The following is a 53968-nucleotide window of genomic DNA, read 5'->3' on the forward strand; positions in this document are numbered from 1 at the left end:
CCGACCCTCTACCTATCTCGGGGAACGGCGCCCGGCGGTCTTCGGCAGACAACAGAGCCGGTGCCGGGCGGGCGCGCGGCCACTTCGGGGGCGGCCCGCGCTGTTCGGCCGCGCGCCCCTCTCCATCGTTCGTTCGCGTCAGGCGCCCGGGGTGAGGCCGGTGCCCATGCCCTTCATGAGCGAGGCGAAGTCGGTGACCTCGCTCGCCGGCGGCGCGGTGACCTGCACCGGCTTGCCGAAGTCGCGGTAGCTGGTGGTGATCGTCATGACGCCGGCGGCCGTCTGGCCGGTCTTCATCGTCATCTTGCGGGGCAGCTGCTGCCCGTCCACCCAGAGGTCGAAGTGCATGTCGCCGTTCATGCCGGACTTCGCCAGGTTCTTCTCGTACGCCTGGCGCTGGTCGGCGGGGAGCTTGGCGACCGCGTCCGCCATCCGGTAGGTGCCGGTGAAGTGCGTGGTCTGGACGCCGTTCACCGTCTCCTTGCCGACCTCGCGCGCGTCCTTGGACGCCGTGAGCATCTTGGTGTTCTGCACCGGGTCCATCTGCTGCGACTGCTGGAGCAGCTGGTCCATGTTCAGCCCGGACTTCGCGCCGACCTCGTCCAGCGACATCTTCACCCAGGTCTTCGCGGACGCGCCGCCGCCGAGCTGCGCCAGCTGCGGGATCTTCATGTAGATCGTGCGGTCGACCAGGACCTCCTTGATGCCGGCCATCGACTTGCCGCCGACCGACATGCTGTCGAAGTTCATGCTGAAGGCCAGGTCGGGCTTCGTCCGGTACTGCATCGTGCCGGACATGTTGATGTCGCCGGTGGCCGAGCCGGTCGACGTCATCGACATGTCGGCCTGGAAGGAGTCGATCTGGCCGGTCTTCTGCGCCGTCTTGCCGAGCACCTGCGCGGCGGTCAGCTTGATGTTCTTGCCGGCCTCGTCCACCTTGTTGCCGGCGTCGCCGAGACAGCCGGTCAGCGCGAGGGCGAGGCCGGCGGCGGCCGCCGTGCCCGCGGCGAAACGTCGGATCATGGGGGAATCTCCTCGGTCTGCGTCGTGATGCCCGGACGCTCGGACCGGACCCTGAATGAGACGCAGGGGAGACTAGCGGGGTTCAGTCTGTCCTGTGATGTCCGTGTGTGAGCTGTGCGTCAGTTTCCGCCCAGCAGGGACCCGAGCGACATGGTGCCGACCTGGTCGGACGGCGGCGGGTTCACCCCGAACGACTTGCCGTAGTCGCTGTAGAGCACCGTCACCGAGCCGTTGTCGCCCTGCTTGTCGGACGCCTTGGACACGAGCTTGCGCGGCAGGTTGTTCCCGTCCGTCCACAGGTCGAAGTTGATCTTGCCGTTGGCGTGGTCCTTCGGCAGCCAGCCGTCGACCTTGTCGCGGGTCTGGGCGTCGAGCCGGTTCAGCGCGTCCTGGACGGTGACCGTGCCGGCGTAGTGCACGGTCTTGACGCCGTCGACCGTCTCGGTGCCGACCCGGTGGGCGTCCTTGGAGCCGGTGAACATCTTGGTCTGCTCGGCCGGGTTGACCTTCTCGACCTGGTTCACGAGACTCTGCACGTCGAAGCCGGTGCGCTGGGACACCTGGTTCACGTCGATCTTCACCCACGGCTTGCCGCCGGTGACGAACTGCGCGAGCTGCGGCACCTTGGCGTACAGCGTGTTGTCGGTGAAGATCGCCTGGCCCTTGGCGCCCGGGACGGTCTGCCCGTTGTGGGTGACGTCGTCCAGCTGCGCGCTGAACTTCAGCGTCGGCTTGAGCCGGAACTGGCCCGTCGCGTGGATCTTCCCGGAGTCCGAGCCGGAGCCGGTGACGGTCAGGTCGGCCTTGAAGGTGTCCGACTGCGCCGTCTTCTGCGAGGACTTCAGCAGCGCCTCGTTGGCGCTCAGCTTCATGTTCGCGTTCGAGCCCGACCCGTCCCCGTTGCACCCGGACAGGAGGAGCGCGGCGCCCACGGCGGTGCCTCCGGCGGCCACTACCAGTCGTCGGTTCATGAGGATTCGGCCTCCCTTGTCGCCCTGCTGGTGTTCCCCAGTCTGTCGGGGCGCTAACGGCGCTACATCCCCCGGTGGTACGAACGGGTCCCACTGCGGTACGACCATCGGCGTACCCCGTCCATGGCCGAACGGACGTGTCCCAGAGCGCGCGCGGCGGGCGTTCCGGGAGGGTGTCAGCGGTAGGAGCCGAAGGTCATCGTGCCGTTGAACGTGCCGCCGGGCGCGTTCGCCGCCAGCCCGATCGTCGCCGGCCGGTCCTGCTTCTCCGAGGACAGTTCGAGCGAGACGCCGGCGTCGTCCGGGATCACCTTGCGGGCCTCGTCCGCGGCCTCCTTAGGCAGCAGGCCGTACACGCTGCCCATCAGCGCCTTCGCGAGGTAGTAGGTGCGGCCGTTCGCGTCCGGGCCGGTCACGACGTTGCCGGGCACGCTGCGAATGAGGTACGTGAACTGCCGCGGGTCCGACCCGGCCCGCAGCTTCTCCAACTGCGCGGCGCTCAGCTTGGACTTCGTCCACTTCTCGCCGTCGAACCCGGACAGCGTGGCGCCGCTGATGATCACCTTCTGGGTGATCTTGCTGAGCGTGCCGTCCTTCATCGTCTGCGTGACGCCGACCGCGTTCATCGAGAACGACGGCCACAGGCCGATCGTCGCCGTCTCGGTCGCCTGCTTGTAGTCGCCGCTCTTCCCGTACGACACCATCACGCTGGTCTTGCGGACGAACGACTTCAGCTCGGGGCCGGGCTTCGGCGACGGGTTCGCGGCGGTGCCGCCGGTCCCGGTCGTCCGCCCGCCCGGCGTGCCGGCGCCCGCACCGCCGGTCCCGGTGCCCGAGCCCGGCGCGCCGGACGCGGACGGCGTCACCGCGCCGGACGTCGCGCTGTTCGGGTTCGCCGGGTCCGCCTGCGCCATCTGCGCGCTCGGCGGCAGGTCGCCCGAGTCCTTCGACGCGATGACGCCCGTCTTCACCGCCATCAGGATCGCGGTGGGCACCACGGCCACGGCCGTGACGGCGGAGACGGCGATGATCCGGTCGGTTCGGCGCTTCACAGGGACGATTCAACACCAAGCACACCAACCGCAACAAAACAATCAGTCCAATAGAAATGTCCTGATGCGGTCGCGGGTTGCGGTATCCCGCAGGTCAGCGGCATTTCGTGACGCGGCGACGCGGCGCGGGGCCCTGCGCGCGACCGCGCCTCAGGCCCCGGCCAGGCGGTCGCGGAGCACCGCCTTGCGGATCTTGCCGGTGCCGGTGCGCGGCAGCGCGTCGACGTACTCGATGCGGCGCGGCGTCTTGAACCCGGCGAGCCTCGCCCGGCACGCGCCGATCAGCACCTCGTCCGCCGGCCGCGCGCCGTCCGCCACGATCACCGCGCACACCGACTGGCCCCAGCGCGGGTCCGGCAGCCCCACGACGGCGACCTCCCCGACGCCCGGGACCGTCCGCAGCACGTCCTCCACCTCCCGGGACGAGACGTTCTCGCCCCCGGTGACGATCACGTCCTTGAGGCGGTCGACCAGGTAGAGGTAGCCGTCCTCGTCGACGCGGCCGACGTCGCCGGTGCGGAACCAGTCCCCCGCGAACGCCTCGGCGGTGGCGTCCGGGTCGTCCCAGTAGCCGGGCGTCACCTGCGCGCCCCGCACGACGACCTCGCCGAGCGCCCCCGGCGGCACCGGCGCCCCGTCCTCGCCGATCACCCCGATTTCGACGCCCTCCGCGGGACGTCCCGCCGACGCCGCGAGCTCGGGCCTCGACGCGATGGCGGCCCGGTGGTCGTCCGGGGACAGGAACGTCGCGTTGCCGGACAGCTCCGTCATGCCGAAGCCCTGGTTGAGGTCGCAGCCGAGGATGTCGTGGACGCGGCGCAGCAGCGGAACCGGCATCGGCGCCGAACCGTACGAGACCACCCGCAGCGCGCCGCGCAGCACCGCCAGCGCGGCCGGGTCGTCCGCGAGGTGGGCGAGCAGGTCCTCCAGCATGGTCGGTGCCAGCGACACGTTCTTGACGCCGTGCCGCCGCGCCGCCTCCACCAGGTCCGCCGGACGGAACCGGCGCATCACCACAGCATGCCGCCCGAACAGGTGATGCAGCATCACCTGGTAACCCGCCACATGGCACAGCGGGAACGGCGTGCAGAACACGTCCCCCGGACGGACCGGACGCCCCGACGCCGACACACGCAGGCCCGCGAGCAGGCTCCCGTGCGTCAGCCGCACCCCCTTGGGACGGCCCGTCGTCCCGCTGGTGAACATCAGCCACGCGACCTCTTCCGCGCTTCCCCCTGCCCGGGCGGGCCGTGCCGGCGCGTCCCACGGCAGCTCGGTGATGGGGACGAGTGGTGGGTGCCCGGCGCCCAGCTCTCCCTCGCCGGCCAGCCGGTCGAGCAGGTCCGGCTCACCGAGGACGAGCGCCGCGCCGCTCCGCACGATCTGGTCGGCCCACTCCCGCGGATGCAGCCGCTGGTTGAGCGGCACAAGGACCCGGCCGTCCAGCGGGACCCCGTAATAGGCGGCCACGTACTCCAGCCGGTTGTGCGCAAGCAGCGCCACGCGCGCCCCCGGCGGGCACCGCTCGCTCAGGTAGGCGCTCAGCGCGTCCGTGTGCGCGCGCAGCTCCCGGAACGACCACGTCGTCCCGTCCACCGACAGCGCCGGAGCGTCGGGGGCGTCCTCCGCCGCCGCGTCGAGCACGTCGTAGAGCCGGTGGAGGTCCCCGCGCGGCGATCCGCCCATCACGCCCCTCTCCTCAAGATCCGGCGACGCAATCTACCGGCCGGGCCCGCCCGTCCGGCCCGCCGATGCCGCTCAGCGGAACGGCCCCGGAAAACGCGGCAGGGCGCCTCCAGAAGGAGACGCCCTGCCGTTTCGCCCGTTCAGCCGCGGGCCGGGAAGCCCGTGATCAGGCCTCGTCGAGCTCCGCGGTGAGGTTGCGGACCGCGTTCGGGTCGACGGGGATGCTCGGCCCCATCGACGTCGTCAGCGCGGCCTTCTTCACGTACCGGCCCTTCGCCGCGGACGGCTTGAGCCGCTGGATCTCCTCGACCGCCGCCGCGTAGTTCTCCACCAGCTGGCGCTCGTTGAACGACGCCTTGCCGATGATGAAGTGCAGGTTCGCGTGCCGGTCCACCCGGAACTCGATCTTGCCGCCCTTGATGTCGGTGACGGCCTTCGCCACGTCCATCGTCACCGTGCCGGTCTTCGGGTTCGGCATCAGGCCGCGCGGGCCGAGCACCCGGCCGAGGCGGCCGACCTTGCCCATCTGGTCCGGCGTCGCCACGACCGCGTCGAACTCCAGGAACCCGCCCTGGATCCGCTCGATCATGTCGTCCGACCCGACGAGGTCGGCGCCGGCCTCGCGGGCCTCCTCCGCCTTCGCACCGCCCGCGAACACCAGCACGCGGGCCGTCTTGCCGGTGCCGTGCGGCAGGTTGACGGTGCCGCGCACCATCTGGTCCGCCTTGCGCGGGTCGACGCCGAGCCGCAGCGCGACCTCGACGGTCGCGTCGAACTTGGTGACGGTGGTCTCCTTGGCCAGCTTGACGGCCTCGGCCGGGCTGTACAGCCGCTCCCGGTCGATCTTCTCGGCCGCCGCGCGGTAGCCCTTGCTGCGCTTCATGCTCGTTCCTCCAAGGAACTCGTGGTACGGGCCGCGCCCGGCCCTGCCACTGGGTGGTGAACTACTTGACCTCGATGCCCATCGACCGCGCGGTGCCCGCGACGATCTTCTCCGCGGCCGCCAGGTCCTTGGCGTTGAGGTCGGGCATCTTGGTCGTGGCGATCTCGCGGATCTGGTCCGCGGTGACCGAGCCGACCTTGGTCTTGTGCGGCTCGCCGCTGCCCTTCTCGACACCGGCGGCCTTCAGGATGAGCTGCGCGGCCGGCGGGGTCTTGGTGACGAACGTGAACGACCGGTCCTCGTAGATGGTGATCTCTACGGGGATGACGTTGCCGCGCTGGGACTCCGTGGCAGCGTTGTACTGCTTGCAGAAGTCCATGATGTTGACGCCGTGCGGGCCGAGCGCGGTACCCACCGGCGGCGCCGGGGTGGCCTGGCCGGCCTGCAGCTGCACCTTGACGAGTGCGGCGATCTTCTTCTTCGGAGGCATGTGAACCCCTATGTCCCGTTGATCGGTGGTTCCGACTCCCGGTCGCCCGGGCAACACGGCGGCGGGACGCGTCCGCCGTGTAGGAACCGCTTGGAAACTCGTGCCCCGCTCGCGCGGGGATGCGTCAGATCTTGGAGACCTGGTTGAAGCTGAGCTCCACCGGGGTCTCGCGGCCGAAGATCGAGACCAGCACCTTGAGCTTCTGCTGCTCGGCGTTGATCTCGTTGACGGTCGCGGGGAGGGTGGCGAACGGGCCGTCCATGACGGTGACCGACTCGCCGACCTCGAAGTCGACGGTGGCGGCGACCTTGGCCTGCTCCTTGGCCTTGGCGACGCCCTCCTCCGGCTCCGGCGCCAGCAGGTTGGCGACCTCGTCCAGGCTCAGCGGGGACGGCTTGTTCAGCAGGCCGACGAACCCGGTCACGCCCGGCGTGTTGCGGACCGCGGCCCACGACTCGTCGGTCAGCTCCATCCGGACGAGGATGTAGCCCGGCAGGACCTTCTCGTTGACCTTCTGCCGCTTGCCGCCCTTGATCTCGGTCACCTCGTGCTGGGGGACCTCGATCTGGAAGATGTAGTCCTCCATGTTGAGGGTCTGGGTGCGGGTCTCGATGTTGGTCTTGACCCGGTTCTCGTACCCCGCGTAGGAGTGCACGACGTACCAGTCGCCCGGCTGGAGGCGCAGCTGCATCTTGAAGTCGGCGTACGGGTCGGCGGGCGGCTCGGCCTCGGCCTCCTCGTCCGCCTCCTCCTCGCCGGCCTCCTCGTCCGCGCCCTCCTCGGCGGCGGGCACGTCCGCGGCCTCGGCGCCCTCGACGGCCTCGGCGAGGTCGGCGGCGTCCGCGGCGGCGTCGGGGGCGACGCCCTCGCCCTCGAGCTTCTCGTCCGCGGGCTCGGCCTCGCCGGCGGCGACGGCGGCCTCGGCCGCGTCCTCGGCGGGCTCGGCCGCCTGGCCGGCCGCAGCAGCCGCGGCGGACTGGGCCTCGTCAACGGCCTCGTCGTAGGGCGGCTGTGAGGGCTCGGACACGGTGACTCTCTCTCCGGACGGTCTGCGGTGATGGATTTACGGTGCTGGCTTGCGGGTGGTGCGGCCGGGCCGGGCGGCGGTGGCCGCGCGGCGGGTCGGGCTCAGCCGAAGATCTCGTAGATCCCCTTCTGCAGGCCGTAGTCGAACCCGGACACGATCGCGACCATGATCAGCACGAACACCAGCGACACGGTGGTGTAGGTGACGAGTTCGCGGCGGGTCGGCCAGATGACCTTGCGCAGCTCGGCGATGACCTGGCGCACGAACAGCGCCGGGGTGGTCCGCCTGGGGGCGGGCTTCCCCTTGCCTTCGTCCTTGGCCGCGGCCTCGCCGCGCGTCTCAGTCGCCATTGCCGCCGTTCACCTCATAGGTCGTGTTCCAACCACCCAGTGGTTGTCGCGCGGACCCGCGCCGCGGGACGCCACGGCGGGCGCCGTGGCGCGGCCGGCACCGGTGCGCGCACCGCACCTCGCAGGGCAGGAGGGACTCGAACCCCCAACCGCCGGTTTTGGAGACCGGAGCTCTACCAATTGAGCCACTGCCCTTCATTCTCCGGTTAAGGAGAACACCCGGCCGCGGGACCGGGTCGGTGCCGTGCCCCAGCTTACGACCTCTTGGGGATGCCCGTGTGCGGACAGGGTCGTATACCGGTGACGCGTCACTAGGGAGGTGAGTCTACGTCGCCGAGCGCCCCGCGTCGAACCGGACGGCGCGCGGTCCCCCGCGCCCGCGGCGAACCCCGTGCCACCGGCCCGGATATATCGCTCGGGTCACGGCCTCGCTTCTGTAACGATAGGGATATGAGCATCGACCGTCCTCGCATCTCCAAGCGCATCGCCGCGATATCCGAGTCCGCAACGCTGGCCGTGGACGCCAAGGCCAAGGCCCTGAAGGCGGCGGGCCGCCCGGTCATCGGCTTCGGCGCGGGCGAGCCCGACTTCCCGACGCCGGACTACATCGTCGAGGCGGCGGTGACCGCCTGCCGGGTGCCGCGCTTCCACAAGTACACGCCGGCGGGCGGACTGCCGGAGCTGCGCGCCGCCATCGCCGAGAAGACCGAGCGGGACTCCGGCTACAAGGTCGAGGCGTCGCAGGTCCTGGTGACCAACGGCGGCAAGCAGGCGGTGTACGAGGCGTTCGCGGCGCTGCTGGACCCGGGCGACGAGGTGCTCGTCCCGACCCCGTACTGGACGACCTACCCCGAGTCGATCAAGCTGGCGGGCGGCGTGCCGGTGGACGTGGTCGCCGACGAGACCACCGGCTACAAGGTGAGCGTCGAGCAGCTGGAGGCGGCCCGCACCGACCGGACGAAGGTGCTGCTGTTCGTCTCCCCGTCCAACCCGACGGGCGCGGTCTACTCGCGCGACGAGATCGAGGCGATCGGCCGCTGGGCGGACGAGCACGGCCTCTGGGTCATCACCGACGAGATCTACGAGCACCTCGTGTACGGGGACGCCGAGTTCCACTCGATGCCCGTCGTGGTGCCGGAGCTGGCCGACCGCACCCTGGTGCTGAACGGCGTGGCGAAGACGTACGCGATGACGGGCTGGCGGGTGGGCTGGCTGATCGGCCCCGCGGACGTGGTGAAGGCCGCCGCGAACATGCAGTCGCACGCGACGTCGAACGTGGCGAACGTCTCCCAGGCCGCGGCGCTCGCCGCGGTGACCGGCGACCTGTCGGCGGTCGCGGAGATGCGCAAGGCGTTCGACCGGCGCCGCCAGACGATCGTGAAGATGCTGAACGAGATCCCCGGCATCGTGTGCCCGGAGCCGGAGGGCGCGTTCTACGCCTACCCGTCGGTGAAGGCGCTGCTCGGCAAGGAGATCCGCGGCAAGCGCCCGGAGACGTCGGTGGAGCTGGCGTCGCTGATCCTGGAGGAGGCCGAGGTCGCGCTGGTGCCCGGCGAGGCGTTCGGCACCCCCGGCTACTTCCGCCTCTCCTACGCCCTGGGCGACGACGACCTCGTCGAAGGCGTCTCCCGCGTGGCCAAGCTCCTCAACGAGGCAAGCTGAGGCTCGAATGAGAAGGGCCCCGAGGCGAATGCCTCGGGGCCCTTCTCATTCAGGACGCTCCGGCGGGGAGTGTCCTGGCGGCCCCTCTCCGCCATTCGAGGACGTCCCCGCCGGAGCGTGGTCTAGGGGCGCACGCCTTCGGCGATGCGCATGAGCTGGCCCTTCGCGGTGCCGGCGGCGGTGACGGTGACGCCGGTGCCGGGCTTGGCGATCCAGGAGACCTGGCGGCCGGAGCCGGGGCGGTCGCCGGTGAGCGCGGGCATGCCGCGGACGGTGGTGCGGGTCGGGACGCCGCCGACGGGGGCGAGGTCGGTGAGGCCGACGCCGCTGCCCTTGACGAGGGCGATCTGCACCCAGCCGTCCGTCCCGCCCCATTTGCAGGTGGTGGTGCGGCGCTTGGCGTCGCCGGTGACCGTGCAGGGGCCGGCGGAGGTGAGGCCGCCCGGCAGGTACGTGACCCACGCCGGGAGCTTCACGGTGGCGCCGGGGCCGCCGGGCCGCCCGCCTCCCCCGCCGGCGTCGCCGCCGGACCGCGGGTGCGCGGACGGCTTCGGCGTGGATCCCGCCTCGGGCCTCCCCTCTGGCGACGGGGACGCGGGGAGGCCCGAGGCGGGCCGCCGTTCCGGCTGCTCGAGGATCGCCGGTCCGCCCGAGGGGCGGGAGGTGGCGGAGTCTCCGGCAGGTGTGGCCCGGAACGACTGGTAGGTGGGCACCAGTGCGAGCGCGGCGACGGACGCGGCGGCGACGCCGACGGTGGCGCGGATCCGGTTCGCGCGGCGCCGGTGGCGGCGCCGCACGTCGGCCACGAGCGAGGGCGGCGCGGCCGTCCCGGCCACCTGCTCGGCCATGGCCGCGCGGAGTTCGCTCTCCAGGTCCATCGTTCAGCTCCCCATTGGCGCCAGGTTCGCGCCGAGTCGCTCCCGGAGTCTGGCGAGCCCCCGGGAGGCCTGGCTCTTGACGGTGCCGACGGAGCAGCCGAGCACCTGTGCGGTCTCCGCCTCCGAGAGGTCCTCCCAGAAGCGCAGCACGAGCACCGCCCGCTGCCGGGCGCCGAGCCTGCGCAGTTCGTCCATGAGCGTCCCCCTCAGCTCGACGGCGTGGGTGCCCGCGAGCGTCGGCGTCTCGGGCGGCCTCGCCATGTGGATCTCCCGCAGCACCTTCCAGCGCCGGGACCGGCTGATCACCAGGTTGACCAGGATCCGGCGCACGTAGGGCTCGGGGTCGGTGTCGGCGTCCAGCCGGCCCCAGTGCCGGTACGCCTTCTCCAGCGCGGTCTGCAGGATGTCCTCGGCGTCCTGCCGGGCACCGCACATCAGCGAGGCGGTGCGCAGCAGGGCATCGCCGCGTTCCGCCACGAACTCAACGAACGACTCGTCGTCTCGACGCCCCACTGTGCTCCGTCCGGGTGGAGGGGATCCCGCGTCCTGGGCGGACGGCCCCGCGCCTGGCCGTCCGCCCGGGTCCTTGCCGCTACTGCGCCTGCCGCAGGGCGGTGGCGACGTCCTTCGGCCCGCCGGCGAGGACGGGGCTGCCGTTCACGAACAGCGAGAAGCCGTTCGGGTCGAACACCAGGACCCCGCCGCCGCGCGGCCCCTGGTAGGCGGCGAAGCCGTCGACGGTGAGCGGGGTGCCGCCCTCGGGCAGCTTCAGAGCCTGCCGGAGCTGATTCTGCGTCATCCCGGCGGGGGTCTTCAGCGTTTCGACGGTGAGCCACTGGCCGGCCTTGCCGGTCCACTTCTGCGTGACGGCGCAGATGTTCAGCTTCTTGAGGTCGGCGGTGCCGGGGGTCGCGGCGCTGTACTTGAGGCCCTTGGCGAGCATGACGGTCTTCTCGACGGGCCCGCCGATCTTCACGGCGGGGGCGAGGGTGCGGCAGTCGAGCGCGGGCACGGCGGGCACGGCGGGCTTGCCGGGGACGCGCGCGGACGGCTTGGTGCTCGGCACGCCGCCCTTGGGCAGCGGCTTGGCGGACGGCGCGCAGGCCGGCAGGTCCGGCCGGCCGGACGGGAGCGAGGTCGGCTGGGCGCCGGGGGCGACGACGCCGGGGACGCCGGGGTTCGGGACGCTGACCGTGGGCTTGGCGGCCTCGGCCTTCTTCTTGGCGGTCTCGGCGTCCTTGCGGAGCTTCTCCGTCCCGGGCACCTTGCCCTCGGGCAGCTTCCCGGTCTGCGGCAGGCCGGCGGTCGGCACGTCGCCCGGCTTGGGCAGGGCGCCGGTCTTCGGGAGCTCGCCGGTCTTCGGGAGCTTGCCGGTCTTCGGCGGCTGCGCCGGCAGGCAGGTCGGCACGGTCTTCGGCGCGGCGTCGACGACCCGGTGCGCGGCCGGCAGCTTCGAGTCGCCGGACTGGAGGCCCGCGTCCTGGTGGGAGCCGGTCATGGCCCACGTGGCGCCGCCGCCCACGGCCACGGTCCCGATGGCGCCCGCCGCGATCAGTGCGGCCTTCAGCGTGATCATCGTCTGTGTCCCTCTCTGCCCGTCCGGTTGTTCTCCTCTTGCGCCCCTCGTATACGCGCGACCACGGAACGGGGTTGCACGCGGTTCCCAAGTTTTTTCGGTGATGTCCACGGGCGGGGATGGCCGCCGGGTGCCATGCGGGGTAGTCCGGTGTGATGATCCTGGTGGGGCGGGGGTTCAGCGGGACGCGCGATCCGGCAACATTGGTCCATGGAGGCCCGTACCGTGTCACCCCGCCCGGCCCAGGACCGTCCCGCGCGAGCGGACGGGGAGCCGGCCCGCACCGAGCCCGCCGCCGCGCGGCCCGGCTCCGACCGTCCGGACGTGGCCCTGCTCCCGAAGGCGCACCTGCATCTGCACTTCACCGGGTCGATGCGGCATTCGACGCTGGTGGAGCTGGCCGCCGAGCACGGCGTCCACCTGCCGGACGCCCTGGTGGAGGACTGGCCGCCGAAGCTGCGCGCGACCGACGAGCGCGGCTGGTTCCGGTTCCAGCGGCTGTACGACATCGCCCGTTCCGTCCTGCGGACACCCGACGACCTGCGGCGGCTGCTGCGCGAGACGGCGGAGGACGAGGCGGCCGAGGGGTCGGGCTGGCTGGAGATCCAGGTGGATCCGAGCGGCTACGCGGCGAAGTTCGGCGGGCTGACGCCGACCGTCGAGCTGGTGCTGGACGCGGCGCGGGAGGCCGGCGAGGCGGCGGGCGTCGGGATCGGCGTGGTGATCGCCGCGAACCGGACCCGGCATCCCCTGGACGCGAAGACGCTCGCGCGGCTGGCCGTCCGCTACACCGGGCAAGGCGTCGTCGGGTTCGGGCTGTCGAACGACGAGCGGCGCGGCCGGGCCTACGACTTCGAGGGGGCGTTCCGGATCGCCAAGCGGGGCGGGCTGCTGTCGGACCCGCACGGCGGCGAGCTGCTCGGCCCGGCGAGCGTCCGGGAGTGCCTGGAGACCCTCGACGCCGACCGGATCGGACACGGCGTGCGGGCGGTCGAGGATCCCCGGCTGCTGTCGCGGATCGTGGACCGGGGCGTGACGCTGGAAGTGTGCCCGGCGTCGAACGTGAGCCTGGGGGTGGCGGCGCGACCGGAGGACGTCCCGGTACGGCGGCTGTTCGACGCGGGCGCGTCGATCGCGCTGGGCGCGGACGACCCGCTGCTGTTCGGGTCGCGGCTGGCCCGCCAGTACGACATCGTCCGCGACGTCCACGGCTTCTCCGACGCCGAACTGGCGGAACTGGCGCGCCAGTCGGTACGCGCCTCGGCCGCCCCCGAAGACGTCCGCAAGCACCTCCTCGACGGCATCAACGCCTGGTCGCGTTGATTTGCATTGCCCTCGGCGTCAGGCGCTAGGGCGCCTTCCTTCCACGGGCAATGCATGCGATCGCTGTGTTGACTGCACCGCCCTTGGCAGTCGGGCGCTGGGCGCCCTCCCTTCGGCGGGCAATGCGTGCGATCGCTGCATCGCTCCGGCTCGGCCCTGGGGGCCTCGCTGCGCGATCAAGTTCTCGCTTCGCTCGAACTTGGCTTCGCACGCGATCGCGACGGTTCCGCTCGGAGCGGGGCTGAGGTCACGGGCTGGGCTCGCGAGCCAGGCGTCGCGGGGCAGGCGTCGCGGGGCTGGGCTCGCGCCGGGCTCGCGGGCTGGGGTCGGCGGCTGGAGTCGCGGGCTGGAGTCGCGGGCCGGGGTCGCGGTGCGGGCTCGCGGGCTGGAGTCGGGGGGTGGGGTCGCGGGCCGGGGGCGCGGGCCGGGGGCGCAGGGCTGGAGTCGCGGGGCTGGAGTCGCCGGACGGGGTCGCGGGGCTGGAGTCGCCGGAAGTGGTCGCAAGGCTGGCGTCGCGGGGCGGGGTCGCGGGGCGGGGTCGCGGGCCGGGGTCGCGGGCCGGGGTCGCGGGCTGGGGTCGCCGGGAGGTGGGGTGCGGCGGGGCGTCCGCTGGGGGGACGGCCCGCCGCGGCGGCGTGGTCAGGCGGGCGACTCGGCGGGCTCGGGGGTTCTGGTGGGGGCCTGCTCGGCGGTGACCGGGAGGTGGGCGGGGATCAGGAGGGCGGCGACGGCTCCGGCGCCGATGGCGGCGACGCCGAGCCATAGGGCGGGCTGGAGGCCGTCGGTGAACGCCTGCGGGCTGGTGAAGTCGCCCCGCGCGGCGAAGACGGCGCCGAGGACCGCGATGCCGAGGACGGTGCCGAGCTGGCGCAGCGAGTTGCTCACGCCGGACGCGACGCCGGACAGCTCCGGCGGCGCGAACCCGAGGACGGCGCGGGCGAGCGGCGGGAAGAACAGCGCCATCCCGACGCCCGCGAGGACGAACGCGGGCACCATCGCGGCGTAGCTCACGGTCGGCGAGAGGACGGCGGCGAGCCAGGCCAGGCCGGCGGTCTGGAACGCGAGCCCGATCGCGAGGACGTACCGGATGCCGAGGCGGGCGATGAGCGGCGGGGTGAGCGGGGCGATGAGCAGCGGCATGCCGGTCCAGGGCAGGGAGCGGACGCCGGCGCCGAGCGGGCTCATGTGCTGGACGCCCTGCATGAACTGGATGAGCAGGAACGTCGCGCCGAACATGCCGAACGACATGACGAGGGACAGGCCGTTGACGATGCTGAAGCCGCGGCTGCGGAACATCCGCAGGGGCAGCATCGGTTCGGCGGTGCGGGCCTCGTAGGCGACGAAGGCGATCACGAGGACGGCGCCGGCGATGAGCGCGCCGAGGACCTGGGCGCTCGTCCAGCCGTGCTCGTTGGCGCGGACGAGGCCGAGGACGAGCCCGAGGACGCCGCCCGCGATGAGCACGGTGCCGGTGAGGTCGAGGCGCTTGGCGGCGCCGCGGCTCTCGGTGAGGAACCCGGGCGCGAGGGCGAGCAGCACGGCGCCGACGGGCACGTTGATCCAGAAGATCCACTGCCAGGTGGCGGCCTGGGTGACGGCGCCGCCGAGGACGGGGCCGAGCGCGACGCCGAGGCCGCTCATCATGCTCCAGGCGGCGAGCGCGACGCCGCGCCGGGCGGGCGGCACGGCGGCGGCGAGGAGGGTGAGGGTGAGCGGCATGACGATCGCGCCGCCGGCGCCCTGGACGGCGCGCGCGGCGATCAGCGTGCCGATGTTCGGGGCGAGCGCGGCGGCGGCGGACGCGCCGGTGAAGACGGCGAGGCCGCCGATGAACATCCGGCGGCGTCCCCACCGGTCGGCGATCGCGGCGGCGGGCAGCAGCAGGACGGCGAAGGTGAGCGTGTAGGCGTTGACCGTCCATTCGAGGCCTTCGAGGCCGGTGCCGAGGTCGGTGCGGATGTCGGGGAGCGCGTTGGTGACGATGAGGTTGTCGAGCGCCACCATGAACAGCGCGACGCCGGTGACGATGAAGGTCCGGACGGGATGCGGCTTCTTCATTAGTTATCACTCACTAACTTAGAGGGGTAAAAAAAAATGGGCGGTCGCCGGACGGCCGCCGTTCACGGGCCGTCCGGGTTCTCCTCCTCCTTCGCGGGGCGGGGGCGGGAGTCGTCGAGGTCGAAGCCGCCGGGATCGGTGCCGCGCAGGCCCTCCGCCCAGGCGTCCAGCGACGCGCCCAGCTCGTCGCCGGGGGTGTGCGGGACCTTGAACGCGGTCAGCACGTTCACCAGCGTGCCCACCGCCATGAACCGCACGACCTCCTCCGGCGGGGCGCCGCTCAGGTCGCCGATCAGCCGGAAGAGCCGCGCCCACCGGTGGTGGCCGAGCCGGGCCAGCTCGTCCTCGCCGACCGCGGCACCGTAGATCTTGAGCTGGAAGCGCAGCAGCGTCGGGTCCTCGCGCAGGAGGCGGCGGTAGGCGTCGGCCATGGCGACCATCGCCTCCTTGCCGTGCAGGCCGCCCGCCGCGTCCCGCAGCACGGTCTCGATGTCGGCGAAGCAGCGGTCGGCGGCGGCGAGGAACAGGGCGCGCTTGGTCGGGAACAGCCGGAACATGTAGGGCTGCGAGACGCCGACGCGCTCGGCGATGGCCGCGGTGGACGTGCCCTCGTAGCCGCCGCTCGCGAACTCGGCCATCGCGGCCTTGATCGCCATCTCGCGGCGCTCGCCGGCGCTCATCCGGGGGCTCATGGGTCGAAAGTTAGTGGCTGATCACTAACTTCGTCAAGGCCCGGCGGCGGGCCGCCGCGCGCGATCCCGCCGCCCACCGGCTCAGCCGACGACGCCCTCGACCAGGAGCAGGACGCCGAACACCGCGAACCCCGCCGCCGCGCCGTACTTGATGACCCGCTCGGGCAGCCGCTTGCCCAGCATCTGCCCGACCACGATCGCCAGCGCGTCCGCCGCGACCATCCCGACCGTCGAGCCGAGCCAGATGCCGGTCAGCCCGAGGAACCCGCCGTGGTCGGCGGCGAGGGTGATCGTCGCGAGCATCGTCTTGTCGCCCAGCTCGGCCAGGAAGAACGCCGTGCCGACGGCGAGGATCGCCGAGCCGCGCGCCTTGCGGGCCTTGTCGCGCTCCTCGTCGTCCAGCTCGTCGCCGCGCAGCGTCCACAGCGCGAAGCCGAGGAACGCCAGCCCCGCGAGGACCGAGATCGGACGGGTCGGCAGCGCGGCGCCGAGCACCGCGCCGACCACCACGCTCGCCAGGTGCACCAGCGCGGTCGCGGCGGTGATGCCGATCAGCACGGGCATCGCGCGGAAGCGCGTCGCGAAGGTCATGGCCATGAGCTGGCTCTTGTCGCCGAGCTCCGCGACGAAGATCACGGCCAGGCTGATGATGAATGCGGTGACCACCGGGTCCCTCTCGCTCGGATGCCGGGCGGAGGGCGGGGGGAGCCGTTTCGGGCGCGCGACCTCGACCCGGCATGACTGCCGGGCCGAAGGTCTCGTCCGCCTCCTGCGGAGGCCCGCGCGACCGGGCGCCGTCCGCGGCGCCAGCATGTCGATCACGCGATTGGGACTACTCCCCCTCGACGTGTCGCAGGCTATCAACCCCCGCCCCCGGCACGTCAAAGCGCCCGGGCTAGAGGGTGACGCCGATCATGACGGGTTCGTTGACCAGGTCGACGCCGAAGGCGGCGTGGACGCCGGCGCGGACCTCGCGGGCCAGCGCCAGCAGGTCCTCGGTGGACGCGCCGCCGGGATTCGTCAGGGCGAGCGTGTGCTTGGTGGAGATCCGCACCGGGCCGCGCGCGTGGCCCTTCGCGAAGCCCGCCTTGTCGATCAGCCAGGCGGCGGACGTCTTGGTCCGCCCGTCCGGCTCCGGGTAGCGGGGGAACGCCGCGTCCGGGCCGAGCCGCTCGGCGACCCGGCGCTCCAGGCCGGCGAGCTGATCCGGGGTGAGGATCGGGTTGGTGAAGAACGACCCGGCGCTGCGCGAGTCCGGGTCGGCGGCGTCCAGCACCATGCCCTTGCCGCGCCGCAGCTCCAGGACGGCGTCGCGCGCCTCCTTCAGCGAGACGCGCTCGCCCGGCTTCACGCCGAGGCGCTTCGCCAGCTCGGCGTACTTGATCGGCTGCGACTCCTCCGCCTCGCGGAGCGCGTACGTCACGTCCAGGACGACGTACCGGTCGTTGCCCTTGAAGACGCTGTGCCGGTAGGTGAAGCGGCACGCGTCGCGGTCGAGGGTGACACACGCGCGCGCCTGACGGTCGTACGCGCGGACTTCCACGATCGTCTCGCTGACGTCCTGCCCGTACGCGCCGACGTTCTGGATCGGCGTCGCGCCGACCCGTCCCGGGATTCCGGACAGGCATTCGACGCCCGCGAGGCCGTCCGACACGCAGCGCGCGACGAACGGGTCCCAGTCCTCACCGGCCCGCACCCGGACCAGGACGGTGTCGCCCTCGCCGGCGGTGCGCTCGACGCCGCGCGCCCCGACGTGCACGACGGTCCCGGGGAACCCGGCGTCCGCCACCACGAGGTTGCTGCCGCCGCCGAGCACCAGCACCGGCTCGCCCGCGTCGTCGGCCTTGCGGACCGCCGCGACCAGCTCGGCCTCCGACGTCGCCTCGACGAAGCGCCGCGCCGGCCCGCCCAGCCGCAGCGTGGTGTACCCGGCCAGGTTCACCTCTTCCGCGAACACCGCCACAGCCCTGTTCCTCCCCGAACGTGCACGTCCGCACCGGCCGGAGGCCCGGCCGGTGCGTGCTCCCGGCGCGCCCTCAGGCGAGCCGGACGACGGCCTTGGCGCGCGTGAGGACCTTCTGGTCGCCCGACCGGGCGGTGAGCGCCACGACGACCTTGTTGTCGTCGAGCTTCTCCTCCACCTTGCCGCTGATCTCCAGGGTCGCGCCGCCCTCGTCGGGCACCACGACCGGCGTTGAGAACCGTACCCCGTAGTCCACCACGGCGCCCGGATCGCCGGCCCAGTCGGTGACGAACCGGCCGCCCTGCGCCATCGTGAACATGCCGTGCGCGATCACGTCCGGCAGGCCGACGGCCTTGGCGAAGCTCTCCCGCCAGTGGATCGGGTTGAAGTCGCCGGACGCGCCCGCGTACATCACCAGGTTCGCGCGGTCGACCGGGTAGGTCTGCGCGGGGATCTCGGTGCCGACTTCGACGTCTGCGTAGTTCACCTTCGCGGTCATCAGGCCCCCCGCTCCACGATCGTGTTGTAGGTCTTGCAGATCAGTTCGCCCTCGACGGTCGTGACGTCGGTCTCGACGACCATCTTCTCGTTGTTGCCGATCGACTTGATCTCGGTGATCGTCGAGGTGCAGGTCACCACGTCGCCGGCGCGCATCGGGCGGGTGTACTCGAACCGCTGCTCGCCGTGCACGACCATCGCGTAGTTGAGGTTCAGGTCGGGGTCGGCGAGGCCGGCGTTGCCGAGCGACACCACGATCGGGAACGTCGGCGGGGCGATGACGTCGGGGTGGCCCGCCGCCTTCGCGGCCTCGCGGTCGCGGTAGATCGGGTTGCGGTCGCCGATGGCGTCCGCGAACTCGCGGATCTTCACGCGGCTGACCTCGTACGGCTCGGTGGGTGGGAAGCTCCGCCCGATGAAGTCGCGGTTGAGTGCCATGCAGTCCGTCCCTCCAGGTCCCGGCGGGGTCGCGCGGCGGCGGCGCCCCCGTCCGAGCACGCTTACAACGTCTCGACGGACCGTAACAGAACGACGTTCAGCCCGCCCCCGCGGGTCTCACTGCGGGAACGGGCTGTGTTTCTTGCGATCCCGGCCCAGGGTGCTCGCCTGGCGGCTCGCACCCTGACCGTGCTCGGGCGAGCGCGACCTCGGCTTCGCGAGCTTCCCGGCGAGGCTCGCCTTCGGCGTCGCCTCGCCGGTCGGACAACGCGCTCGCATGCCGGTTCAGGTGTGCAAGGGACCTGCGATGACCGGTTCGCCCTGGCCGTCGATTCTGCTGCCTTGCCTGCGGACGGCGCGGGCGTGGCCGCGTGCCGTCCGGGACGCTGGTTAGCGGGTCTCCCGGTGCGGACGGTGGGTCCGGCAGTTGGGGCAGTACTTCTTGATCTCGAGGCGGTCCGGGTCGTTGCGCCGGTTCTTCCGCGTGATGTAGTTGCGGTGCTTGCACTCCTGGCAGGCCAGCGTGATCTTCGGCCGTACGTCGGTGGCAGCCACGATGGAGTGCCTTTCTGAGCTAGGAACATGGACTACGCATCCCGGCCGCCCATGGGAGGGCGGCCGGAGATTCGACCCAGCCCTGCTCACCCCCGCGGGGGTGAGAGAGATGGGTAGTAGCGAGGGCCGGACTTGAACCGGCGACACAGCGATTATGAGCCGCTTGCTCTGCCTGACTGAGCTACCCCGCCGTGCTGGTCGGTGTGGACCGGATTGCAAGGATACCGGATGCTCACCTGACCTCGGAAACGCGAATTCCCGGATCGAGGATCGGGGAACCGGCGTTCCGTGGGCCCCGCGGGCCGTCCCCCAGGGTACCCGGTGGATGTGGGTGACCCGGCGAACGCCCTGCTGGAACCGGTGGGACGGTATCACAGGGCCCCGTTTGGAGCGAATCGGTCCGCGGCCGCCCGTCCCGGCGCGCGGGGAGGTTCTTCCCCGCCGCGGCGGGCCGCGGTCCGGAACGACGAAGGCCGCCGTCCGATCGTTCGGATGGCGGCCGTGGTGCCGTTGAGCCCCTTTACGGAATCGAACCGTAGACCTTCTCCTTACCATGGAGACGCTCTGCCGACTGAGCTAAAGGGGCTTGCGTCGTTCGCGCAGGGAAAACGATACACGGACTCGGGACCGCGCGCGAACTGGATTCCCCCGGACGCCGCCGGCAGGCGTTTCCGCTGGTCAGCGCAGTAGGTTCCGGGCGATGACGAGCTGCTGGATCTGGCTGGTGCCCTCGTAGATCCGGAACAGCCGCACGTCGCGGAAGAACCGTTCGACGGAGACGCCGCGCATGTAGCCCATGCCGCCGAAGACCTGGACGCCGCGGTCGGCGACGCGTCCGACCATCTCGGAGCAGAAGTACTTGGCGCAGGACGGGCCGAGCTTGGTGTCCTCGCCGGCGTCGTAGGCGCGGGCGGCCTCCAGGACCATGGACCGCCCGGCGTACAGCTCGGCCTGGGAGTCGGCGATGAGGCCCTGGATGAGCTGGTATTCGCCGATGGCGCTGCCGCCCTGGCTGCGGTTCTTGGCGTAGTCGACGGTGTCGTCGAGGATGCGCTGGGCGAGGCCGACGCAGAGGGCGGCGATGCTGAGGCGGCCGTGGGCGAGGGACGCCATGGCGGTGCGGAACCCGGTGCCCTCGGGTCCGACCATCGCGGACGCGGGGACGCGGACGCCGTCGAAGAACACCTCGGCGGTGTGCGCGCCGCGCTGGCCCATCTTCTGGTCGGCGGGGCCGACGCTGAGGCCGGCGGTGCCGCTCTCGACGAGGAAGGTGGAGATGCCGCGGGAGCCGGTTCCGCCGGTCCGGGCGAAGACCATGAAGACGTCGGCCTCGGGGGCGTTGGTGATGAACCGCTTGGCGCCGTTGATGACGTAGTCGTCGCCGTCGCGGGCGGCGGACGTGGTGAGCGTGCTCGGGTCGGAGCCGGCCTCGGCCTCGGTGAGCGCGAACGCGCCGACGATCTCGCCGGACGCGAGGCGCGGCAGCCACGCGGCCTTCTGCTCGTCGGTCCCGGAGTGCACCAGGACCTGCCCGGCGATGCCGTTGCTGGTGCCGAACATGGAGCGGAACGCGGGGCTGGTGTAGCCGAGCTCGAAGACGAGCCGGACCTCCTCGCTCAGCGACAGGCCGAGCCCGCCGTACTCCTCGGGCAGGGCGTACCCGAACAGGCCCATGTCCCGGGACGTCCGCCGCAGCGGCTCCGGGATCGCGTCGGTCTCCTCGATCTCCTCCTCGCGGGGGACGACCTCGTCGCGGACGAAGCTGCGGACGGCCTTGAGCACGTCGGCGAAATCCTGTGGCTCCATGCCGACATTCTAGAATTAGATTCCACAATGTTCGCGCCGCGCCCCCGCTGTGCCAGGGTGATCACCTATGAGTGCGGCGCTCCACCAGGTCGTCGACGAGATCGTCCGTGCGGCGCTCGTCGAGGACCGGTCCTTCAGTGATCTCCTCCCCCGGCTGATGCGCGAGGCGCAGACGGCCTCCGCCGACGCGAAGGCGGCGGCGCTGCCCCGGATGGCGGAGGGCATCGCCGAGGCGCCGGTGAACCTCGGCGGATGGCTCGCGGTGGTGTCCGGCGCCTGGATCGAGGACGGCGCCGACCCCGATCCCGTCGGCCGCGCCGTCGTCCACCGGCTCACCGAGGCGACCGCGGCGGCGCTCGCCTTCGGCAACGCCTGGACGGAGGCGACCGGCGGCAAGCCGCCCGACATGGAGGAGGGGCAGCCCTCCCAGCAGGTCTTCGACACGGTCCGGCCGGTGCTCGGCGACGGCACCGTGACCGCGATGATGTCGTGGTTCGCGCTGCCGCAGTTCGCGATGGCGTCCAGCACCGTCCTGCAGACGTCCCCGGCCACCCGGACCGGCCTGGACGACCGCGACTTCCGCGCGTTCGCCGCCGGGAAGGCCGCCGAGTACCTCCCGCACATGGACCACGTCCAGGCGCTGCTGCGGGTGCTGGACGGCGAGCGGATCCTCGTCCTGGACCGCGCCACCCGGCACGGCTGGACGGTCACCATCGGCGGCATCGGCGACAACTTCCAGCTGCACGTCCTGCTCGGCGGCGCCCTCATCGGGCGTCCCGGCTGCATGCCCGGCACCCCGCCGCCGCCCGAGATCGTCGCGTGCTTCCTCGACGCGGACGCCCCGCCGGGCCCGCCGGTCACCTCCAGCCCGTGGAACCTCGTCGACGCCCACGGCGAGTGGATCTACAACGAGGGGGTGCCCGCCGACATCCCGGCCGTCAACGGCACCCGCGTCGTCGTCCTCGACCCGCCGTCCTACCAGCGCACCTTCCCGGCCGGCCGCCGGTTCCCGCGCATGCCCGCGACCCTCCACGTCGACGGCATGCACCTCCCCGAAGACCTGGCGGCCTGGTGGCGGTGTATTCACAATCCCGGCCCAGGGGCCTCGCCTAGCGGCTCGGCCCCTGACCGTGCTTGAGCGAGCGCGACCTCGCTCCGCGAGCTTCCCGGCGGGGCTTGCCTCCGGCATCGCCCCGCCGGTCAGATAACGCGCTCGCGCGGTGGCTGGCCTAGAAGCGGACGAGGACGGCGGTGGCGTCGTCGTAGCGCTTGCCGCGCGCGAACGTCTCCGTCTCCTCGACGGCCCTGGTCCGCCGGACGAGCTCGCGCGGGCCCTCGTCGTCCAGCACGCGCAGCAGGCCGTCCCAGTCCAGCCGGCCGAACCGCTCGACCAGCCGGGACGCGCCGTCGCTCAGCACCGCCGCCCGCCGCAGGCCCGCGACCGGCACCTCGCCGGTCAGGCCCTCGTACGCCGCCTCCGGCTTCGTGCTCGCCACCCAGAACCCGCCCGGGCTGTTGCGCGACGTCCGGACGGACTCCAGGGTGTAGCTCGGCAGCCGGTCGACCCGGTCGTCGCGGATCACCCGGACCTCCCCCACGTCCAGCACGATCGGCGAGTCCGCCAGCACGAACCACTCGACGGCGCCGCCGCGCCGCCGCAGCAGCGACACCGTCGCGGACGGGCTGTCCGGGTTCTCCAGGTCGCAGGTCCCGGTGTGCGCCTCCCCCGTCACCTTGATCGCCTCGGCGACGAGGTCCGGCAGCGGCTTGCCGTCCTCCAGCGCCATCCGCGCCGCGATCTGCCCGCCGAGCCGCCGCACGAGCCACGCCGGGTCGTGCGCGCAGCCGCTGTCCACCCCCGGCGGCGCCGTCGCCCCGTCCAGCAGCACGACCCACCCCGGCCCCGCCGCGACGAAGTCCTCGTTCGGCCGTCCCGGGGTCGCCTCGCTCACATAGCTCACCTGCACGAACCCAGGTCTACCCGCTCCGGCCCGACATGCCCGAAACGTCCACGAAACCCTCACCCTCCGTCCCGTGAACCTTGCCCTGAGCAGGGATCACTCCTCGATGTCGACGCCGAACGCGCGCGCGAGCCCGGCGAGCCCGAACTCGTGCCCCTGGCCGACCACCCGCAGCCGCCACACCCCGCCGCGCCGGTACAGCTCCGCGAGCAGCATCGTCCGCTCGCTGGTCCCCGCGTCCAGCGTCGCCTGGACGAACGCGCTCTCCGCGTCGTCCGGCCCCACGACCAGCTCGACGGCGCCCAGCTCACCGAACGTCGCGTCGCCGTCGATCGCGGCCGCGACGGTGACGTTCCGCACGGCCTCGGGCAGCGCCGCGAGGTCCACGACGACCTGCTGCTCGGCCGGGCCGTCCGCCACCAGCCGCACCGACCCGTCCGGTGTCTCGGCGGCGTTGTAGAAGACGAAGTCCTCGTCGCCGGACACCTGGCCGTCCTCGTCCAGCGCGAACGCCACCACGTCCACCTCGCAGGACGGATGCCGCACCCACGACGCCTCGACCGTCCACCGCCCGCCCTGCGGCAGGTCGACGGCGCCGCCGCGCGGCAGGACCCGCGGCCCCGCGCGCACCGGCCCGCGCTCGGGCGCCTGCAGCCAGCTCTCCTCGTGGACGGGAAGCTCCAACTTCGCGACCCGTTCCATGCGGCGGTCGTCCCGGTCGAGGGCCACCACGTCGGTGACGCTCGCCGAAAGGTTGATCGCCGCCGCCCCTCCCAGTTCCACGACCCGGCTTCGCGCCTCGGACGCCTTCGGATGCGTCCCGCCGAGCACGAGCACCCGCCGCCCGTCCAGCGGCTTTTCCGAGGCGGAGGCTTCCAGCGGCCGCGCGATCTCGGGTCGCGTGGACGCTGGCGCGTGCCCGGCGGCAGGACGCGGTTCACCATGCGCAATGCCGGGACGGACATCGTCCAGCAGCCGCAGGAAAGTGCGCTCGTCGATGACCGGGACGCCGTTCTCCCGCGCCTTGCGGGCCTTGGCCGTCCCGGAACCGCCGTTATTGGTCACGAGCACGCTGGTGAACCGGCTGACCGATCCCATGACGTTCAGCCCGGCGGCCACGGACCGCGCGACGAGTTCCTCACGCGGAACGTCCGTCTCCCCGGTAATGGCGACCTTCATTCCCTGCACGAGTGGTGCGCCGTCTTCCATCCGTCCCGGACACGTGAACGCGCAACGAACCTTCGGAGCGGACGGCCGGAAAAACCCGTTCTGCTTGGGCGGACACGTCACCAGCGGCAACCGCATCCCCAGCCGCGCCGCCTCGTCGAGCGACCCCCGCAGCACCCCGGCGAGGGCCCGGACGTCCTCCCTCGCGTCATGCGCCCTTCCCATCCGCACGCCGTAATGCGCGGCCAGCGTGGCGAGCTTCAGATCTTGTGTCGCCGGAGCCAGACGCCGGTTCAGGGCGAGCGTGCACAGCCTCGACCGGACCGGGAGGCTCTTGCCCGCCCGCGCGAACTCCTGGGCGAGGAATCCGTAGTCGAAAGGCGCGTTGTGCGCCACGAGGACCCGTCCTTCGAGCATTTCCGCGACCCGCTCGGCGACCTCCCCGAACTTCGGCGCCCCCTTCAACCGATCGGCCGTCAGCCCATGAATGTGCACCGGCCCCGGATCGCATCCGGGGTCGAGCAGGGTCGAGAACTCCTCCCCCGCTTTCCCGTCCTTTCCGACCGTCGCCACGGCAATGGAGAGCGCCCTGTGCTGGACGGCCCTGAACCCGGACGTCTCCACGTCCACCAGGGCCCACTCATGAGAGAACACGACCATGGCGAAACGCTAGGCACCCCGGACCGCCGATCCGTTCCCCTGCCCACAACCGGTCACGAAAGCCAGGGAAAACCCGGCCCCGAAACCGGTAATTCATCCGGCGTGCCTCAGTGGTAGTCGTCTAGGCCGTCCGCTTTCTATGGGAAGGCTGCGGCCAGGCGTCCGTCGGCAACGAATCCGGAGACGATTGCGTCGAAGTCGCATCATTGACCGGCGCGGTCGCCGTCCGGGACAGTATGCGCTTGTGGGTCGTATCTCTGTTGTCACGGGGGCCAACCAGGGGCTGGGGTTCGCTCTCGCCGAGGGGCTGGCGCAGGGGCTCGCCGCCGGTGACGTCGTCTACCTGACGGGCCGCGACGCCGGCCGGGTCGAGGCGGCCGCGGGACGCATCGCCGCGCCGGTCGCCGCAGTCCGCAGCCGCGTGCTGGACGTGACCGAGGACGCCGCGGTGGCCGCGTTCGCCGACGAGTTGCGGCAGCGGCACGGCGGGGTGGACATCGTGTTCTCGAACGCCGCGGCGCGGCTGACGCCCGACACGCCATGGGCCGAGCTGGTGGGGCCGTTCGTGGACACCAACAATCTCGGTACAACGCGCATGCTGCGGTCGTTCTCCCCGATCCTGCGGCCTGGTGGCCGGCTGCTGGTGGTGGCCAGCGACTTCGGCACCCTGCGCAGCCTCCCCGCGAGCCTGCACGGACGGTTCGACACGGGGACGATGTCGCTCGACGACGTCGACGCCGCCATGCTGGCCTGGCGGGACGCGGTGATCGCCGGGACGGCCGCCGCCGAGGGCTGGCCCGACTGGATCAACGTCCCGTCCAAGGTGGGGCAGGTCGCCGCGGTACGGGTGCTGGCCCGTGAGCGCCGGAAGCGGGACGAGGCCGACGCCACGCTCGTCGCGGCGGTGTGCCCGGGACTGGTGGACACCGCGGCGTCGCGGCCCTGGTTCGAGAACATGGCCGAGGCCCAGACGCCCGAGGAGGCCGCCGCCACTCTGCTCCGGCTGGCGCTCGACCCGGTCCGTCCGGAAACGTACGGTGAGCTCGTGCAGTTCGGCGAGGTCCGGCCCTGGCGGTGATGCCGCGCCGAGTTCCCATTCGTCCAAGACCCGGGCGGGCTGCGGTGATTAGCGTCCGAGGCATGACGACGAACTCGGACGAGCGGCTCCCCGTTCACCGTGCGCCCGGCGAAGGACGCCACTACGACATGGGCCGCATCAACGCGGTGTTCAAGGCGGACGGAGCGGAGACGGCCGACCGCTACTCGATCTCGGAGTGGTGGATGGAGCCGCACACGACGGGGCCGGGCGCCCACGTCCATCCGGAGGACGACGTCTTCTACGTCCTCGACGGCACGATGACCTTCTTCGTCGGGGGCCGCTGGATCGACGCGCCCAAGGGGTCGTTCGTGCTGGCTCCCGGTGGCACGCCCCACGATTTCCAGAACCGCACCGGCGAGCGGGCGGGGGCGCTCAACATCTCCGTGCCCGGGGCCTTCGAGCCGCGGATGCCGGGCATCGTCGACTGGTTCCTCCAGCACCCGCCCGGCGATCCGGCGGACGCCTAGTTCTCCCGGGTCCAGGCGGGGACGATCCGGACCTCGCGGAGCCGCCAGCCGGCGGGCGTCCGTTCCGCGGTGCAGTGCTGGCGGAGGCCGCCGGTGAAGTGGGGGGCTTGGCCGTCGCGGTAGTAGTACACGATCGAGTTGGACGAGGCGGCCGCCTGGTCGCCGTCGATGTCCACCAGCAGGTCGGTGGTGGTGTGCTGGGTGCGCTGCCCCTCGACCTCGCTCTGCCGCATGAAGCCGACGACCTTGTCGAGGCCGCGGAGTTCGCCGCCGCGTGGCGAGTGGACCGCCACGTCGTCGGTGAAGACGGTTCCGGCGTCGTCCCACCGGCCCTCGTCGAGCAGGCGGGCGAAGCGGGTGAGCAGGTCGGCGATCTCGATCCGGTCGGCGGCCGGCGCGTCCGTGGGCATGGTGACCTCATTCCGTTGGTATAACCAACATTGGGATGACCAACCATATAGCCATTCGTTGGTCATGCCAACATCAGGGAGGCGGCGGTGCGCCTCAGGCCGCCCCGGCCCGGGCGTGCGCGCGGACCTCGCCGAGGTACTCGGCGATGGCGTCGCGGTTGCGGGCGAGGCACTCGATCCGCCGGCTCATGCGGTCGAGCTCGGCCTCCAGGGTCGCGAGCATCTCCGGCGTGGCGTCGGAGAAGACGATGCGCCGGGGCTTGTCCAGGCAGGGCAGGATCTGCTTGATGATGCGGGTCGGCAGCCCCGCGTCCAGCAGCCCGCGGATCTGCAGGACGCGGTCCACGCTCCGCTCGTCGTAGTCGCGGTAGCCGTTCGCGCAGCGCTCCGAGACGATCAGGCCCTGCTCCTCGTAGTAGCGCAGGAGCCGGCGCGAGACGCCGGTCAGTTCGGAAAGCCGCCCGATGCGCATATGACCCACCTCACGCGGTGCCGCCTTGACCTTCACATGGATGTGATGGTTTGACGATACCCGCCATGACCACCGAGAGCATCGGCCGGCCCGCCGATCCGCGGGCGCGCATCCGCGACGAGAGACTACCCATGGCCGCGCTGACGGCCCTGGCCACGGCCGTCTTCATCACCAGCCTGACCGAGACGCTTCCCGCCGGCGTCCTCCCCGCGATGAGCGGCGGCCTGCACGTCAGCGAGTCCGCGGCGGGCCAGGCGGTGACGGTCTACGCCGCCGGCACCGCCCTCACCGCCATCCCGCTGACCGCCGCCACCGCCGGATGGCGGCGCAGGCGGCTGCTCCTGACGGCCATGGCCGGGTTCGCCGCGGCCAACACGGTCACCGCCGTCTCGTCCGACTACCCGCTGACCCTGATCGCCCGGTTCGTCGCCGGCGTCGCCGCCGGGCTCGCGTGGGCGCTGCTCGCCGGGTACGCCCGCCGCATGGCACCGGCCCGCCTCCAGGGCAAGGCGGTCGCCATCGCCATGTCCGGCATCCCGATCGCCCTCTCCCTCGGCGTCCCCGCCGGGACGTTCCTCGGCCGGACGCTCGGCTGGCGGGCCCCGTTCCTGATCATGACGGGCCTCACCGTCGTGCTGCTCGCCTGGATCCTCGCGGCCGTCCCGGACCATCCGGGGCAGCGCGCGCAGGAACGGCCCGGGATGCTGCGGGCGCTGGCCGTCCCGGGCGTCGCGCCCGTCCTGTTCGTCACGCTCGTCTTCGTCCTGGCGCACACCATCCTGTACGCCTACATCGCCGCCTTCCTCGACCATGCCGGCATGGGCGGCTCGACCGACCTGGTCCTCCTCGCCTTCGGGATCGCCTCCCTGGCGAGCATCTGGTTCACCGGCGCGCACATCGACCGGCGGCTGCGCGCCCTCACCATCGGCAGCGTCCTGCTGGTCGGCGCCGCCGCGGGCGTCCTCGGCGCGACGGACGGCACCGAGGTGCTCGTCTACCTGGCGGCGGTGCTGTGGGGCCTCGGCTGGGGAGGCGTCCCCACGCTGCTGCAGACGGCCGCCGCCGACGCGGGCGGCAGCCACGCGGACGCCGCCCAGGCCATGCTTGTCACCCTGTGGAACGTCGCCATGGCCGCGGGCGGGATCATCGGCGGCGTCCTGCTCGACGCGCTCGGCACGGCGTCCCTTCCCTGGAGCGTCCTCCTGCTGCTGGTCCCCGCCTTCGTCGCCGTCGCGGGCTCCCGCGCCCACGGCTTCCCCGCGACGTCCGAGTGAATCCGGGCCGCAAGGGGTGCGGGCGCCCGTCCCGCGCCCCTTGGCCGCGGCCGGCCCGGCGGTCAGGCCTTGCCGTCGAAGGCGTCCTGCAGCGCCTGGACGTCCAGCTTCTTCATGGCGAACATCGCCTTGGTCGCCCGGGCCGCCGCCTCCTGGTCCGGCGAGGTGATCATCTCGTGCAGCGCGCGGGAGTCGATCTGCCAGGACAGCCCGTACCTGTCCTTCAGCCACCCGCAGGGGCCCTCCTCACCGCCGTCCGCGGTGAGCTTCTCCCACAGCTCGTCGATCTCCTCCTGCGAGTCGCAGGTGACGTGGACGGACACCGCCTCGTCGAAGTGGAACTGCGGCCCGCCGTTGAGGCCCATGAACCGCTGCCCGTCCAGCTCGAACAGCACGAGCATGACCGAGCCCGTCTCGCCCGGCCCGACCTCGCCGTACGGCACGATGTCGGTGATCCGCGAGTTCTTCACGAGCGACGTGTAGAACCTCGCCGCCTCCTCGGCCTGGCCGTCGAACCACAGGCATGTGCTGATCTTCCCCATGTCTCCCCGCTCCTGACGCTCGTCGGTGGGTCACTACCAGGGCAGACTGCCCGGCCACCCGGAATTCATCGCCGCCCGCTCACCAGTCCCGCCACCGGTCCGTGAGGGCGGCCGGGTCGAGGCCCTGCCGGCGCGCCAGCGCCTCGACGTCGACGCCGGCGCCGGTGAGCGCGCGGTCGATGTACTCGCAGAGCTCTTCGCGGTCGATCGTGTCGAAGTCCGCGCCGCCGGTGCCGTCGACGTCGTTCAGCGCGACGACGACGTGCTCGACGGCGGCCATGACGGCCTCGTCGGAGGTGATGTCCGCGGCGGACAGCTCGGCCTCGAACGCGTGCAACGCCCGGTCGACCCACGCCAGGAAGGTCTCGGGACGCGTGCCGAGCCGGCGCCAGCTCTCGGTGGGACGGTCGATCATGCCGGAACGGTAGCGGCCGCGTCCGACATGCCGTAGCGATCATGGGATGGCTTCGAGTTCGAGCTGCTCGGCGACGGGGGCCGGGGCGGGCGGGGGCGGCGGCGGGACGGGGCGGCCGCGGCCGGGCCACCACCAGTTCGCGTGGCCGAGCAGGCTCATCAGCGCGGGGACGAGGACGAGCCGGACGATCGTGGCGTCCACCGCGACCGCGACGGCAAGGCCGAGCGCCATCATCTTGACGGTCGGGTCCGGCTGCGGGACGAACCCGGCGAACACGAAGATCATGATGAGCGCGGCGGAGGTGATCAGCCGGGCGGTGGCGCCGATGCCGATCACCACGCTCTCGTGCGGGTCGCCGGACCGCTCGTACTCCTCCTTGATCCGCGACAGCAGGAACACCTCGTAGTCCATGGACAGCCCGAAGATCAGCGCGAACATGAACAGCGGCACGAACGACATGATCGGGATGGCCTGGTCGACGCCGAGCAGGTGGACGCCCCAGCCCCACTGGAACACCGCGGTGACGACGCCGAACGAGGCGCCGATCGACAGCAGGTTCATCAGCGCCGCCTTGACCGGGACGACGATGGACCGGAACGCGATGACCAAAAGCAGCAGCGCGACGCCGACGACGGCGATGACGACGGACTTCATCCGGGAGCCGACGGTGTCGGCGATGTCGATGATCGCGGGGTTCTCGCCGCCGAGGTAGACCTTCGCGCCGGGGTGGGCGTCGCGGACGGCGGGGATCGCGACGTCGCGGAGCCGGTGGACGAGGTCGGTGGTGGACTGCTCGTGCGGGGCGTCGCGCGGGACGACGGTCAGGATCGCGGTGGTGCCGGTGACGACGGGCTCGCCGACGGAGACGACGCCGGGGACCTCGGAGATCCGCTGCTTGAGCTCCTGCGCGATGAGCGTGGCCTGCTTGTCGGGCTTCTTGCTGAGGTCGGGGGCGCCCTTCACGGCGGGCGCGGCGGGCGCCGCCTGTTCCGGGGGAGGCGGGCCGGTGAGGCCGCCGAGGCCCTCGGGTCCCTTCACGACCGGCGCCTTGCGCTTGACGGTCCGCTCCGGGCCGGGCGCCTTCGCGACGACGACGAACGGGCTGTACTGGCCGGCGCCGAACTCCCGCGCGACGATGTCGTAGGCCTGCCGCGCCTCCATCCGCTTCGACGACATGCTGTCGGCCATCACGCCGAACCGCAGGCTGAGCGTCGGGACGGCGAGGGCGAGCAGGACGAGGGTCGCGACGATCGCGTACGGCCAGGCGTGCCGGTCGACGTGCCGGCCCCACGCCGTCCAGCGGGCGGACGAGCGGTCGGGGCGGACGCGCGGCAGCCGGTACCGGTCGATGCGGGGGCCGAGGGCGCCGAGGACGGCGGGCAGCAGGGTGAGCGCGGCCACCACCATGATCGCGACGGCGACGGCGGCGGCGAGCCCGATCCGGCCGATGAACGCGATCCCGGACAGGAACAGCCCGCAGATCGCGAACACGACCGTCCCGCCGGCGAACACGACGGCGTGGCCGGAATGGGCCATGGCGCGGCCGACGGCGGTCTCGACGTCGTCGCCGTCGGCGAGCTGCTGCCGGTAGCGGGTGACGATGAACAGGGCGTAGTCGATGCCGGCGCCGAGGCCGAGCATCGCGGCGACCATCGGCGCGGTCGGCGCCATCTGGAACAGCGACGCGCCGAAGTGGATCAGCGAGTAGGCGACGGCGAGCCCGCACAGCGACACGACGATCGGGATGCCGGCGGCGAGGAACGACCCGAACGCGAGCAGCAGCACGAGCAGGGCGAGGACGATCCCGGTGGCCTCCTGCGGCCCGCTCTTCGGCTGGTTGAGGATCATCGCGGCGATGCCGCCGAACCTGACGTCCAGCCCGGTCATCCTGGCGGGCTCGACGGCCTCGTGGAGGCGGTCGAGGTCGGCGGCGCCGAGCTCGCTCATCGTGCCCTTGAAGTTGAGCTGGACGACGACGGCCTTGTCGTCCTTCAGCCCGCCCATGCCGGGGACGTAGGGGTTCTGGACGAACGCGACCCGGTCGAGCCTGCCGATGTTCTCGATCGACTGGCCGATGGTGAGGGCGACGCGCCAGTCCGCCGGGCTCGCCTCGGGCGTCTGGGAGAACACGACGGTCGCGGTGGGCCCGGTCTGCGACGGGAAGTCCTGCGCGAGGGTGTCGACGGCCTGCTGGGTCTCGGTGCCGGGCAGGCTGCTCTGCTGGACGAACATGCCGCCGTGGGTGAGGCCGAGGACGCCGGCGCCGAGTATCAGCGCGAACCAGAGCTCGAAGACGGTGCGCCGCCGGCGCACGCAGAAACGCCCCAGAGCGTCCAGAAAACCGGCCATGCTCGCAGAACAGCACGTCTCCGTGCATATTTGCAATAGATGCAACTTTGCAGTCATGGTAACGTCCGTCACATGGACGAGCGGACCGGCCTGCGCGAGCGCAAGAAGCGCCGCACCCGGCACGCCATCGCGTCCGCCGCGCTGCGGCTGTTCGCCGAGCGCGGCTACGAGGAGACGACGATCGCCGACATCGCGGCCGCCGCCGACGTCGCGCCCCGCACGTTCTTCGGCTACTTCCCGAGCAAGGAGGACGTCGTCTTCGCCGAGGTCGACGACCGGCTCGGCGAGGTCGCCGAGCGGCTCGCCACCCGCGAACCCGGCGAGACCCCCCTGGAGGCGATCCGCCGCTGCGTCGTCGACGTCCTGGAGGCGATCGTCAGCGAGCACGGCGAGTACGGGGCCGTCCAGATAGCGCTGATCCTGGAACGCCCCGGCCTGCAGGCGCGCGCGCTACAGCGCCTCACCGACACCCAGGAGAAGATCGAGGGTCTCCTACGCGAGCTGTGCCCCGGCATCGACGAGATCGACGCCGTCGCCGCGGCGGGCGTCGCCGTCGGCGGGATGCAGGCCGTCGTGGTGCACTGCCGCCGCCACGGCTACGACCCGCTCTCCATGCGGACGGCCCTGGACCGCGCCGTCACCATCGTGGAGAACGGCCTGACCACCGTCGACGCGCTGAACCGCCCCTGGGACGAACCGTCCCCCTAGAACGCCGGGCACCGGGAGCGGAGGCGCCCGCCCCCGGTGCCCGGCCCGTCGCTCCCGGCCGGGCTGGTCCTCGACCTTGATGCGGAGGCGTCGCTCCCGGCGGCTCCCGGCCGGGCTAGTCCTCGACCTTGATGCGGAGGCGGCGGAAGCCCCGCCCCTTGTTCTCCACCTTCGCCACCGTGATCCGGCCGATCTGCCGCGTCGACCCGACGTGCGTGCCGCCGTCCGCCTGCGTGTCGAGCCCGACGATGTCGACGATCCGGACGTCCTGGACCTCCGGCGGGACCAGGTTCGTCGCCGTCCGGATGATGTCGGGGATCGCGAACGCCTCGTCGCGCGGCAGCGTCCGCACGTCGATCCGCCGGTCCGCCTCGATCTCCTTGTTGCAGGCGTCCTCGACGGCCTGCTTGAACCCCGGCGGCACCTCGCGCAGATCGAAGTCCATCCGCGCCGTCAGCGGCTCCATGTTCCCGCCCGTGACGAGGCAGCCGTAGTCGCGGAACACCACCCCGCACAGCAGGTGCAGCCCCGAATGGGTGCGCATCAGCGCGGTGCGGCGCGCGTCCTCGACCGCGCCGCGCACCACCGTGCCGACCGGCGGGACGGGGTCGTCCTCCACCGGGATCAGCACCAGGTCGTCGCCCTTGCGGACGCCCGCGATCCGCGTCTGCACGCCCTGCCACAGCAGGACGCCGTGGTCCGGCGGCTGCCCGCCGCCGCCCGGATAGAACGCCGACCGGTCCAGGACGATCCCGTCCGGGCCCGCGTCCAGGACGACGGCCTCCCACTCGCGCAGCGCCTGATCGTCCAGTTCCAGCCGGGTGGTCCGCCCCAGGGTCTCCGCGCTCATGCGATCACCCTAGAACGCGCGCCGCCGCCGGCGGGACGGTTCACCAGGGGCCGTACGGGCCCATGTTCGTGCTGCCGCGCCCGCCCCCGCGCTTCTTGAACGGTGCGACGGCCGGCCGGACGTCGGCGAGGTAGACGGCGCCCGCGATGAACGCGGCGACCGGCAGGATGTTCAGCAGCAGCGCGATCGGGTGCACGCCGAGCGCGTAGGGCACCGCCGCGTACGCGCCGCCGACCACCGCCGCGACGATCAGGATGATCATCCAGAGCTTCTTGCTCTGCTTGCTCGCCGCCGCGTACGCGCCCTGCGGCACGGTCAGCGCGTCGATCAGCGCCCAGGCCTCCATCACGAACGCGATGATCAGCAGCAGCCAGAAGAAGTAGTCCAGCACACTGAAGTCCGCCATCGGTGATCAGCACTCCCGCTCGTCTCGGACGGCGACCCTCGCGTCGCGCACACTTGCGTCCCAACCTTATGCGGCCCGGCCGGCCTGGACCGGGATCCGCGGGGACCGGTCCCGATCCCGCGCCCCCGGACCGCGCGGGGCGGGGGCCGTTCACTGTCAAAGACGTCAGGGCCCGCCCGGGTGTTCCCGGACGGGCCCTGAAACCGCTGTTCAGGCGGGTGCGTGTCAGGCGTCGCTCTTCTTGGCGGAGCGGGCCTGCGGCGCGGCCTTCCTCGGCTGGGCGGCGCGCGCCTTCGGGGCGGGCTTCTCGTCCGCCTCGGCGATCGCGGCGACCTCGGCGGCCTCGCGGTGCACGACGCGCTTGCCGCGCTCGGTGAGCTCGTCGATGAACTCGACGGTGCGGGTGCCGACGTGGGTCACGTACGCGACCGCGGCGCCCGGCAGGTCCTTCGCGTCGACCTCGTCGCGGTAGCGGTCCACGGTCTTGCGGACCTCGCCGCGGTAGCGCTCGACGGTCTCGCGCACCTCGCCCTGGTACTTGGAGGCGGCCTCGCGGGCCTTGCCCTGGTACCGGGTCACCTGCTCGGGGACCTCGCGGAGCTTCTCCACCGCGAAGTCGCCGGCGCCGGCCACGGCGTAGACGGCCCTGTTCTCGCGGAGACTGCTGGCCAGCGTCATCCGACCTCTTCCTTTCCATCCTGCTCTGGGGTGTCGTGCCCGGCTTCTCCGAACACTCCGGCGGCTTCGTTCTCCTTGCGGAACGACTCGTAGATGTCGAGCAGCACCTGCTTCTGGCGCTCCGTGAGGAGGAGGTCGGCCCGGACGGCGGCCTGCACGTCGGTGTCGGCCTCGCGCTCTTCCAGGATTCCGGCCTGCACGTACAGCGCCTCGGCGGAGATCCGCAGCCCCTTGGCGATCTGCTGCAGGATCTCGGCGCTCGGCTTGCGCAGCCCGCGCTCGATCTGGCTCAGGTACGGGTTGGAGATGCCCGAGACGTCCGCGAGCTGGCGCAGCGAGATCTTCGCCCGCGTCCGCTGCTCCCGGATGTACTCCCCGATCGAGCCGACCTTCGAACTTGCCATGTCTCCACCCTGCGTCATCGTGCTTGCTATTGCAAGCACTACAGCTAGCACTCCGCCGTGAGTCCCCTCACAGTCATGGACCCGGGTGCGGACGATATCCGGCCGAAACGCGCAGAGCACCCGGCGGACGGTTCGCCGGGTGCTCTGCGCGCTTCGGACGGACGGGCGGGTGGGGCCACGCGTCACAGGGACGGGGTGGCGTAGGGGTCGTGCTCGGCGAGCAGCTTGTCGAGCCGGGCCTGGTCGACGCGGTTGGTGACCGCCGCGCTCTCCTGGCGGTCCCGGACGCACTTGGCCAGCGTGAACGTCGAGGTGATCACGTACAGCAGGCCGAGCGCCAGGAACGCCCGGACCCACGCGCTCACCGGCAGGTAGACCACGCCGGCGGCGACGGCGATGCTGGAGACCGCGAACGAGATGGCGGCCTGGACGAAGAACGCGGCGCTGCCCGACTGCGCGGGCGGAGTGGAGTTCGTCATGCCACGAGTCTCCGGCGACGCGGCGCCGCGGGCATGAGTACCCGCACTCAATTACCGATGAGTAGCTCCACGCACGCCGGGGCCCGCTTGGCATCGCGCGGGCCGGGGCCCGCCTGGCGTCGCGCGGGCCGAGGTTAGCCGGCGTCGCGGGGGCCGGGGGTCAGCTGACGTCGGAGGGCGGGACCGTCCAGGTGTTGCAGACCGACAGGTCGCGGCCCTTGAAGCCGGTGATCACCCAGCCCGCGTAGTGCCGCCCGGACCCGTGGTCGCGCTGGTCGGGCGGCAGCCGCTCGTCGCCGCGCCCCCGCACGTCGATGATCATCGCGGTGTACTGGGCCCGCGTCATCGGCAGCGTCGCCCGCTCCGCGCCGAGGAACGTCCCGGCGAAGCACTGCGCCTGCAGCTCGATGCGGCGGCTCGCCTCCGTCCGGGTCGCGGTGTCGCCCTTCTCCATCTCCGCGTCGCCGTACAGCAGGATGCCCGCCCGGTCCTGGACGTGATGGCCGTACTCGTGCGCGACGACCCGGGCGAACACCGCGTAGTGCGACAGCGGCTCGCCGCCCGACGTCTCCACCACGTTCGTCAGCCCCACGTACATCGTGTTGTTCGCCGGGCAGTAGAACGCGGACGCGCCCGGCGCCGGGTAGCTGCCGCACGGGCTCGACCCCGGCGTCTGCCAGAACACCCGGTTCGGGGAGTCGAACCGCATCCCGGCCTTCTTGAACTGCCTGCTCCACGACGCGTCCAGGCAGTCGCTCAGGACGTTCATGAACCGGCGCATGGACGCCGGGCCCGGCGCGAGCCGCGGCAGGACGCACCGCACCGGCGTCAGCGCGCCCGTCGCGTACAGCTTGTTGTCGGTCGCCGTGCTGCGCGTCGCCGTCCGCGGCGCGGCCGAACGGACGTGCGTGCCGATGCCGCCCTCGCCGCCGAACAGCGAGAAGCCGAGGATCCCGAGGACGACGACCGCCGTCAGCCCGCCGAAGATCCCCGCGATCGTCCCGCCGGCGCTACGGCGCGGCGGCCTGCGCGCCGGGACGTACCGGTACTGCGGCGGCGGACCGTAGGCAGGCGGACCGTACGGGGGCGCCGGCGGAGGCGGGGGGTAGTGACCTGCCATAGCGCAGAATCATCGCACGCGTTCCCGCTACCATTTGCGGCCATGTCTGCTCTTGCGGCGTTGTGTCGTTTGCGACCGGTGATGCTCGCGCTGGCGGCCGGTTCCCTCCTCCCCCTCGCGACCTGCGCGTCCGCGGGGGCGGCGGAGCGTCCGGCGGCGGCGGGCGAGCGCGCCGCGGCCGTCCCCGCGCGGGCCGCCGACGCCGAGCGGGTGCTGAAGGACGACGTGGCCCTCGCCCCCGGCAAGGGCGGCGTGATCCGGGTCAAGGAGACCATCGTCTACCAGTTCGCCGGGCATTCCGGGTTCCGGCGGACGTTCCCGACGCGCACCCACGAGAGCGTCACCCAGGACCGCGTCTACGAGCTCGGCGCCCTCCGCGCCACCAGCCCCGACGGCGGCCCCACCCGCGTCTCCACGTCCACCGGCGACACCGACACCACCGTCAAGGTGACCGGAAGCGGCAAGCTCACCGGCCGGCACACCGTCGTCCTCGAGTACGACCTGCGCGGCGCCATCGACCAGCTCGGCTCCGCCGAGGAGCTGCGCTGGCCCGCCGCCGGCGGCTGGCGGGTCCCCGTCGACGAGGCCGGCGCGACCGTCGACGCCACCGCGATGATCCGCAGCGTCAACTGCTTCGCCGGACCGCTCAAGAGCACCATCGGCTGCACGCAGTACTACACCAACCACGCCCACACACAGGGCGTCTACAGCCAGCGCGAGATGCTGCCCGGCGAGTACCTCACGGTCGTCGCCGGGCTCCCGCCCGGCACCACCGGCGGCCACGCGATCTACGAGCGGCGGCACACGGTCGCGACCGCGTTCTCCGTCAACGCCGTCACCGGCGGCGTCCTGCTCGGCCTGCTGGTGCTGCTCGGCGGCGGCGTCGCCGCGCTGTACCTGCTGCGCGGGCGCGACGCCCGCGTCGTCGGCAAGCACGCCTCCGTGGGCGACCAGCCCCCGGTCGTCGGCGCCGAGTTCGAGCCGCCGAACGGGGTCCGGCCCGGCCAGATCGGCACCCTGATCGACGAGCAGGCCGACGTCATCGACGTGACCGCGACGATCGTGGACCTCGCCGTCCGCGGCTACCTGCTGATCGAGGAGGAGGACCGGGCCCGCACCGGCCGCCTCGACTGGACGCTGCGCCGCCTCGACCGTCCCGTCGTCGACCTGCTCCCCTACGAGCGGATCCTGCTGGACGCGCTGATGACCGGCCGGGACGGCGCCCCCCGCGACGCGGTGAAGCTGTCCGAACTCGGCGGCACGTTCGCCACGAAGCTCGCGCAGGTCCGCGCCGCGATGTACGACGACGTGGTGAAGCAGGGCTGGTTCGCGCGGCGGCCCGACACCGTCCGGTCCCGGTGGACCGTGTCCGGCATCGCGCTGACCGTCCTCGGCATCGCCGCGACCGTCGCGCTCGCCCTCACCACCGAGTGGGCGCTCGCCGGCCTCGCGCTGATCATCGCGGGCGCCGCGCTCGCCTACGGCGGCCAGTACATGCCCGCCAAGACCGCGCGCGGCTCCACCGTCCTCGCGCACACGATCGGCTTCCGCGCGTTCCTGGAGCGCGGCGCGATCCCGGACGCCGACCACACCGGCTCCCGGCAGCGCATCGCCCTGTTCTCCCGGTTCCTGCCGTACGCGGTCGTCTTCGACGTCGTCGGCAAGTGGGCGGAGACGGTCAAGGACGCCGGCGAGCGCGCCGAGGGCGCCGACAACCTCTACTGGTACGAGGGCCCCGCCGAGTGGGACCTGTCGAACTTCGCCGAGTCGATGCGCACCTTCACCCTCGCCACGTCCGGCTCGATCTCCCAGTCCCGGGGCCTCTGACCGCCGCGGTCGGGCCCGCGACGGCGCCGGGAGGGGACTCGGCGGCCGCCGCGGGCTCGGACGGCGCCTGCCGATTCGGGGGGTGGGTGTGGGTGGCCGTTCCGGCAGGCGCCGCGTCCGGGGGGATCCACGGCGAGGGGCGCGTCACTTGATCTGGCGGATGTTCCCGGCGTGCCGCTTGTGGATCCAGCGGAGCGGGTCGAACTTGCGCCACGTCGCGGCGGCGCGCGCGTTCGCGGCCCGTTCCCGCTCGGCGGCGTCGCGCGCGGCGGCCTCCCGGCGCGCGGCCTCCGCGCGCTCGGCCTCCAGCCGCGCCAGCTCCCGCTCGGCGGGGGTGAGCGCCGGGTCGCGCCGGTTGCGCTGCGACGGGCTGCCGCGCAGGATGCCGCCCGTCACGTCGCCGCGGTGCGGCATCTGCGGGTCCCGGCCCACCGGCCGCTTGCGCTCCTTGGACGCGACGATCGTGAGGACCAGCCAGCCCGCGATCGCCAGGAAGATCACCACGGGCCCGATCGTGTACAGGTAGATGTCCCCGATGTGAACGGAACTGCCGAGCATGTGGCGACACCTCCTCGCCCCAGACCGGTACCCGGTGTCCGGATTTCAACCATCCGCCCGCCCACGGCCCCGCCGCCGCGTCCCCCCACGCCACGGGTCCCGAGTCGCGGCCCCGCACGTCTCCACACCGCGGCCCCAGCAGTAGGCGGCCCGCGCCTCCGGGTCCTGAGGGGTCATGGCCCCGCGACGTGGGACGCGCCCCCCGCACGGGAGACGGGTAGCGGCATTTCGTAAGATGTCTGACATCTTACAGAGGGAGGTCATGGTGGCGCTGAGTCCCGTCCCGAGCGGCTCGACCGTCGACGCCGTGCTCGACCAGCTCCAGCGGCAGGTCAGCGGCGGCTCCTGGCCGGTGGGCGAGCGCATCCCCGGCGAGCTGAACCTCGCCGCGCAGCTCGGCGTGAGCCGGCCCGCCGTCCGCGAGGCGATCCGCGCGCTGTCGCACTGCGGAGTGCTGGAGGTGCGCCGCGGCGACGGCACCTACGTGCGCAGCAGCGCGGACCCGCGCCCGCTGCTCGGCGGCGTCGCGCACGCGTCGGCCCGGGACGTCTTCGAGGTGCAGCTCGCCTACGACGTGCAGGCGGCCCGGCTGGCGGCGCGCCGCCGCACGGCCGCCGACCTGGAGCGGCTCGAGGAGCTGCTGCGCGCCCGCGACGAGGCCACCGGCGCGGACGAGCACGGCGCCGCCGAGTTCGGCGCCGCGGACGCGCGCTTCCACCTCGGCGTCGCCGAGGCGAGCGGCAACCCGGTCCTCATCGAGGCGATGCGGTTCTTCATCGTCCGGCTCGGCGAGGCGATGCGCGCCGTCCGGCTCGACCACGAGGTGCCGGAGGCCGGTCCGGCCCGGCACCGGGCGGTGCTGGACGCGATCGCCGCGTCCGACCCGGACGCCGCCGCCCGCGCCGCCGCCGCGGTCGTCGAACCCACCCTCGCCGTCCTGGACACCCTCCTCGCCCACCCCACCCCAAAACCAACACCACCGGCCAGCGCCGGGCGAGCCCAGCCAACCAACGCCGCCCAGGCTCGGGTGGCCGGTGGGGAGGGGCGGTGACGGGGCGGCGGGGCGGGCTGCTCGGGTCGGTGCTGCTGATCGTCCTGGTCGCGGTCAACCTGCGGCCGGCGATCTCCGCGGTCGGGCCGGTGCTGACCGAGATCCAGGACGCCTTCCACCTGTCCGGGACGGCCGCGGGGGCGCTCACCACGCTGCCGCTGGTGTTCTTCGGCTCCTACGGGCTGCTCGCCCCCTTCCTGCGGCGGCCGCCGCGCAGCGAGACGCTGCTGGTCACCGCGATGGGCCTGCTCATCATCGGGCTGCTGCTGCGGCTCGTGGACGCGCCCTTCCCGCTGTTCGCCGGGTCCCTGGTGGCGGGGATCGCGATCAGCGTCGGCAACATCGCGATGCCCGCCATCATCAAGCGCGACCATCCCGACTCGATCACCACCGTCACCGCGGTGTACACGCTCGCCGTCAGCGGCGGCGCGTCCATCTCGTCCGGGCTGGCGGTGCCGATCGAGGACGCGTTCGGCTCGTCGTGGCGGCTGCCGCTCGGGCTGCTGGCGGTGCCCGCGGCGATCGCCGGCCTGATCTGGCTGCCGAAGGCGGTACGGGCCTCCCGCGCCGCGCGCTCGGCACCGTCCGCGCCGCCCTCGCGGGCCGCCGCTGCGCTGGTGTGGCGCACCGGTCTGGCCTGGCAGGTCACGGTGTTCATGGGCCTCCAGTCGCTGCTGGCATACGTGGTGCTCGGCTGGCTGCCGACGATCTGCCAGGACCGCGGGATGAGCGACACTGCCGCCGGCTACGTCCTGGCGCTGACCGCGGCGATCCAGGCGGTCGGCTCGCTGGGCGTGCCGCTGCTGGAGCGCCGGATGCGCGACCAGCGGCCGCTGGTGACGCTGACGTGCACGCTGTGCGTGGTCGGGTTCGCCGGGGTCGCCTGGGCGCCGATCGCCACGGTGTGGCTGTGGGCGGTCGTCCTCGGCATCGGCCAGGGCCTCGGGTTCGCCACCGCGCTGTCGTTCATCGGCCTGCGCGCGCACGACGCCGCGACCGCGGCGCAGCTGTCCGGCATGGCGCAGGGCGTCGGCTACGTCATCGCGGCCCTCGGCCCCCTCGTCATCGGCGCGCTGCACGACGCCACCGGCGGCTGGACCGTTCCGATGATCGCCGTGCTGGCGGTCTGCGCGGCGCTCGCCGTCCCCGGCCTGCCCGCCGGACGCAACCGGACGCTCGGTTCACCGGCCCCGATACCGGCCCCTGAGGTTAATGCGGCGAATTAACGGACACACCCGTAGGCGTCCCCGTAACGGCCGACCATCGGGAGGTGGACGGGATGCTCGCCATGGCCTACGCCAACACCGACCCCATCGGACCGATCTTCTGGGCATGGATCATTCCGGTGCTCGCGACGGTGGGGCTGCTGGCCTGGCTCTATGTCACGGTCACCGCGTCGTCGCGGAAGGTCCATCCGGAGCGCCGCAACGACCAGACGAACCATCGCGGCATGGAGCAGGGCGGGCTGTACTACTACCGTCCCGGCATGTTCTCGCACAGCTACCCGCCCACGTCCGAGCAGGACGAGGAGTTCTTGTACGAGAACCCGCAGCCGGGCCGTGAGCCCCGCGTCCAGACCGGCAGGGGGCTGGCCAACAAGACCCTCAAGGAGCGCGCCAAGATCGTCAAGGAGAGGGCGGCCCTGAAGGACGAGGTCGACTCCCTGAAGCGCCCCAAGCACGACAGCTGACCACGCACCCAGCTCCTGACCACGCACCCAGCCCCGCTCAGGCCCCGGCCACCCGCCGGGGCCTGACCCTTGCCCCCGCCCGCCAAGCGGGGACGAGCAGGGACCGAGCAGGACCGTGGGATGAGCCCGGCGCAGGCCGGTGGCCCGCCGCAGGACCGTCGGAGGAGCCCGGCGCAGGGCGGTCACCCGGCGCAGGCCGGTGGCCCGCCGCAGGACCGTCGGAGAAGCCCGGCGCAGGCCGCTGGCCCGCCGCAGGCCGGTGGCCCGGCGCAGGGCGGTGGCCCGCCGCAGGACCGTCGGAGGAGGCCGGCGCAGGGCGGTGGCCCGGCGCAGGTTGGTCGCGCGGCGCAGGTTGGTGGTTCGGCGGGGACGTTGCCGGCGCCGTGGCCCCTAGGAGCGGCGTGCGGCGGGGCGGGGTCAGGTGGGGGCGGGGAAGGCGTCGGGGGCGGGGCGGATGGCTCCCACCGTCGCGTCGCCGCCGTGGAGGGGGACGGTCGCCAGGTCGTCGAGGGCGCTCGGGGCGGCCTGGTCGATGCCCAGGGCGCGGAGCAGGGCGACGGTCACCGGCGTGCGGGCCCGCATGGCGCCGTCGTCGATCTTGACGGCCCCGGCGCGGCCGTCGGTGAAGGCGAACGCGTCCACGCCCTCGGCGCCGCACTTGACGAGCAGGCCCGGGACGGCGTCCATGAGCAGGCGCTCCTCGCGGCGGGTCCCGGACGTCCATTGCGGGTGCGCGCGCATCGCGTCGGCGACGCGGCGCTCGGGGGTGCCGGGCCCGGCGAGGACGAGGGCGCGGAACGCGCGGGCGACGCCGGCCACCGAGACGGCGAACAGCGGCGCGCCGCAGCCGTCCACGCCGACGGCGCCGACGGTCTCGCCGGTGAGCTCCTCGACGACGGCGCGGACGGCGAGCTGGAGCGGGTGGCCGTGGTCGAGGTAGCCCTCGGTGGGCCATCCCGCGGCGACGCAGGTCGCGAGCATGGCGGCGTGCTTGCCGGAGCAGTTCATCCGCATCCGGGAGGGGCCGCCGCCCGTGCGCGCGACCTCCTGCTGGGTTTCGGGGTCGAGCGGCCACTGCTCGGGGCAGCGCAGGTCGGCGGCGCCGAGGCCCGCCCCGGCGAGGATCTTCTCGACGCCCTCGACGTGGAAGTCCTCGCCGGAGTGGCTGCCGGCGGCGAGGGCGAGCAGCTCGCCGTCGAGGTCGAGGCCGGACCGCAGCATCGCGACGGCCTGCATCGGCTTGTTCGCCGAGCGCGGGAAGACCGGTTCCTGCGGCGCGCCCGCGCGCACCGCCGGTTCGCCGCCGGCGTCGAGGCCGATCGCGGCGCCGCGGTGCCGCGACTCCACGAACCCGGACCGCTCGACCTCCACGAGTACGGGATTGATCTGCACTGCGCCCCCTGTCGTCGGTGAACGCGGGCCGGCCGGGCCCGCGTGTCTCCATGGTGGTTACCCACCGCACCGAAGTGAACCCGAACCGCATTCTGTGGATAACGGTCCGGGGCCGATGATGTCCAGCCAGGTCAGCGCTGTTTGACGCCCAAAAGGGTGCGAGCGTCGGCGGCCGGCATCGCGGGGCGCTGCGCCAGAGCGGCGGCCGATGCCGCCCGCTCCACGAGCTCCACGTTGGCGCTCACGGGCCGTCCCTTGGCGAAGGTGACCGTGTCCTCCATGCCGACCCTCAGGTGCCCACCGGCCGACAGAGCCGCGAACAGGACGGGCAGGGACGTCCGGCCGATACCGGTGGCCGACCACGTCGCCCCTTCAGGGAGCGCGTCAACGGCCGCGACGAGCGTGCGCGCGTCCCCCGGCATGCCGCCGGGAACGCCCATGACGAGATCGCAGTGCACGTGACCGCCGTACGGGAGGCCGTGCTTGTCCAGCAGGCGGTGCAGCGACGCCACCTGTCCGAGGTCGAACAGCTCGAATTCGGGCACGACCTCCAGTTCCTGGGTGCGCTGGTACAGCTCCACCATGAACGGCCACGGGTTCATGAAGACGTCGTCGCCGAAGTTGACCGTGCCGCAGGTGAGCGAGCACATGTCCGGCGCGGCGTCCAGTACGCGCAGGCGGTCCTCGTAGGGGTCGGTGACGGCTCCCCCCGTGGACAGTTGGACGATCAGCCCCGTGCTCTCCCTCAGCGCCGCGACCGTGTCCCGCAGGCGGGACGGGTCGAGGGTGGGCCGCGCGTCGTCGTCGCGGATGTGCACGTGGATGACGGCCGCGCCGGCCGCCTCGCATTCCTTGGCCGTCTGGACCAGTTCATCCAGGGTGACGGGCAGGGCGGGAACGTCCGCCTTGGCGGACTCCGCGCCCGTGGGCGCCACCGTGATGAGCGTCGTTGCTCCCATAGGCGGCAGAATGCATGGTCATGCGTGCCGTAGTCCAGAGGGCGAGTCAGGCGAGCGTGTCCGTGGAGGGGCGCGTCGTGGGGCAGATCGACGGGCCGGGCCTCATGGTCCTGGTGGGGGTGACGCACGACGACGACGAGGCCAAGGCCCGCAGGATGGCCGCGAAGCTGTGGGGCCTGCGCATCCTCAAGGACGAGAAGTCGTGCTCGGACGTGAACGCGCCGCTGCTCGTGGTGAGCCAGTTCACACTCTACGGAGACGCGCGGAAGGGACGCCGGCCGACCTGGACGGCGGCCGCGCCGGGCCCGGTGGCGGAGCCCCTCGTGGACGCGGTGGTCCAGGAGCTCCGGAACCTGGGCGCCAAGGTGGAGACGGGCGTCTTCGGCGCGGACATGGCCGTCTCGCTCGTGAACGACGGCCCGATCACCCTCGTCGTCGACATCTGACGGGCCGCCACGACGCCCCCGAGCGGCGAACCGCGGCGGCGCCGACCGGGTCCGGACGGCCCGGCGCCGGCCGGGCCGTCCGGGTCAGCCGAAGCCGTACACCATGCCGACGACGGTGACGACGGTTCCGACGCCCGCGAGCAGGATCAGCGCCCGGTCCGCAGGGGCGAGCCGTCCGCGCACGCTCGCCGAGTGCACGACCACGCCGGTGTCGACGGCCGTCTCGTCCGGGTCGGGCTTCCTGCGGGACGGGTTGCGCATCCCGATGAGCTTCCACAGCGCGTCGTTCTTCACGTGCTGGTGGCCGGGCGTGCAGGCGAACAGCCGTCCGCGCGCGCGCTCGATGCACGGGACGCCCTGACGCGTCAGCACCCGGCACAGCGTGGGGACGAGGAGGAACTCGTACAGGCACCAGCCGAGGAGCCCGAGCAGCGCCACCCGCCACGAGTGCAGGTACCAGGCGGCGACGGCGACCGCCGCGAACAGGGCCCACCACAGCAGCGCGGACTCCCGGCGGGGACGGCGGCGGCGAGTCCCCTTGCGTGCGGCCGGCGGCTTCTCTCTCCCCAGGTTCGCGACCATCGGTAGGAATCCACCTTCCCCGGGCGGTGGCCGGTCAGAAATCGTCTATATCAGACGATTTTGCCCCGAGGGTCGCCGCTTTACCCCCGATTTGCGGGCCGCCTCCGGAGATCGATCTGCGCGTTGGCCCCGGTGTCCGGCGACACCACGACCTCCTGCGCGGCGGCCACGCCGCCCGCCAGCAGCTCCGCGTCCACCGGCACGTTGCGCTTGACCAGCGCCAGCGCGACCGGCCCCAGCTCGTGGTGGCGCGCCGCCGACCCGACGAACCCGATCGTCCGCCCGCCGGGGACCTCCACCGGGTCGCCGTGCGCGGGCAGCCGGTCGACGCTGCCGTCCAGGTGCAGGAACACCAGCCGCCGGGGCGGGCGCCCCAGGTTGTGGACGCGCGCGACCGTCTCCTGCCCCCGGTAGCAGCCCTTGTTCAGGTGGACGGCCGTCTCGACGTACCCGACCTCGTGCGGGATCGTCCGGTGGTCGGTGTCGAGGCCGAAGCGGGGACGGCGCTCGGCGATCCGCAGCGCCTCGTACGCCCAGATCCCGGCGGGACGCAGGCCGTCCGGGAAACCGTCCGAACGCGGGACGATCCGGGTGACCGTGCCGGCGACGTCGGGCCAGGCGAGTCCGCCGCCCGACGGTCCGCGGTCCTCCGGCCCGGTGATCACCGCGTACTCGTCCGACACGTCCGCGACCTCGACGCGCAGCATGAACCGCATCCGGTCGAGGAACTCCGCGAGCGCGGGCGCCCGGCCCGGCTCGACGTGCATCCACACGGCCTCGCCGTCGTCGATCAGGAACATGTGGTGCTCGATGTGGCCCTGCGGGCTCAGCAGCAGCGCCTCGGTCGGCTCGAACGGCTTCAACGCGTCCAGATGCTGGCTCAGCAGGCTGTGCAGCCAGCTCAGCCGGTCCGGGCCGGAGACCCGCACGACGCCCCGGTTCCCGCGGTCGACGAAGCCCGTGCCGCGTTCGAGCGCGCGTTGCTCCTGCGCCGGCTCCCCGTAGTGCGCGGCGACTTCCTGGTCGGGCTCATCGGCGGCGACGGCCCCGGGCGACTGCAGCAGCGGGCTCTCCATGGAGCCAGACTATGTCGCGCGGCACTCCTTGCACCGCCCGTACACCGTGAGGTGGTGCACGTCCGTCTCGAACCCGAAATCGCGCTCCAGCAGTTCCGCGAGACCGGCCGCGGCCTTCGGGGCGACGTCCTCCACCGTGTGGCAGCCGCGGCACACCAGGTGGATGTGCTCGGCCTCGGCGGCGAGGTGGTAGTTCGGCGGCCCGTGGCCCAGGTGGGCGTGCTTGACGAGCCCGAGCTCCTCAAGCAGCTCCAGCGTCCGGTAGACGGTGGAGATGTTCACGCCGCGGGCGGTGCGCTGCACCTCGGTACAGATGTCCTCGGGTGTCCCGTGCTCGAGGTTGGTGACGGCCTCGAGCACCAGCTGGCGCTGGGGAGTGACCCGGTACCCCCTGGCCCGCAGCTCCTCCTGCCACGACTCGACCATGCCCCGAGTGTATGCCGGACGGGTCCGCCGAAAACTCGTTTGCCTCCACGCCCGCGGCTCACATAGCGTGCGGGGTACGCGCGAAAGGAGGTGGTCCAAGAAATGGTTGATTCTGGGACTCGCGAGGTGACTGTCCGCTAGTCGCCGTTCCGCCTCGGCGCCGCCGCCCCCGGCGGTGGCAACCGGTCGCGACGGTGACCGGCGAATACCAGGCAGTTACCCGATCCCCGGACCGATGGACCAGTCCTGTCCGTCGCCCCGCACCCGCGGGAAGGTCCGGGGATCGTTCCATGTCCGGGCCCTGACGGGCCCGCGCCCTCACGCAGCCGGGACGCGCGCGTCCCGCCGGAGGTGCGCCGGCGGGACGCACGGGCGGGGCGTCAGCCGACGCGCTTGAGCTGCGCCGACAGGTGCGACTGGAGCGGCTGGCCCATGGCGGCCATGTCGTAGGCCCAGCCGAGGTCCTCGCCGATGAGGCCGTACAGGCGCGAGCCCGCGGTGACCTCCTTGGCCGACTCGGTGCGCGCCACCACGTCGGTCTGCAGCTCGACGCGGTTGAACGCGACGTTGCCGACGTAGATCTCGACGATCCCGGTGGGGTGCGAGAGCGTGACCTCGACCTGGTGCTCCGGGCGGGGACGCCAGTAGCCGGTCTCCATGGCCAGCGGGCGGCCGAGCGTGCCGTCCTCCTCGATCAGCCAGCTGCGGCTGGCGTAGACGAGGAACGGCTTGCCGACGTGGGTGAAGGAGATCTCCTGCCCGAAGTTGAAGCCCTCGATCGTGGGATAGCCGCCGACGCCGGCGCCCTCCCACGTGCCCAGGAGGAACTTCAGCGGTTCGAGGTCGGGGTGCAGCTCAAACTCCATGAGCACCGAGCGTAGCGGCGCGGGCGGATCATCGCGCCACTCCAGGGCCGCCAAGGCGCGGCCTGGCGCGGCCGCCGGCCCGCCGCGTCCCCCGCACCGGTCATTTCAGGCGCCCTAGCCGCACCACCAGCAGGACGGCCGCCACCGCCACCAGCGCGAGAGCGAGGACCAGGACACCCGCGTTCACCATGCCGCCCACGCCGCACGATGCTACGCGCGCCCGCGGGGCTAGAGTGCGCCTATGGCGAGACCTCTGGTTATCAAGGTGACTGCGGGGGCGGACGCGCCGGAGCGGTGCAACCAGGCGTTCACGGTCGCGGCGGCGGCCGCGGCCAGCGGCGTGCCCATCTCGCTGTGGCTGACGGGCGAGTCCGCGTGGTTCGCCCTGCCCGGCCGCGCCGCCGGCTTCGAGCTGGAGCACGCGACGCCGCTGGACGACCTGCTCGCCGTGATCCTCGCCGCCGGACGCGTCACGCTGTGCACGCAGTGCGCGGCGCGCCGCGGCATCGGCCCTGACGACGTGCTGCCCGGCATCCGGATCGCCGGCGCCCCGACGTTCGTCGAGGAGATCACCGCTCCTGACGTGCAGGCGCTCGTCTACTAGGCCCATTCCGTCCGGCCCGTAGGCGCGAGCCGTACGGGCGTTCACGCCTGCCCTGACGCACCCCGCCCGTACGGCGGCGGGCGGGCGCATCCCCGAGCGCGCGATTCAGCCAGCCTGGCCTGCTCAGCTTCATTTGTTCAGTTCTAACTGGACAGCTCAGCCTGTAGAAACTACCGTGGAGGACATGGACGAGACGGACGAAACGGAACGAGCACGGGAAGGGACCGGGCCGCGGGGACGGCGATGCCGATGAGCTCGGTGCTCACCCAGGTCGCGGGCTCGCTGCGCCGCCGCGGCGCCGGCGCGGACCGTCCGCCGGACGGGTTCGACCGGCGGCTCCTCGCGCCGATGATGCTCGGCAGCGTCCTGAACCCGGTGAACTCGTCGATCATCTCGGTCGCGCTGGTGCCGATCGGCGCCGCGTTCGGGGCGCCGCCGTCCCGCACCGCCTGGCTGATCTCCGCGCTGTACCTGGCCACGGCGATCGGGCAGCCGGTGGTCGGGCGGCTGATCGACCTGTTCGGGCCGCGCCGGCTGTTCCTCGCGGGAACCGCGATGACCGGCCTCGCGGGCGTCGTCGGCATGCTCGCGCCGGACCTGTGGGTGCTGATCGGGGCGCGGGTGCTGCTCGGGTTCGGGACGTGCGCCGGCTACCCGGCGGCGATGTCGCTGATCCGCAGCGAGGCGCGGCGGACCGGGCACGACAGCCCGGCCGGCGTCCTGACGGCGCTCGCGGTGACCACGCAGACCATCGCGGTCGTCGGGCCGTCCCTCGGCGGGCTGCTGATCGGGCTCGGCGGCTGGCGCACCACGCTCGCGCTGAACATCCCGCTGGCGCTGGCCGGGATAGCGCTGGGCCTGCTGCGCCTGCCGAAGACGCCGCTGCCGGAACGCACCGACGGCGAGCGCCGCCTGGCGGGCCTGGACCTCATGGGCATGGGCCTCTTCGCCGTCATGCTCGTCTCGCTGCTGGTGTTCCTCATGGAGCCCGCCGTCGGGCACCTTTACCTGCTGGCGGTCGTGGCCGTGGCGGCGGCGGCCTTCACCGTCCGCGAGCTGCGCGTGGACGCGCCGTTCATCGACCTGCGCGTCCTCGGCGGCAACAAGCCGCTGCTCCTCACGTTCGCGCGCGCTCCTCGCCTACGTCGTCACGTACGCGTTCCTGTACGGCTACACCCAATGGCTGGAGGAGGGACGCGGCCTGTCGGCATCGCAGACGGGCCTCGCGCAGCTGCCGCTCTTCGGCACCGCGATCATCGTCTCGACCCTCACGGGACGGCGCCCGGAGATCCGCGGGAAGCTCCTCGCGGGCGCCGCCGGGCAGGTCGCCGCGTGCGCGCTGCTGCTGGTCCTGCACTCCGCCAGCCCGATCTGGTTGATCGTGGCGGTCGCGCTCGTCATCGGCGTCCCGCAGGGGCTGAACAGCCTCGCCCTCCAGAACGCCGTCTACCACCAGGCCGACCCGGAGCGGCTCGCGTCGTCCGCCGGGCTGCTGCGCACCTTCGGCTACCTGGGCGCGATCGTCGCGTCCGCGGCCAACGGCGCGTTCTTCGGGCAGCGCGCCGGCACCACCGGGATGCACCACCTGGCCTGGTTCATGCTCGCCATCTCCGTCGCGTTCCTGGTGGTGACGGTGGTGGACCGCTCCCTGGGCCGCGTCGGCCCGGCCACCCGAGAGATTGGACAGTCATGACGAACACCGCCCTGCTCGCGATGGACCTGCAGAACGCGATGGTCGGACGCGTCGAGGACGACGCCTACCTGCCGCGCGTGATCAGCGCCGTGGACGCGGCGCGCAAGGCCGGCGTGCCCGTGCTGCACGTCGTCGTCGGTTTCCGCGAGGGCCACCCCGACAAGCACCCCCGCAACAAGGCGTTCGGCGCCCTGCCGGACGGCGCCTTCACCCCCGGCGACCCGAACGCCGCGATCCATCCCGGCGTCGACCCGCGGCCCGGCGAGCCCGTGATCACCAAGAAGCGGGTGAGCGCGTTCGCGGGCAGCGACCTGGACCTCGTCCTGCGCTCGCGCGGGATCGACCACCTGGTGCTGGCGGGGATCGCGACGAGCGGCGTCGTCCTGTCCACCCTGCGGCAGGCCGCCGACCTGGACTTCCGGATCACCGTCCTCGCGGACGGCTGCGCCGACCCGGACCCCGAGGTCCACCGCGTCCTGACCGAGAAGGTCTTCCCGCGGCAGGCCGACGTCGTCACCGTCGACGCGTGGACGAGGACCCTGACCGAAGCCTGAAAGAAGCCCGAGTGAACGGGGAAGAGCGCGTTAACCCTGCGCTAACCTTCGCCCGCCCGCCTTCTGCCGCCGCCCCGGACCCGCCTATGGTGCGATGACCAGGGAAAACGCCGGGTTCTCAGCGCTCCCGGGCCCGGGGAGGCACTCCCCCGGCCCGGGGAAGGGGGCGGGTCCATGGCATCGAAGGTGATCCTGCACATCGGGCAGCAGAAGTCGGGCACCACCTACCTGCAGGACGTGCTCGGCCACATCGCGGGGCCGCTCGCCGAGGAGGCGGGCATCCTCTACCCGGACTCGATCAGGGAGGTCCTCCCCGACGCGATCGAGAACCACGAGCGCGCGACGCGCGGGCTCCTCGGCGGCGAGTACCCGTGGGTCGCGCCGGACGACGCCGCCGGGGAGCGCGACAAGTGGCTGCGGCTGATGGAGAAGGTCCGCGCCTGGCCCGGCACCGTCCTGATCTCCGCCGAGGCGCTCTCGGTGATCCGGACGCCGGCCGTGGCGCGGCTGCTCGCCGAGTTCGACGGCGCCGGCGTCGAGATCGTGATCACCACCCGCCGGCTGGACCGGACGCTGCCGTCGCTGTGGCAGCAGCACGTCCGCAACGGCCGGCACTCCACGATCGAGGAGTACTTCGCGGCGCTCGCCGAGCAGCGCGAGCGCGGCCCCGAGGCGATCGAGGAGGAGCTTGACCTGCACCTGTGGCGGGCGTTCCGGCTCGGCGGGCTGGTCCGGCGGTGGTCCGCCGCTGTGGGGCCGGACCGGGTCCGCGTCGTGATCAACCCCGGTTCGCCGCCGGACCTGCTGTGGCGCCGCTTCGCCGCCGCCGTCGGCGCCCGCGGCTGCGCGGGCCGGCCGTCCGCCGACGTGCGGGCGCGCCGCACCCACGGCGGGCTGACCAGCGAGGAGACCGAGCTGATGGTCGCGCTGAACCGGCGGCTGGAGGACTCGGGCTGGAGCACGTTCGAGCGCCGCGCGCTGCGCGAGGAGATCCTGCTGAACGGCCTGCTCGTCCGCGACGAGCGCGGCGGGCCGGTCGCCGTCCCGGACTCGATGCGGGACCTGGTGGCGGAGTGGGCAGAGGAGGACGTGGCCGTCCTCCGGCGGAGCGGGGTGGAGATCGTGGGCCGTCCCCGCGAGCTGCGGCCCGTACCGGAACCACCGGACGGCCGCGCCCGTGCGTCGTCGGGGCAGGTCGCCGAGGCCGCCGCGGCGGCGATCATGGCGGTGGCGCCACGCGGCCGGTACGGGCCGGAGCCGCGGCCGAAGTCGCTGCGGACCTGGGTCAGGACCCGCGTCCGGCCGGAACAGGAGATCCCCGGGCCACCGAGCCCCGACGCCCCGGACGCGGCGCGCGCGCTGGATACGCCGGATGCGGCGGGCATGCGGGGTGAGCAGGAAGCACCGGACGCGCCGGGCGTGCCGGACGCGCCGGATGCGCCGGGCGCGGGATCGGCGCGGTAAGGCGGTCCGTCAGACGGACTCCGGGCTCGCCGGCGGGGGCTCGATCGGGAAGAGGATCGGGCTCAGCAGGTACTGGGCGCGGCCGGGCGCCGGGCCGTTCGCGAGCCGCGGGGCGATCGCGGCGCGCATCCCGGCGATCAGCTCGAGCAGTTCCTCCCGGCTGAGCCAGACGGCGTGCTGCCGGTATCCGACCAGGTCGGCGGCCGGGTCGCTGCCGTCGCGGTCGAGGTAGGCGCCGAACTCGGCGAGGAGGGCGGCGGTCGCCGCCGCGAACCCGCGCCGGTGGTCGTCGCGCGACAGCGGCGCGTCCGGGTCGATCACCGCGCGGTCCTGGCGGAGCCGGTAGCGGCGCTCGACCGCGCCGCGCACCCGGCGCTCCTCGGCGACCTCCAGGACGCCGCCGTCGACGAGCAGCTCGATGTGCCGGTAGACGGTCGCCTTCGACACGTCCGGGATGCGCGCGCGCAGCTCGGACGTGGTGAGCAGCCGGCCGCCGCGCATCGCGTGGACGACGCGCAGCCGGACGGGGTGGGCGAGCAGCTCCAGGGTGTCCATGGCCCTACGATCTCATCCGTGTTACCTTTCTCAAACTTGAGAGGGGTTGGGATGGGAGACGCGGAGGGCATCGCGGCCGGGGTCGTCCGGTCGCTGCGGGACGGACGGTTCGCCGAGGTCGAGGCGCTGTTCGCGGCCCCGCTGCGGGCCGTCGCGTCCGCCGGGACGGTGCGCGTCGCGTGGACGGACGAGATCGCCCGCCGCGGCCCGGTGACGTCCGTCGGGGACCCGGCGGCCGAGCCGCTCGGCACGGACCTGACCCGGGTGAGCGTGCCGGTCGGCTGCGAGCGCGGGGCGCTGACCGTCGTGATGTCCGTGGACGCCGCGGGCCTGCTGAACGGCCTCCGCCTCGCGCCCGGCGGCACCGCCGCGCCGTGGAACCCGCCGCCCTACGCCGACCCGTCCGCCTTCGAGGAGCGCGAGGTCACCGTCGGCTCCGGCCCGCTGGCCGTCCCAGGAACGCTCACCCTCCCCCGGACGAACGGGCCGCGTCCCGGCGTCGTCCTGCTCAGCGGCGGCGGACCGTTCGACCGCGACGCGACGAGCGGCCCCAACAAACCGCTCAAGGACCTCGCCTGGGGGCTCGCCACCAGCGGCGTCACGGTGCTGCGCTTCGACAAGGCGACCCACGCCCATCCCGCCGAGGTGGCCGCCGATCCCGGCTTCACGATGGCGGACGAGTACGTCCCGCACGCCGTCGCGGCCGTCCGCCTGCTCCGCGGCGAGCCGGGCGTGGACGCCGCGCGGGTCTTCGTCCTCGGCCACAGCATGGGCGGCAAGGCGGCCCCGCGCGTCGCCGCCGCCGAGCCGTCCGTCGCCGGCCTGGTGATCATGGCCGGGGATGCGCAGCCGATGCACGAGGCCGCCGTCCGCGTGACGCGGTACCTCGCGTCCCTGAACCCCGGCCCGGACGCGGACGTCGCCGTCGCGGCCATCGTCCGGCAGGCCGCCCGGGTCGCCGACCCGGGGCTGTCCCCGGCGACGCCCGCGGCGGACCTGCCGTTCGGCCTCCCCGCCCCGTACTGGCTGGACATGCGCGCCTACGATCCCGTGGCGACCGCCGTCGCGGTGGGCAAGCCCATGCTGATCCTGCAAGGCGGGCGCGACTACCAGGTCACCGTCGAGGACGACCTGTCCCGCTGGCAGGCGGGCTTGGACGGCCGTCCGGACGTCACCGTCCGCGTGCACGCCGCCGACGACCACCTGTTCTTCCCGGGCACCGGCCCGTCGACGCCCGCCGGCTACGACCGCCCCCAGCACGTCGACCCGGCCGTGCTGGACGACATCGCCGCCTGGCTGAACGCCTAGCCCCCCGCCGCGCCCCCCGCCGCGCCGCCCGCCTCGCCCGCGCCGCCGCCCGCCTCGCCTGCGCTGCCCGCGCCGTCGGCCTCGTCGCCGAGGCTGAGCAGCAGCGTGCGCAGGGTCGCGGCGAGCGCGTCCCGCTGGTCCTGGTCGAGCGCGGCGAGGATGCGCTGCTCGTTCTCGAGGTGGGCGACGACGGCGCGGTCGATGAGGTCGCGGCCCGCGGGCGTGAGGGCGACGATGACGCTGCGCCGGTTGCCGGGGTCGACGTCGCGCGTGACGTAGCCCTTGGCGACGAGCCGGTCGAGCCGGTTGGTGACGGCACCCGAGGTCACCATCGACGAGCGGGCCAGATCGCCCGCCGTCATGCCTCCGGGCGCGCCCGCGCGCCGCAGGGTGGCGAGGACGTCGAACTCGCCGCGTTCCAGCCCGAACTCGCCGAACAGCGCCTTGAGCTCGCGCTCGGCGATGCGCGTCACCCGGGTCAGCCGGCCGAGCACGCCCATGGGGGACGCGTCGAGGTCGGGGCGC

At 72.8% G+C, this 53968-nt stretch carries 58 protein-coding genes, 3 tRNA genes and 3 pseudogenes (1 of these 64 cut by a window edge); 19 read left to right on the forward strand and 45 right to left on the reverse strand.

Features of this window, described 5'->3' with window-relative positions; genetic code table 11:
* Positions 1-138: 138 nt before the first annotated feature.
* The 9 genes from AB0C78_RS37850 to AB0C78_RS37890 form a co-directional block, all read right to left on the reverse strand.
* On the reverse strand, positions 139-1023 hold the full coding sequence (locus AB0C78_RS37850) for a hypothetical protein (protein WP_360757806.1): 885 nt from the start codon (positions 1021-1023) through the stop codon (positions 139-141).
* Between the two features lie 119 nt (positions 1024-1142).
* Positions 1143-1994 carry a hypothetical protein gene (locus AB0C78_RS37855; RefSeq protein WP_360757808.1) on the reverse strand — a complete coding sequence of 284 codons (852 nt, stop codon included), beginning with the start codon at positions 1992-1994 and terminating at the stop codon, positions 1143-1145.
* 176 nt (positions 1995-2170) lie between these two features.
* Positions 2171-3046, reverse strand: a complete 876-nt coding sequence (locus tag AB0C78_RS37860) for a hypothetical protein (protein WP_360757810.1) — start codon at positions 3044-3046, stop codon at positions 2171-2173.
* A gap of 150 nt (positions 3047-3196) precedes the next feature.
* Complete coding sequence (locus AB0C78_RS37865) at positions 3197-4732, reverse strand: AMP-binding protein (RefSeq protein ID WP_360757813.1); 1536 nt, start codon at positions 4730-4732, stop codon at positions 3197-3199.
* A 166-nt stretch (positions 4733-4898) separates the two neighbouring features.
* Positions 4899-5615 (reverse strand): 50S ribosomal protein L1, encoded by a 717-nt coding sequence (rplA, locus tag AB0C78_RS37870; RefSeq protein ID WP_151540402.1) that lies wholly within the window; start codon positions 5613-5615, stop codon positions 4899-4901.
* Between the two features lie 61 nt (positions 5616-5676).
* Complete coding sequence (gene rplK / locus AB0C78_RS37875; protein WP_151540403.1) at positions 5677-6105, reverse strand: 50S ribosomal protein L11; 429 nt, start codon at positions 6103-6105, stop codon at positions 5677-5679.
* Positions 6106-6229: 124 nt separating this feature from the next.
* Entirely contained in the window at positions 6230-7132 is a 903-nt protein-coding gene (gene nusG / locus AB0C78_RS37880) for a transcription termination/antitermination protein NusG (protein ID WP_360757817.1), read from the reverse strand.
* A gap of 101 nt (positions 7133-7233) precedes the next feature.
* A complete protein-coding gene (secE, locus tag AB0C78_RS37885) occupies positions 7234-7482 on the reverse strand; it encodes a preprotein translocase subunit SecE (protein WP_151540404.1) in 249 nt (82 codons plus the stop codon).
* Positions 7483-7604: 122 nt separating this feature from the next.
* Positions 7605-7677, reverse strand: a tRNA-Trp gene (locus tag AB0C78_RS37890).
* 255 nt (positions 7678-7932) lie between these two features.
* Here AB0C78_RS37890 and AB0C78_RS37895 point away from each other — a divergent pair.
* Positions 7933-9144, forward strand: coding sequence for a pyridoxal phosphate-dependent aminotransferase (locus tag AB0C78_RS37895; protein WP_360757822.1), 1212 nt, complete (start codon positions 7933-7935; stop codon positions 9142-9144).
* Positions 9145-9266: 122 nt separating this feature from the next.
* On the opposite strand, the gene AB0C78_RS37900 is transcribed toward AB0C78_RS37895, so the two are convergent.
* The 3 genes from AB0C78_RS37900 to AB0C78_RS37910 form a co-directional block, all read right to left on the reverse strand.
* Complete coding sequence (locus tag AB0C78_RS37900) at positions 9267-10022, reverse strand: hypothetical protein (protein ID WP_360757824.1); 756 nt, start codon at positions 10020-10022, stop codon at positions 9267-9269.
* 3 nt (positions 10023-10025) lie between these two features.
* Entirely contained in the window at positions 10026-10535 is a 510-nt protein-coding gene (locus AB0C78_RS37905; RefSeq protein ID WP_360757826.1) for a SigE family RNA polymerase sigma factor, read from the reverse strand.
* Between the two features lie 79 nt (positions 10536-10614).
* A complete protein-coding gene (locus tag AB0C78_RS37910; protein ID WP_360757828.1) occupies positions 10615-11598 on the reverse strand; it encodes a hypothetical protein in 984 nt (327 codons plus the stop codon).
* A gap of 210 nt (positions 11599-11808) precedes the next feature.
* On the opposite strand from AB0C78_RS37910, the gene AB0C78_RS37915 reads away from it, so the two are divergent.
* Positions 11809-12921 (forward strand): adenosine deaminase, encoded by a 1113-nt coding sequence (locus AB0C78_RS37915; protein ID WP_360757830.1) that lies wholly within the window; start codon positions 11809-11811, stop codon positions 12919-12921.
* 639 nt (positions 12922-13560) lie between these two features.
* On the opposite strand, the gene AB0C78_RS37920 is transcribed toward AB0C78_RS37915, so the two are convergent.
* The 10 genes from AB0C78_RS37920 to AB0C78_RS37965 all read right to left on the reverse strand — a co-directional run bounded on the left by AB0C78_RS37920 (position 13561) and on the right by AB0C78_RS37965 (position 20931).
* Positions 13561-14979, reverse strand: coding sequence for an MFS transporter (locus AB0C78_RS37920; protein WP_360757832.1), 1419 nt, complete (start codon positions 14977-14979; stop codon positions 13561-13563).
* A gap of 62 nt (positions 14980-15041) precedes the next feature.
* Complete coding sequence (locus AB0C78_RS37925) at positions 15042-15671, reverse strand: TetR/AcrR family transcriptional regulator (RefSeq protein WP_360757834.1); 630 nt, start codon at positions 15669-15671, stop codon at positions 15042-15044.
* An 81-nt stretch (positions 15672-15752) separates the two neighbouring features.
* On the reverse strand, positions 15753-16337 hold the full coding sequence (locus AB0C78_RS37930) for a TMEM165/GDT1 family protein (RefSeq protein WP_151540412.1): 585 nt from the start codon (positions 16335-16337) through the stop codon (positions 15753-15755).
* A gap of 229 nt (positions 16338-16566) precedes the next feature.
* The gene (locus AB0C78_RS37935; protein ID WP_360757836.1) at positions 16567-17634 is read right to left on the reverse strand and encodes a UDP-N-acetylmuramate dehydrogenase; all 1068 of its coding nucleotides are present in this window, start codon (positions 17632-17634) and stop codon (positions 16567-16569) included.
* A gap of 73 nt (positions 17635-17707) precedes the next feature.
* Entirely contained in the window at positions 17708-18133 is a 426-nt protein-coding gene (locus tag AB0C78_RS37940) for a MaoC family dehydratase (RefSeq protein ID WP_151540414.1), read from the reverse strand.
* A complete protein-coding gene (locus AB0C78_RS37945) occupies positions 18133-18570 on the reverse strand; it encodes a MaoC family dehydratase N-terminal domain-containing protein (RefSeq protein ID WP_360757838.1) in 438 nt (145 codons plus the stop codon). The genes AB0C78_RS37940 and AB0C78_RS37945 overlap by 1 nt, the downstream gene beginning before the upstream one ends.
* 390 nt (positions 18571-18960) lie before the next feature.
* The gene (gene rpmG / locus AB0C78_RS37950) at positions 18961-19125 is read right to left on the reverse strand and encodes a 50S ribosomal protein L33 (RefSeq protein ID WP_026404241.1); all 165 of its coding nucleotides are present in this window, start codon (positions 19123-19125) and stop codon (positions 18961-18963) included.
* A gap of 117 nt (positions 19126-19242) precedes the next feature.
* Positions 19243-19316, reverse strand: a tRNA-Met gene (locus AB0C78_RS37955).
* Between the two features lie 322 nt (positions 19317-19638).
* Positions 19639-19711, reverse strand: a tRNA-Thr gene (locus tag AB0C78_RS37960).
* Between the two features lie 92 nt (positions 19712-19803).
* Positions 19804-20931: an acyl-CoA dehydrogenase family protein gene (locus AB0C78_RS37965; RefSeq protein WP_360757842.1), complete on the reverse strand. Its 1128-nt coding sequence runs from the start codon at positions 20929-20931 to the stop codon at positions 19804-19806.
* Positions 20932-20998: 67 nt separating this feature from the next.
* Here AB0C78_RS37965 and AB0C78_RS37970 point away from each other — a divergent pair, with 67 nt between their 5' ends.
* Positions 20999-22069: a hypothetical protein gene (locus AB0C78_RS37970; RefSeq protein ID WP_360757843.1), complete on the forward strand. Its 1071-nt coding sequence runs from the start codon at positions 20999-21001 to the stop codon at positions 22067-22069.
* 91 nt (positions 22070-22160) lie between these two features.
* Here AB0C78_RS37970 and AB0C78_RS37975 read toward each other — a convergent pair whose 3' ends face one another.
* Together AB0C78_RS37975 and AB0C78_RS37980 are read right to left on the reverse strand one after the other, a co-directional pair.
* Complete coding sequence (locus tag AB0C78_RS37975) at positions 22161-22883, reverse strand: protein phosphatase 2C domain-containing protein (protein WP_360757846.1); 723 nt, start codon at positions 22881-22883, stop codon at positions 22161-22163.
* A gap of 105 nt (positions 22884-22988) precedes the next feature.
* Positions 22989-24719, reverse strand: coding sequence for a TerD family protein (locus AB0C78_RS37980; protein WP_360757848.1), 1731 nt, complete (start codon positions 24717-24719; stop codon positions 22989-22991).
* Between the two features lie 173 nt (positions 24720-24892).
* On the opposite strand from AB0C78_RS37980, the pseudogene AB0C78_RS37985 reads away from it, so the two are divergent.
* The 3 genes and pseudogenes from AB0C78_RS37985 to AB0C78_RS37995 all read left to right on the forward strand — a co-directional run.
* A pseudogene (locus AB0C78_RS37985) lies at positions 24893-24949 on the forward strand (hypothetical protein); the annotation flags it as partial.
* Between the two features lie 14 nt (positions 24950-24963).
* Complete coding sequence (locus AB0C78_RS37990; RefSeq protein ID WP_360757851.1) at positions 24964-25797, forward strand: SDR family NAD(P)-dependent oxidoreductase; 834 nt, start codon at positions 24964-24966, stop codon at positions 25795-25797.
* A 62-nt stretch (positions 25798-25859) separates the two neighbouring features.
* A complete protein-coding gene (locus AB0C78_RS37995; RefSeq protein ID WP_360757853.1) occupies positions 25860-26285 on the forward strand; it encodes a cupin domain-containing protein in 426 nt (141 codons plus the stop codon).
* Here the strand turns inward: AB0C78_RS37995 and AB0C78_RS38000 are convergent.
* Both AB0C78_RS38000 and AB0C78_RS38005 read right to left on the reverse strand, forming a co-directional pair.
* Positions 26282-26695, reverse strand: coding sequence for a nuclear transport factor 2 family protein (locus AB0C78_RS38000; RefSeq protein WP_360757856.1), 414 nt, complete (start codon positions 26693-26695; stop codon positions 26282-26284). The genes AB0C78_RS37995 and AB0C78_RS38000 overlap by 4 nt on opposite strands.
* Before the next feature lie 94 nt (positions 26696-26789).
* Complete coding sequence (locus tag AB0C78_RS38005) at positions 26790-27167, reverse strand: MerR family transcriptional regulator (protein WP_360757858.1); 378 nt, start codon at positions 27165-27167, stop codon at positions 26790-26792.
* 65 nt (positions 27168-27232) lie between these two features.
* On the opposite strand from AB0C78_RS38005, the gene AB0C78_RS38010 reads away from it, so the two are divergent.
* Entirely contained in the window at positions 27233-28441 is a 1209-nt protein-coding gene (locus AB0C78_RS38010) for an MFS transporter (protein WP_360757860.1), read from the forward strand.
* Positions 28442-28503: 62 nt separating this feature from the next.
* On the opposite strand, the gene AB0C78_RS38015 is transcribed toward AB0C78_RS38010, so the two are convergent.
* The 3 genes from AB0C78_RS38015 to AB0C78_RS38025 form a co-directional block, all read right to left on the reverse strand.
* Entirely contained in the window at positions 28504-28983 is a 480-nt protein-coding gene (locus AB0C78_RS38015; RefSeq protein WP_151540429.1) for a VOC family protein, read from the reverse strand.
* 79 nt (positions 28984-29062) lie between these two features.
* Positions 29063-29398 carry a hypothetical protein gene (locus tag AB0C78_RS38020; RefSeq protein ID WP_360757863.1) on the reverse strand — a complete coding sequence of 112 codons (336 nt, stop codon included), beginning with the start codon at positions 29396-29398 and terminating at the stop codon, positions 29063-29065.
* A gap of 39 nt (positions 29399-29437) precedes the next feature.
* Complete coding sequence (locus AB0C78_RS38025) at positions 29438-31747, reverse strand: MMPL family transporter (protein ID WP_360757865.1); 2310 nt, start codon at positions 31745-31747, stop codon at positions 29438-29440.
* Positions 31748-31819: 72 nt separating this feature from the next.
* On the opposite strand from AB0C78_RS38025, the gene AB0C78_RS38030 reads away from it, so the two are divergent.
* The gene (locus AB0C78_RS38030; protein ID WP_151540432.1) at positions 31820-32455 is read left to right on the forward strand and encodes a TetR family transcriptional regulator; all 636 of its coding nucleotides are present in this window, start codon (positions 31820-31822) and stop codon (positions 32453-32455) included.
* A 115-nt stretch (positions 32456-32570) separates the two neighbouring features.
* On the opposite strand, the gene AB0C78_RS38035 is transcribed toward AB0C78_RS38030, so the two are convergent.
* The 6 genes from AB0C78_RS38035 to AB0C78_RS38060 all read right to left on the reverse strand — a co-directional run bounded on the left by AB0C78_RS38035 (position 32571) and on the right by AB0C78_RS38060 (position 36392).
* A complete protein-coding gene (locus AB0C78_RS38035) occupies positions 32571-33305 on the reverse strand; it encodes an alanyl-tRNA editing protein (protein ID WP_360757868.1) in 735 nt (244 codons plus the stop codon).
* Positions 33306-33345: 40 nt separating this feature from the next.
* On the reverse strand, positions 33346-33711 hold the full coding sequence (locus AB0C78_RS38040) for a DUF2516 family protein (RefSeq protein ID WP_194737415.1): 366 nt from the start codon (positions 33709-33711) through the stop codon (positions 33346-33348).
* A gap of 225 nt (positions 33712-33936) precedes the next feature.
* Positions 33937-34389, reverse strand: a complete 453-nt coding sequence (locus AB0C78_RS38045) for a hypothetical protein (protein ID WP_151540434.1) — start codon at positions 34387-34389, stop codon at positions 33937-33939.
* Positions 34386-34793 carry a helix-turn-helix transcriptional regulator gene (locus AB0C78_RS38050; RefSeq protein ID WP_151540435.1) on the reverse strand — a complete coding sequence of 136 codons (408 nt, stop codon included), beginning with the start codon at positions 34791-34793 and terminating at the stop codon, positions 34386-34388. Before AB0C78_RS38050 ends, AB0C78_RS38045 begins: the two co-directional genes overlap by 4 nt.
* A gap of 182 nt (positions 34794-34975) precedes the next feature.
* Positions 34976-35272 (reverse strand): YiaA/YiaB family inner membrane protein, encoded by a 297-nt coding sequence (locus AB0C78_RS38055; protein WP_360757873.1) that lies wholly within the window; start codon positions 35270-35272, stop codon positions 34976-34978.
* A gap of 160 nt (positions 35273-35432) precedes the next feature.
* A complete protein-coding gene (locus AB0C78_RS38060) occupies positions 35433-36392 on the reverse strand; it encodes a neutral zinc metallopeptidase (protein ID WP_360757876.1) in 960 nt (319 codons plus the stop codon).
* Positions 36393-36434: 42 nt separating this feature from the next.
* Between AB0C78_RS38060 and AB0C78_RS38065 the strand changes: the two genes are divergently transcribed.
* Positions 36435-38219, forward strand: a complete 1785-nt coding sequence (locus tag AB0C78_RS38065) for a DUF2207 domain-containing protein (protein ID WP_360757879.1) — start codon at positions 36435-36437, stop codon at positions 38217-38219.
* Between the two features lie 144 nt (positions 38220-38363).
* Here the strand turns inward: AB0C78_RS38065 and AB0C78_RS38070 are convergent, their stop codons facing one another.
* Positions 38364-38777 carry a hypothetical protein gene (locus tag AB0C78_RS38070; protein WP_360757881.1) on the reverse strand — a complete coding sequence of 138 codons (414 nt, stop codon included), beginning with the start codon at positions 38775-38777 and terminating at the stop codon, positions 38364-38366.
* A 262-nt stretch (positions 38778-39039) separates the two neighbouring features.
* Between AB0C78_RS38070 and AB0C78_RS38075 the strand changes: the two genes are divergently transcribed.
* From AB0C78_RS38075 to AB0C78_RS38085, 3 genes are read left to right on the forward strand one after another with little or no spacing between them, the layout of a single operon-like run.
* Positions 39040-39828, forward strand: a complete 789-nt coding sequence (locus tag AB0C78_RS38075) for an FCD domain-containing protein (protein WP_360757884.1) — start codon at positions 39040-39042, stop codon at positions 39826-39828.
* Positions 39825-41054 carry an MFS transporter gene (locus AB0C78_RS38080; RefSeq protein ID WP_360757887.1) on the forward strand — a complete coding sequence of 410 codons (1230 nt, stop codon included), beginning with the start codon at positions 39825-39827 and terminating at the stop codon, positions 41052-41054. The genes AB0C78_RS38075 and AB0C78_RS38080 overlap by 4 nt, the downstream gene beginning before the upstream one ends.
* Positions 41055-41098: 44 nt before the next feature.
* A complete protein-coding gene (locus tag AB0C78_RS38085; RefSeq protein WP_151540442.1) occupies positions 41099-41518 on the forward strand; it encodes a hypothetical protein in 420 nt (139 codons plus the stop codon).
* 417 nt (positions 41519-41935) lie between these two features.
* Here AB0C78_RS38085 and AB0C78_RS38090 read toward each other — a convergent pair whose 3' ends face one another.
* Positions 41936-42910: an asparaginase gene (locus tag AB0C78_RS38090; protein ID WP_360757890.1), complete on the reverse strand. Its 975-nt coding sequence runs from the start codon at positions 42908-42910 to the stop codon at positions 41936-41938.
* A 131-nt stretch (positions 42911-43041) separates the two neighbouring features.
* Positions 43042-43869: a 3-keto-5-aminohexanoate cleavage protein gene (locus AB0C78_RS38095; RefSeq protein WP_360757893.1), complete on the reverse strand. Its 828-nt coding sequence runs from the start codon at positions 43867-43869 to the stop codon at positions 43042-43044.
* Positions 43870-43889: 20 nt separating this feature from the next.
* Between AB0C78_RS38095 and dtd the strand changes: the two genes are divergently transcribed.
* The gene (gene dtd / locus AB0C78_RS38100; RefSeq protein WP_360757896.1) at positions 43890-44315 is read left to right on the forward strand and encodes a D-aminoacyl-tRNA deacylase; all 426 of its coding nucleotides are present in this window, start codon (positions 43890-43892) and stop codon (positions 44313-44315) included.
* Positions 44316-44399: 84 nt separating this feature from the next.
* Here dtd and AB0C78_RS38105 read toward each other — a convergent pair whose 3' ends face one another.
* The 4 genes from AB0C78_RS38105 to AB0C78_RS38120 form a co-directional block, all read right to left on the reverse strand.
* Positions 44400-44897 carry a hypothetical protein gene (locus AB0C78_RS38105; protein WP_360757898.1) on the reverse strand — a complete coding sequence of 166 codons (498 nt, stop codon included), beginning with the start codon at positions 44895-44897 and terminating at the stop codon, positions 44400-44402.
* Positions 44898-44977: 80 nt separating this feature from the next.
* A complete protein-coding gene (locus AB0C78_RS38110) occupies positions 44978-45973 on the reverse strand; it encodes a folate-binding protein (RefSeq protein ID WP_360757901.1) in 996 nt (331 codons plus the stop codon).
* 9 nt (positions 45974-45982) lie between these two features.
* Complete coding sequence (locus AB0C78_RS38115) at positions 45983-46399, reverse strand: transcriptional repressor (RefSeq protein WP_360757904.1); 417 nt, start codon at positions 46397-46399, stop codon at positions 45983-45985.
* A gap of 380 nt (positions 46400-46779) precedes the next feature.
* Positions 46780-47265 (reverse strand): FABP family protein, encoded by a 486-nt coding sequence (locus AB0C78_RS38120; RefSeq protein ID WP_151540449.1) that lies wholly within the window; start codon positions 47263-47265, stop codon positions 46780-46782.
* A 241-nt stretch (positions 47266-47506) separates the two neighbouring features.
* Between AB0C78_RS38120 and AB0C78_RS38125 the strand changes: the two genes are divergently transcribed.
* A complete protein-coding gene (locus AB0C78_RS38125; protein ID WP_151540450.1) occupies positions 47507-47869 on the forward strand; it encodes a DsrE family protein in 363 nt (120 codons plus the stop codon).
* Between the two features lie 170 nt (positions 47870-48039).
* On the opposite strand, the gene AB0C78_RS38130 is transcribed toward AB0C78_RS38125, so the two are convergent.
* The gene (locus tag AB0C78_RS38130) at positions 48040-48348 is read right to left on the reverse strand and encodes a hypothetical protein (protein WP_360757931.1); all 309 of its coding nucleotides are present in this window, start codon (positions 48346-48348) and stop codon (positions 48040-48042) included.
* Between AB0C78_RS38130 and AB0C78_RS38135 the strand changes: the two are divergent.
* From AB0C78_RS38135 to AB0C78_RS38150, 4 genes and pseudogenes are all read left to right on the forward strand, one after another.
* Positions 48275-48817 (forward strand): annotated as a pseudogene (locus AB0C78_RS38135) (MFS transporter); the annotation flags it as partial. The gene AB0C78_RS38130 and the pseudogene AB0C78_RS38135 sit on opposite strands and share 74 nt — an antisense overlap.
* A gap of 193 nt (positions 48818-49010) precedes the next feature.
* Positions 49011-49562, forward strand: a pseudogene (locus AB0C78_RS38140) (MFS transporter); the annotation flags it as partial.
* On the forward strand, positions 49559-50116 hold the full coding sequence (locus AB0C78_RS38145) for a cysteine hydrolase (protein ID WP_360757928.1): 558 nt from the start codon (positions 49559-49561) through the stop codon (positions 50114-50116). The pseudogene AB0C78_RS38140 and the gene AB0C78_RS38145, both read left to right, overlap by 4 nt.
* 174 nt (positions 50117-50290) lie before the next feature.
* A complete protein-coding gene (locus tag AB0C78_RS38150; RefSeq protein ID WP_360757907.1) occupies positions 50291-51580 on the forward strand; it encodes a hypothetical protein in 1290 nt (429 codons plus the stop codon).
* A gap of 9 nt (positions 51581-51589) precedes the next feature.
* On the opposite strand, the gene AB0C78_RS38155 is transcribed toward AB0C78_RS38150, so the two are convergent.
* Positions 51590-52135 carry a helix-turn-helix domain-containing protein gene (locus AB0C78_RS38155; protein WP_360757910.1) on the reverse strand — a complete coding sequence of 182 codons (546 nt, stop codon included), beginning with the start codon at positions 52133-52135 and terminating at the stop codon, positions 51590-51592.
* Between the two features lie 51 nt (positions 52136-52186).
* Between AB0C78_RS38155 and AB0C78_RS38160 the strand changes: the two genes are divergently transcribed.
* Positions 52187-53443, forward strand: a complete 1257-nt coding sequence (locus tag AB0C78_RS38160; RefSeq protein WP_360757912.1) for a hypothetical protein — start codon at positions 52187-52189, stop codon at positions 53441-53443.
* Here the strand turns inward: AB0C78_RS38160 and AB0C78_RS38165 are convergent.
* Positions 53440-53968, reverse strand: partial view of a MarR family transcriptional regulator gene (locus AB0C78_RS38165; protein ID WP_360757914.1) — the 3' portion only. Its footprint extends 47 nt past the window's final position; the window shows 529 of its 576 coding nt (coding positions 48-576); its start codon lies beyond the right edge, outside the window — the gene reads right to left on this strand; its stop codon occupies positions 53440-53442. The two genes, AB0C78_RS38160 and AB0C78_RS38165, sit on opposite strands and share 4 nt — an antisense overlap.

The organism is Actinomadura sp. NPDC048394, assembly GCF_040651755.1.
Classification (GTDB): Bacteria; Actinomycetota; Actinomycetes; order Streptosporangiales; family Streptosporangiaceae; genus Spirillospora; species Spirillospora montaniterrae.

Bases quoted from the DNA above. Each gene is read 5' to 3' on its own strand.
- AB0C78_RS37850 (WP_360757806.1), bottom strand. From the start codon at position 1,023: ATGATCCGACGTTTCGCCGCGGGCACGGCGGCCGCCGCCGGCCTCGCC.
- AB0C78_RS37855 (WP_360757808.1), bottom strand. From the start codon at position 1,994: ATGAACCGACGACTGGTAGTGGCCGCCGGAGGCACCGCCGTGGGCGCC.
- AB0C78_RS37865 (WP_360757813.1), bottom strand. From the start codon at position 4,732: ATGGGCGGATCGCCGCGCGGGGACCTCCACCGGCTCTACGACGTGCTC.
- rplA (WP_151540402.1), bottom strand. From the start codon at position 5,615: ATGAAGCGCAGCAAGGGCTACCGCGCGGCGGCCGAGAAGATCGACCGG.
- rplK (WP_151540403.1), bottom strand. From the start codon at position 6,105: ATGCCTCCGAAGAAGAAGATCGCCGCACTCGTCAAGGTGCAGCTGCAG.
- secE (WP_151540404.1), bottom strand. From the start codon at position 7,482: ATGGCGACTGAGACGCGCGGCGAGGCCGCGGCCAAGGACGAAGGCAAG.
- AB0C78_RS37895 (WP_360757822.1), top strand. From the start codon at position 7,933: ATGAGCATCGACCGTCCTCGCATCTCCAAGCGCATCGCCGCGATATCC.
- AB0C78_RS37900 (WP_360757824.1), bottom strand. From the start codon at position 10,022: ATGGACCTGGAGAGCGAACTCCGCGCGGCCATGGCCGAGCAGGTGGCC.
- AB0C78_RS37910 (WP_360757828.1), bottom strand. From the start codon at position 11,598: ATGATCACGCTGAAGGCCGCACTGATCGCGGCGGGCGCCATCGGGACC.
- AB0C78_RS37915 (WP_360757830.1), top strand. From the start codon at position 11,809: ATGGAGGCCCGTACCGTGTCACCCCGCCCGGCCCAGGACCGTCCCGCG.
- AB0C78_RS37920 (WP_360757832.1), bottom strand. From the start codon at position 14,979: ATGAAGAAGCCGCATCCCGTCCGGACCTTCATCGTCACCGGCGTCGCG.
- AB0C78_RS37925 (WP_360757834.1), bottom strand. From the start codon at position 15,671: ATGAGCCCCCGGATGAGCGCCGGCGAGCGCCGCGAGATGGCGATCAAG.
- AB0C78_RS37940 (WP_151540414.1), bottom strand. From the start codon at position 18,133: ATGACCGCGAAGGTGAACTACGCAGACGTCGAAGTCGGCACCGAGATC.
- AB0C78_RS37945 (WP_360757838.1), bottom strand. From the start codon at position 18,570: ATGGCACTCAACCGCGACTTCATCGGGCGGAGCTTCCCACCCACCGAG.
- AB0C78_RS37965 (WP_360757842.1), bottom strand. From the start codon at position 20,931: ATGGAGCCACAGGATTTCGCCGACGTGCTCAAGGCCGTCCGCAGCTTC.
- AB0C78_RS37970 (WP_360757843.1), top strand. From the start codon at position 20,999: ATGAGTGCGGCGCTCCACCAGGTCGTCGACGAGATCGTCCGTGCGGCG.
- AB0C78_RS37980 (WP_360757848.1), bottom strand. From the start codon at position 24,719: ATGGTCGTGTTCTCTCATGAGTGGGCCCTGGTGGACGTGGAGACGTCC.
- AB0C78_RS37995 (WP_360757853.1), top strand. From the start codon at position 25,860: ATGACGACGAACTCGGACGAGCGGCTCCCCGTTCACCGTGCGCCCGGC.
- AB0C78_RS38000 (WP_360757856.1), bottom strand. From the start codon at position 26,695: ATGCCCACGGACGCGCCGGCCGCCGACCGGATCGAGATCGCCGACCTG.
- AB0C78_RS38005 (WP_360757858.1), bottom strand. From the start codon at position 27,167: ATGCGCATCGGGCGGCTTTCCGAACTGACCGGCGTCTCGCGCCGGCTC.
- AB0C78_RS38010 (WP_360757860.1), top strand. From the start codon at position 27,233: ATGACCACCGAGAGCATCGGCCGGCCCGCCGATCCGCGGGCGCGCATC.
- AB0C78_RS38015 (WP_151540429.1), bottom strand. From the start codon at position 28,983: ATGGGGAAGATCAGCACATGCCTGTGGTTCGACGGCCAGGCCGAGGAG.
- AB0C78_RS38020 (WP_360757863.1), bottom strand. From the start codon at position 29,398: ATGATCGACCGTCCCACCGAGAGCTGGCGCCGGCTCGGCACGCGTCCC.
- AB0C78_RS38025 (WP_360757865.1), bottom strand. From the start codon at position 31,747: ATGGCCGGTTTTCTGGACGCTCTGGGGCGTTTCTGCGTGCGCCGGCGG.
- AB0C78_RS38030 (WP_151540432.1), top strand. From the start codon at position 31,820: ATGGACGAGCGGACCGGCCTGCGCGAGCGCAAGAAGCGCCGCACCCGG.
- AB0C78_RS38035 (WP_360757868.1), bottom strand. From the start codon at position 33,305: ATGAGCGCGGAGACCCTGGGGCGGACCACCCGGCTGGAACTGGACGAT.
- AB0C78_RS38040 (WP_194737415.1), bottom strand. From the start codon at position 33,711: ATGGCGGACTTCAGTGTGCTGGACTACTTCTTCTGGCTGCTGCTGATC.
- AB0C78_RS38045 (WP_151540434.1), bottom strand. From the start codon at position 34,389: ATGACGCTGGCCAGCAGTCTCCGCGAGAACAGGGCCGTCTACGCCGTG.
- AB0C78_RS38050 (WP_151540435.1), bottom strand. From the start codon at position 34,793: ATGGCAAGTTCGAAGGTCGGCTCGATCGGGGAGTACATCCGGGAGCAG.
- AB0C78_RS38055 (WP_360757873.1), bottom strand. From the start codon at position 35,272: ATGACGAACTCCACTCCGCCCGCGCAGTCGGGCAGCGCCGCGTTCTTC.
- AB0C78_RS38060 (WP_360757876.1), bottom strand. From the start codon at position 36,392: ATGGCAGGTCACTACCCCCCGCCTCCGCCGGCGCCCCCGTACGGTCCG.
- AB0C78_RS38065 (WP_360757879.1), top strand. From the start codon at position 36,435: ATGTCTGCTCTTGCGGCGTTGTGTCGTTTGCGACCGGTGATGCTCGCG.
- AB0C78_RS38070 (WP_360757881.1), bottom strand. From the start codon at position 38,777: ATGCTCGGCAGTTCCGTTCACATCGGGGACATCTACCTGTACACGATC.
- AB0C78_RS38075 (WP_360757884.1), top strand. From the start codon at position 39,040: ATGGTGGCGCTGAGTCCCGTCCCGAGCGGCTCGACCGTCGACGCCGTG.
- AB0C78_RS38095 (WP_360757893.1), bottom strand. From the start codon at position 43,869: ATGGGAGCAACGACGCTCATCACGGTGGCGCCCACGGGCGCGGAGTCC.
- dtd (WP_360757896.1), top strand. From the start codon at position 43,890: ATGCGTGCCGTAGTCCAGAGGGCGAGTCAGGCGAGCGTGTCCGTGGAG.
- AB0C78_RS38105 (WP_360757898.1), bottom strand. From the start codon at position 44,897: ATGGTCGCGAACCTGGGGAGAGAGAAGCCGCCGGCCGCACGCAAGGGG.
- AB0C78_RS38110 (WP_360757901.1), bottom strand. From the start codon at position 45,973: ATGGAGAGCCCGCTGCTGCAGTCGCCCGGGGCCGTCGCCGCCGATGAG.
- AB0C78_RS38115 (WP_360757904.1), bottom strand. From the start codon at position 46,399: ATGGTCGAGTCGTGGCAGGAGGAGCTGCGGGCCAGGGGGTACCGGGTC.
- AB0C78_RS38120 (WP_151540449.1), bottom strand. From the start codon at position 47,265: ATGGAGTTTGAGCTGCACCCCGACCTCGAACCGCTGAAGTTCCTCCTG.
- AB0C78_RS38125 (WP_151540450.1), top strand. From the start codon at position 47,507: ATGGCGAGACCTCTGGTTATCAAGGTGACTGCGGGGGCGGACGCGCCG.
- AB0C78_RS38145 (WP_360757928.1), top strand. From the start codon at position 49,559: ATGACGAACACCGCCCTGCTCGCGATGGACCTGCAGAACGCGATGGTC.
- AB0C78_RS38150 (WP_360757907.1), top strand. From the start codon at position 50,291: ATGGCATCGAAGGTGATCCTGCACATCGGGCAGCAGAAGTCGGGCACC.
- AB0C78_RS38155 (WP_360757910.1), bottom strand. From the start codon at position 52,135: ATGGACACCCTGGAGCTGCTCGCCCACCCCGTCCGGCTGCGCGTCGTC.
- AB0C78_RS38160 (WP_360757912.1), top strand. From the start codon at position 52,187: ATGGGAGACGCGGAGGGCATCGCGGCCGGGGTCGTCCGGTCGCTGCGG.